This window comes from Streptomyces olindensis (assembly GCF_040645895.1).
Lineage (GTDB): Bacteria > Actinomycetota > Actinomycetes > Streptomycetales > Streptomycetaceae > Streptomyces > Streptomyces olindensis.
In genome coordinates this window covers 1-57,671 of the sequence record NZ_JBEYZD010000042.1, presented here as the reverse complement: position 1 = coordinate 57,671, position 57,671 = coordinate 1, and the positions used below count along the sequence as shown (strand labels likewise).

The 57,671-nt window shown below is 71.2% G+C and carries 40 protein-coding genes (1 of these 40 running past the window's edge); 16 read left to right on the top strand and 24 right to left on the bottom strand.

Annotated features, from left to right (window positions below; translation table 11 throughout):
* The 4 genes from desA to ABZ948_RS25520 all read right to left on the bottom strand — a co-directional run.
* Positions 1–1,248, bottom strand: the 5' portion of a protein-coding gene (desA, locus tag ABZ948_RS25535; RefSeq protein ID WP_359763208.1) for a lysine decarboxylase DesA. The gene continues 195 nt to the left of window position 1, outside the view; 1,248 of the gene's 1,443 nt are visible here — the first part of the coding sequence; the start codon lies at positions 1,246–1,248; the stop codon falls past the left edge of the window.
* A gap of 187 nt (positions 1,249–1,435) precedes the next feature.
* Positions 1,436–2,290, bottom strand: a complete 855-nt coding sequence (locus ABZ948_RS25530) for a siderophore-interacting protein (protein ID WP_359763206.1) — start codon at positions 2,288–2,290, stop codon at positions 1,436–1,438.
* 131 nt (positions 2,291–2,421) lie between these two features.
* Positions 2,422–3,465, bottom strand: a complete 1,044-nt coding sequence (locus ABZ948_RS25525; protein ID WP_359763204.1) for an ABC transporter substrate-binding protein — start codon at positions 3,463–3,465, stop codon at positions 2,422–2,424.
* 197 nt (positions 3,466–3,662) lie between these two features.
* A complete protein-coding gene (locus tag ABZ948_RS25520) occupies positions 3,663–5,669 on the bottom strand; it encodes a glycosyltransferase (protein ID WP_359763202.1) in 2,007 nt (668 codons plus the stop codon).
* Between the two features lie 483 nt (positions 5,670–6,152).
* Between ABZ948_RS25520 and ABZ948_RS25515 the strand changes: the two genes are divergently transcribed.
* From ABZ948_RS25515 to ABZ948_RS25500, 4 genes are all read left to right on the top strand, one after another.
* A complete protein-coding gene (locus ABZ948_RS25515) occupies positions 6,153–7,556 on the top strand; it encodes an integrin alpha (RefSeq protein WP_359763200.1) in 1,404 nt (467 codons plus the stop codon).
* Positions 7,557–7,588: 32 nt separating this feature from the next.
* Positions 7,589–11,200 carry a LamG-like jellyroll fold domain-containing protein gene (locus ABZ948_RS25510; protein WP_359763198.1) on the top strand — a complete coding sequence of 1,204 codons (3,612 nt, stop codon included), beginning with the start codon at positions 7,589–7,591 and terminating at the stop codon, positions 11,198–11,200.
* Between the two features lie 99 nt (positions 11,201–11,299).
* A complete protein-coding gene (locus tag ABZ948_RS25505) occupies positions 11,300–18,133 on the top strand; it encodes an RHS repeat-associated core domain-containing protein (RefSeq protein WP_359763196.1) in 6,834 nt (2,277 codons plus the stop codon).
* Positions 18,120–18,569 carry a hypothetical protein gene (locus ABZ948_RS25500; RefSeq protein ID WP_359763195.1) on the top strand — a complete coding sequence of 150 codons (450 nt, stop codon included), beginning with the start codon at positions 18,120–18,122 and terminating at the stop codon, positions 18,567–18,569. The genes ABZ948_RS25505 and ABZ948_RS25500 overlap by 14 nt, the downstream gene beginning before the upstream one ends.
* 83 nt (positions 18,570–18,652) lie before the next feature.
* Here the strand turns inward: ABZ948_RS25500 and ABZ948_RS25495 are convergent, their stop codons facing one another.
* Genes ABZ948_RS25495 through ABZ948_RS25480 form a run of 4 tightly spaced genes read right to left on the bottom strand, consistent with a single transcriptional unit; the run spans position 18,653 to position 24,313 of the window.
* Positions 18,653–19,813 (bottom strand): acyl-CoA dehydrogenase family protein, encoded by a 1,161-nt coding sequence (locus ABZ948_RS25495; RefSeq protein WP_359763193.1) that lies wholly within the window; start codon positions 19,811–19,813, stop codon positions 18,653–18,655.
* A gap of 5 nt (positions 19,814–19,818) precedes the next feature.
* A complete protein-coding gene (locus ABZ948_RS25490) occupies positions 19,819–20,769 on the bottom strand; it encodes a hydroxymethylglutaryl-CoA lyase (protein ID WP_359763191.1) in 951 nt (316 codons plus the stop codon).
* On the bottom strand, positions 20,766–22,682 hold the full coding sequence (locus ABZ948_RS25485) for an acetyl/propionyl/methylcrotonyl-CoA carboxylase subunit alpha (RefSeq protein ID WP_359763189.1): 1,917 nt from the start codon (positions 22,680–22,682) through the stop codon (positions 20,766–20,768). The genes ABZ948_RS25490 and ABZ948_RS25485 overlap by 4 nt, the downstream gene beginning before the upstream one ends.
* 14 nt (positions 22,683–22,696) lie before the next feature.
* A complete protein-coding gene (locus tag ABZ948_RS25480; RefSeq protein WP_359763187.1) occupies positions 22,697–24,313 on the bottom strand; it encodes a carboxyl transferase domain-containing protein in 1,617 nt (538 codons plus the stop codon).
* Between the two features lie 86 nt (positions 24,314–24,399).
* Here ABZ948_RS25480 and ABZ948_RS25475 point away from each other — a divergent pair, with 86 nt between their 5' ends.
* The 3 genes from ABZ948_RS25475 to ABZ948_RS25465 all read left to right on the top strand — a co-directional run bounded on the left by ABZ948_RS25475 (position 24,400) and on the right by ABZ948_RS25465 (position 27,281).
* The gene (locus tag ABZ948_RS25475; protein ID WP_359763185.1) at positions 24,400–24,993 is read left to right on the top strand and encodes an SACE_7040 family transcriptional regulator; all 594 of its coding nucleotides are present in this window, start codon (positions 24,400–24,402) and stop codon (positions 24,991–24,993) included.
* Positions 24,994–25,200: 207 nt separating this feature from the next.
* Entirely contained in the window at positions 25,201–26,358 is a 1,158-nt protein-coding gene (locus ABZ948_RS25470) for an acyl-CoA dehydrogenase family protein (RefSeq protein WP_030241240.1), read from the top strand.
* Positions 26,359–26,393: 35 nt separating this feature from the next.
* Positions 26,394–27,281 carry an acyl-CoA thioesterase gene (locus ABZ948_RS25465; RefSeq protein WP_359763184.1) on the top strand — a complete coding sequence of 296 codons (888 nt, stop codon included), beginning with the start codon at positions 26,394–26,396 and terminating at the stop codon, positions 27,279–27,281.
* Here the strand turns inward: ABZ948_RS25465 and ABZ948_RS25460 are convergent.
* Both ABZ948_RS25460 and ABZ948_RS25455 read right to left on the bottom strand, forming a co-directional pair.
* Positions 27,274–28,062 (bottom strand): phosphatase, encoded by a 789-nt coding sequence (locus tag ABZ948_RS25460; RefSeq protein ID WP_359763183.1) that lies wholly within the window; start codon positions 28,060–28,062, stop codon positions 27,274–27,276. The genes ABZ948_RS25465 and ABZ948_RS25460 overlap by 8 nt on opposite strands.
* A 93-nt stretch (positions 28,063–28,155) precedes the next feature.
* On the bottom strand, positions 28,156–30,120 hold the full coding sequence (locus ABZ948_RS25455) for a PucR family transcriptional regulator ligand-binding domain-containing protein (RefSeq protein WP_359763181.1): 1,965 nt from the start codon (positions 30,118–30,120) through the stop codon (positions 28,156–28,158).
* Positions 30,121–30,252: 132 nt separating this feature from the next.
* On the opposite strand from ABZ948_RS25455, the gene ABZ948_RS25450 reads away from it, so the two are divergent.
* Genes ABZ948_RS25450 through ABZ948_RS25440 form a run of 3 tightly spaced genes read left to right on the top strand, consistent with a single transcriptional unit; the run spans position 30,253 to position 34,438 of the window.
* On the top strand, positions 30,253–31,719 hold the full coding sequence (locus tag ABZ948_RS25450; protein WP_359763179.1) for a sodium:solute symporter family protein: 1,467 nt from the start codon (positions 30,253–30,255) through the stop codon (positions 31,717–31,719).
* Positions 31,720–31,775: 56 nt separating this feature from the next.
* Entirely contained in the window at positions 31,776–32,756 is a 981-nt protein-coding gene (gene speB / locus ABZ948_RS25445; protein ID WP_031114210.1) for an agmatinase, read from the top strand.
* Entirely contained in the window at positions 32,753–34,438 is a 1,686-nt protein-coding gene (locus ABZ948_RS25440; RefSeq protein ID WP_359763177.1) for a thiamine pyrophosphate-binding protein, read from the top strand. The genes speB and ABZ948_RS25440 overlap by 4 nt, the downstream gene beginning before the upstream one ends.
* Before the next feature lie 27 nt (positions 34,439–34,465).
* Here ABZ948_RS25440 and ABZ948_RS25435 read toward each other — a convergent pair whose 3' ends face one another.
* The 3 genes from ABZ948_RS25435 to ABZ948_RS25425 all read right to left on the bottom strand — a co-directional run bounded on the left by ABZ948_RS25435 (position 34,466) and on the right by ABZ948_RS25425 (position 38,202).
* On the bottom strand, positions 34,466–35,068 hold the full coding sequence (locus ABZ948_RS25435) for a hypothetical protein (protein WP_359763175.1): 603 nt from the start codon (positions 35,066–35,068) through the stop codon (positions 34,466–34,468).
* Between the two features lie 194 nt (positions 35,069–35,262).
* A complete protein-coding gene (locus tag ABZ948_RS25430; protein WP_435857596.1) occupies positions 35,263–35,883 on the bottom strand; it encodes a DUF7691 family protein in 621 nt (206 codons plus the stop codon).
* Between the two features lie 120 nt (positions 35,884–36,003).
* Positions 36,004–38,202, bottom strand: coding sequence for an ArnT family glycosyltransferase (locus ABZ948_RS25425; RefSeq protein ID WP_359763172.1), 2,199 nt, complete (start codon positions 38,200–38,202; stop codon positions 36,004–36,006).
* Between the two features lie 145 nt (positions 38,203–38,347).
* Between ABZ948_RS25425 and ABZ948_RS25420 the strand changes: the two genes are divergently transcribed.
* Together ABZ948_RS25420 and ABZ948_RS25415 are read left to right on the top strand one after the other, a co-directional pair.
* Positions 38,348–39,199, top strand: coding sequence for a serine hydrolase (locus ABZ948_RS25420; protein ID WP_359763170.1), 852 nt, complete (start codon positions 38,348–38,350; stop codon positions 39,197–39,199).
* Positions 39,200–39,252: 53 nt separating this feature from the next.
* Entirely contained in the window at positions 39,253–40,218 is a 966-nt protein-coding gene (locus ABZ948_RS25415) for an esterase-like activity of phytase family protein (protein ID WP_359763168.1), read from the top strand.
* On the opposite strand, the gene ABZ948_RS25410 is transcribed toward ABZ948_RS25415, so the two are convergent.
* On the bottom strand, positions 40,219–40,524 hold the full coding sequence (locus ABZ948_RS25410; RefSeq protein WP_359763166.1) for a hypothetical protein: 306 nt from the start codon (positions 40,522–40,524) through the stop codon (positions 40,219–40,221).
* A 202-nt stretch (positions 40,525–40,726) separates the two neighbouring features.
* Here ABZ948_RS25410 and ABZ948_RS25405 point away from each other — a divergent pair, with 202 nt between their 5' ends.
* The 4 genes from ABZ948_RS25405 (at position 40,727) to ABZ948_RS25390 (ending at position 47,166) form a co-directional block, all read left to right on the top strand.
* Positions 40,727–44,458: an ABC transporter ATP-binding protein gene (locus ABZ948_RS25405; protein ID WP_359763164.1), complete on the top strand. Its 3,732-nt coding sequence runs from the start codon at positions 40,727–40,729 to the stop codon at positions 44,456–44,458.
* Positions 44,459–44,580: 122 nt separating this feature from the next.
* Positions 44,581–44,973, top strand: a complete 393-nt coding sequence (locus ABZ948_RS25400) for a hypothetical protein (protein WP_037770113.1) — start codon at positions 44,581–44,583, stop codon at positions 44,971–44,973.
* A 114-nt stretch (positions 44,974–45,087) separates the two neighbouring features.
* The gene (locus ABZ948_RS25395; RefSeq protein WP_359763162.1) at positions 45,088–46,524 is read left to right on the top strand and encodes a S28 family serine protease; all 1,437 of its coding nucleotides are present in this window, start codon (positions 45,088–45,090) and stop codon (positions 46,522–46,524) included.
* A gap of 96 nt (positions 46,525–46,620) precedes the next feature.
* Positions 46,621–47,166: a DUF4760 domain-containing protein gene (locus tag ABZ948_RS25390; RefSeq protein ID WP_359763160.1), complete on the top strand. Its 546-nt coding sequence runs from the start codon at positions 46,621–46,623 to the stop codon at positions 47,164–47,166.
* 22 nt (positions 47,167–47,188) lie between these two features.
* Here the strand turns inward: ABZ948_RS25390 and ABZ948_RS25385 are convergent, their stop codons facing one another.
* From ABZ948_RS25385 to ABZ948_RS25340, 10 genes are all read right to left on the bottom strand, one after another.
* Entirely contained in the window at positions 47,189–47,845 is a 657-nt protein-coding gene (locus ABZ948_RS25385; RefSeq protein WP_359763158.1) for a hypothetical protein, read from the bottom strand.
* 146 nt (positions 47,846–47,991) lie between these two features.
* Positions 47,992–49,863, bottom strand: a complete 1,872-nt coding sequence (locus tag ABZ948_RS25380) for a glycoside hydrolase family 3 protein (protein ID WP_359763156.1) — start codon at positions 49,861–49,863, stop codon at positions 47,992–47,994.
* Positions 49,864–50,253: 390 nt separating this feature from the next.
* Positions 50,254–52,044, bottom strand: coding sequence for an ABC transporter ATP-binding protein (locus tag ABZ948_RS25375; protein ID WP_359763154.1), 1,791 nt, complete (start codon positions 52,042–52,044; stop codon positions 50,254–50,256).
* A complete protein-coding gene (locus ABZ948_RS25370) occupies positions 52,041–52,550 on the bottom strand; it encodes a lasso peptide biosynthesis B2 protein (protein WP_359763152.1) in 510 nt (169 codons plus the stop codon). The genes ABZ948_RS25375 and ABZ948_RS25370 overlap by 4 nt, the downstream gene beginning before the upstream one ends.
* Positions 52,547–52,837, bottom strand: a complete 291-nt coding sequence (locus ABZ948_RS25365; protein WP_359763151.1) for a lasso peptide biosynthesis PqqD family chaperone — start codon at positions 52,835–52,837, stop codon at positions 52,547–52,549. Before ABZ948_RS25365 ends, ABZ948_RS25370 begins: the two co-directional genes overlap by 4 nt.
* Before the next feature lie 17 nt (positions 52,838–52,854).
* On the bottom strand, positions 52,855–54,687 hold the full coding sequence (locus ABZ948_RS25360; protein ID WP_359763149.1) for a lasso peptide isopeptide bond-forming cyclase: 1,833 nt from the start codon (positions 54,685–54,687) through the stop codon (positions 52,855–52,857).
* Between the two features lie 53 nt (positions 54,688–54,740).
* Complete coding sequence (locus ABZ948_RS25355) at positions 54,741–54,851, bottom strand: keywimysin-related RiPP (RefSeq protein ID WP_351341670.1); 111 nt, start codon at positions 54,849–54,851, stop codon at positions 54,741–54,743.
* Positions 54,852–55,008: 157 nt separating this feature from the next.
* The gene (locus tag ABZ948_RS25350) at positions 55,009–55,812 is read right to left on the bottom strand and encodes a sugar phosphate isomerase/epimerase family protein (protein ID WP_359763147.1); all 804 of its coding nucleotides are present in this window, start codon (positions 55,810–55,812) and stop codon (positions 55,009–55,011) included.
* Positions 55,813–55,823: 11 nt separating this feature from the next.
* The gene (locus ABZ948_RS25345; protein WP_359763237.1) at positions 55,824–56,789 is read right to left on the bottom strand and encodes a bifunctional helix-turn-helix transcriptional regulator/GNAT family N-acetyltransferase; all 966 of its coding nucleotides are present in this window, start codon (positions 56,787–56,789) and stop codon (positions 55,824–55,826) included.
* A gap of 76 nt (positions 56,790–56,865) precedes the next feature.
* On the bottom strand, positions 56,866–57,465 hold the full coding sequence (locus ABZ948_RS25340; RefSeq protein ID WP_359763235.1) for a dihydrofolate reductase family protein: 600 nt from the start codon (positions 57,463–57,465) through the stop codon (positions 56,866–56,868).
* Between the last annotated feature and the right edge of the window lie 206 nt (positions 57,466–57,671).

The following is a 57,671-nucleotide window of genomic DNA, read 5'->3' as shown; positions in this document are numbered from 1 at the left end:
GGCGCGGTCGATCTCGGCGGGGTCGGTGACGTTCGCCGGGATGTAGCGGAAGACCAGGGTGGACAGGCTGGGCTCGACCACGACGTCGAAGCGCGGGTCGGCGGCGAGGAGCTTCCAGCCCTCCTGGGCCAGCGCGCACACCTCGTCGAAGAGCTGCCCGATGCCGTCGGCGCCCATGGTGCGCAGCGTCATCCACAGCTTGAGGGCGTCGAAGCGGCGGGTGGTCTGCAGGGACTTGTCCACCTGGTTGGGGATACGTTCCTGCACCATGCGGCGCGGGTTCAGGTACTCGGCGTGGTAGGTGGCGTGCCGGAGCGTGGCCGCGTCGCGGACCAGCACGGCGGACGAACTCACCGGCTGGAAGAAGGACTTGTGGTAGTCCACCGTCACGGAGTCGGCGCGCTCGATGCCGTTCAGCCGGTCCCGGTGCTTCAGGGAGGCGAGGAGGCCGCAGCCGTAGGCGGCGTCGACGTGCATCCAGGTGCCGTACTGGGCGGTGAGTTCCGCGATCTCGGGCAGCGGGTCGATCGAGCCGAAGTCGGTGGTCCCGGCGGTGGCGACGACGGCCATGGGGACGAGGCCGTCCTCGGCGCAGCGCTCCAGCTCGCGGGCGAGGGCGACGGTCTGCATGCGCTTGTCGTGGTCGACGGGGATCGACACGACGGCGTCCTGGCCGAGACCGAGCAGTTTCGCGGACTTCTTCACGCTGAAGTGGCTGACCTCGGAGGCGAAGATGCGCAGTTTCGCCAGGTCCTCGGTCTTGGCCTCCTCGCGGGCGAGCAGCAGTGCCTGGAGGTTGGACTGGGTGCCGCCGGAGGTGAACACGCCGTCGGCGTTCTCGCCGAGGCCGATGCGGGCGGTCGTCCAGTCGATCAGTTTCCGCTCGATGAGGGTGCCGCCGGCGGACTGGTCCCAGGTGTCCAGGGAGGAGTTCACGGCGGACAGGACGGCCTCGCCGAGCACGGCCGGGATGACGACCGGGCAGTTGAGGTGGGCCAGGTAGCGGGGGTGGTGGAAGTAGATCGCGTCCCGGAGGTAGACCTCCTCCAGTTCGTCGAGCACCGCGGTGGTGTCGTGCAGCGGCTGGTCGAGGTCGATCTCGTCGATGCGGGGAGCGAGGGCGTCGACGGTGACGCCGGTGAACGGCCTTTCGGTGGCGGCGAGTTTGGCGGCCACCCGCTCGACTCCGTCGGTCACGGAGCGGCGGTACTGCTCCGCGGTGGTGTCGTTGAGCAGGTGCGAGCGCATGTGGGGGTCCTCCGGTGGGGACAGTCCGGTGCGGGACGGGGGCGGGCGAGAGCCCCGATCTAACTTAGGTAAGCCTAACCTAAGTTGATCGATGGGGAACCGGCCCCTGCCGTGACTGTGGTCACTCAGATCACTTCGTGTCGTGTTGTGTCGGGTCGGGTCGGGTCGGGTCGAGGCGGGGCGGTGGCTACCCCTCGGCCCGCAACTGCTCCTCGCTCACGCCACGGCGCCAGTAGCCGACGAACGTGACCCGCCGCCGGTCGATCCCGCGCTCGCGCACGAAGTGCCGGCGCAGCTCCTTCACACAGCCGGACTCGCCGGCGATCCAGACGTACGGCCGCTCGGCGGGCGGGAGTTGGGCGTCGCGGAGGGCGTCGAGGGCCATGGGGGAGCCCTCGGCGCCCTGCTCCTCGCGGACGAGCCAGGTGATCTCGGCGTCCGCCTCGGTCACCAGGTCCTGGATGTCCCCGGCGTGGGGCACCTCCAGCCAGACCCGGGCGCGGGTGCCGGCCGGCAGGGACTCGACGATGGCCGAGGCGGCCGGGACGGCGGTCTCGTCACCCCAGACCACCACGAGGTCGGCGTCCTGCGGCGGCCGGAAGCGGATCGCCCGGTTGTCGGCGACGGCCGGTCCGAGCAGCAGGACCCGGTCCCCGGCGGCGGCCCGGGCCGCCCAGCGGGAGGCGGGCCCGGCCTGGACGGCGGCGCCCGGCTCGATGCCGTGCAGGGCGAAGTCGATGTCGATCTCGTCCGGGTCGCGGCGCAGCGCGCGCAGCGTGTACGACCGCATCACGGCCCGTACGTCGTCCGGGAGTTCCCGCCAGCCCTGCCACCACCCGTCGCCCAGCTCCAGCGGGACGACCGGCTCGGGCTGCCCCTGGTGCGGCAGGAACAGGGACAGGGACTGGTCACGCCCGTCGGAGTGGAAGGCGTGCAGGTCGGGCCCGCCGAAGGTGACCCGGACCAGAGACGGCCCGAGCCGCCTCGTCCGCACGACCTGAAGGGAGAAGAAACGGAACGGGGCGGCTACGGCGGTGGTCATATAAGGCTCCTGAGTTGTCGTCAGGCGGTGTGGGGCGCCCTTCAGGGGCGCGGGGAACTGCGCGCACAGCCACGCACGGCCCGCGCTCACAGTCCCCGCGCCGCTCTCACGGCGCTCAGGCGCTCGGGCGCCTAGCTGACCTTCTTCGCGGTCTCGATGGCCTTCGCCAGGTTCTCCACCAGCGGCACGCACTTGTCGTACGACAGGATCGGCTCGGGCGAGCGCGCGATGACCTGCCCGGCCTTGACCGCGGGCAGCTTCTTCCAGGTCGCCTCGGTGATGTCCGCCGGCTGGATCGTCGAGGAACGGTCGTCCATCATGATGATGTCCGCCGGGTACTTGTCGACGTTCTCCCAGCTCAGGCTCTCGAACCAGCCGCCGGTCTTGGCCTTGGCCTTCTCCGGCGGCTCGACGAAGTTCACGCCGAGGGCCTTGAAGTACTCCAGGTCGACGGAGAAGTTGGTGCCGGAGACGTAGAAGAGCTCCTGGCTCGCGGAACCGGCCATCACCTTGATGTCGGGGTGGGCCTTGGCGGCCTTGCGGAGGCGCTCGGAGGCCTCCTCGAAGCGCTTCTTGGCGTCGGTGGCCTTCGCGGACTTCATGTCGCCGCCGAGGGACTCGGCCAGCTCCCACATGCGCTGCAGCGGGGCGGTGAGCTGACGGTCGTAGACGGAGATGCCGACGCTCGGGGCGAGCTTGGCGATCTTGTCCTTGGAGGCCTCGGGGACGTACCAGAGGGTGCCGGCCGAGTCGAACATGGTGCTGATCAGCACATCGGGGGCGAGGGCGGCGTACTTCTCGACGCTGAACTGGTCCCAGGTGTTGCCGAGGATGGTCACCTTGCTGATGTCCATGTCGCCGGCCTGGACGTCGGGCTTGCCGGCCTGGGTCTTGGTGGGGCCGAAGACGCCCTTGACGGAGACGCCGTAGTCGTGGAGGGCGGCGGCGACACCGGTGAACGCGACGATGTTCGCGGGCACCTTGTCGAGCTTGACGGTCTTGCCGCGGTCGTCCTTGAAGGACCACGGGCCGGACTTGGCGGACGCCGTCGATTCCGAGCCGCCGTCCTTGGAGTCCTCGGTGCCGCACGCGGTCACGAAGGCGCCGAGTCCGAGTGCGCCACCGGCAGCGAGGAGGCCGCGGCGGGAGAAGCGGGCGGTTCTGGCGTTCGACATGGGTGGGTCTGCTTTCGTACGTACGGAGCCACTGCGGGCGCGGCTGCTGGCCACTTGGCTGGAATCAGGCTTAGGTTAGCCTAACCTCAGATCTTGTCCAGGGGGGCCCTCGTATCCGTGCCCGGGGGAGGGGGCGGGGATGCCGGGGGAGGCAGTGATCCGAATCACGGAGGGCCGGGACTTCCCGGCCGCCCCGCCTACGAGTTGAGGCGCCGCGCCACGGCCCGGACCAGGTCGGTGCGGGCGACGCGCAGCGTGAACGCCAGGCCGGCCTCGCTGTTCTTCATCGCCGGCTTCGCGTACCAAGGGAGGCCGCGGCGGCGCCACTTGGCGGGGGCCAGGTCCAGGGGGATGGACGGCAGCGGCACGGTCCACGGTCCGAGGCGGACGCGTCCCTCCCACAGCCCGGCGGGCAGTTCGGTGACCGGCACCCGCACCACGAAGTCACCGCCGGACTCCGAGGCGCGGCGGGCGGGGAACGCGGCGCTGCCGCCGCGGCCGTCCTCCAGGCGCGCTACGAGGGCCCCGTCGGGGACGGCGGCGAGCGTGCACCGGCCGGCCAACTCCAGTTCCGTGGGCGCGCCGGGGGCCCACCGCACCGTGGCGACGTTCAGCTGGGGCAGCACCTCGTGCTTGCGTTCCCCGATGTCGAGCGTGAGGTTGCCGTGCGGCTTGGTGGCGTACAGCGTCACGGCGCGCAGCGCGTCGCCGCTGCCGACGATGTGCGTCGCCGGGGATCCGCAGACCCCGCGGTCCCGCTTGCTGCCGATCCGCACCTCGCGGGAGACGCCCTGAGCCCCGATCGCGAGGAACAGGTCCCACAGTCCGTCGGCGAGCGGTGCGCCGTGGCCGGCGGTGGTGAGGTCGACGGCGGCCTCGAAGCCGGCCTTGTCGTAGACGTAGTGGCCCTCGTCCTCGTCCTCGCCGAGCCCGGGGGTCGCGGTGTGTGTGACCAGAAGCCGGTACTCGGTACCGCTCTCGCGCTCGCGCAGCACGAGTTCGGTGGACACGTCCTCGGTGGCCACCCGGTGCAGGTAGCCGTGCCCGGCCAGGTGCAGCACGGTGCCGCGGAGTTCGGCGCGGCCGATGTGGTGGCGCACGCCGAGCTGGCGGGTCACGTCGTAGCAGGTGTCGGGGATGCCGCGGGACGGGTCGCGCAGGTAGGGGTAGCGGGCGTAGGCGCGGCCGCCGTCGACGAGGACGGGGGTCGCCACGCCGCTTCCGGCCAGCTCGCTCTCGAACCGCAGGAGTTCGAGCAGTTCATCCAGCATGGTGTGCCGGACGAGGTGCAGGCGCAGGCGGGCCATCGCCGACAGCCGGTCGTCCAGCCCTTCGTGCCAGAGCGGCGCGATGATCTCGGCGAGCCGGGCCAGCCCCTTTTCCTGCTCGGCCCGGGGCTCCTGCGCCAGATGGGCGAGGAGTTGCTGCACCTCCACCGTCAGGTGGCGGTGGGCCAGGTGGTCGCGGCCGGGACCGGACGGCACCTGTTCGAGGAGCAGGTCGACCATGCGGGGCAGGAAGCGCAACCGGGGTTCGGAGCCGCCGGTCCGCAGGGTGATGTTGCCGCTGTCCTCACGCTCGACCCAATAGAGGCAGTCGTAGTCGGCGAGGACGGATATGCCGTCCGCGTGCAGGTAGGCGGGGCCGACGAAGAGCTGGTCCTCGCCGATCTTCAGGTCCGTCGGGAAACGCAGTTCCAGCCGCTCCAGAAGCTCGCGGCGGAACAGCTTCATGGGGTTGAGGGTCCAGTACACGCGGGACGAGAAGACGTCGGTGCGTGGCTGGTCGCGACGGAACATCGAGGTGGGGGCCCCGCGCCCGCCGACCCCGACCATCTTGCCGAGCACGATGTCGGTGCCGTTGCTCTCGGCCATGGCCACCATGCGCTCCAGCGCCTCGGGGGCCAGGTAGTCGTCGGCGTCCAGGAAGAAGACGAATGTGCCCCGGGCGTGGTCGAGCCCTTTGTTCCGCGGTGCCGAGGGCCCCCCTGAATTCTCTTGGTGGAAGACCCGCAACAGCGTCGGGTATTCCTCGGCGAGCCGGTCGAGTTCCTCGCCCGTGCCGTCCGTGGAGCCGTCATCGACGGCGAGTATCTCCACCGCGTCCTGGCCGATGCTTTGCTCGGCCACGGAAGTGATGCATCGCGTGAGATAGGGCATCGCGTTGTACGCAGCGATAACCACGGAAACGACAGGGCCGGCCATCGGAGCTCCCCCAGAAAAACGATGCACGTCCCCTTGCCAAGCCTGCTGGGAATGCGCGTCTGGTCATTACGCGCGCAGGGGGAGATGTCATATGCACTGTGAAGATACCATGGAGTAGGGGTGTACGTGAAGTGGCCCTTTGGGGAACTGGCAGCTCGGGGCGACTTTCGGCCGGTTGGCCCGATGGGTGATTTGTGTCCGTGTTGGCAGAATCGTCGCTTCCTCTTCGCCGGGGCTGAAGGCTTGACATGCTTCAGCTACGCCATATTTAGTCTGCGCTTACAACTTACATAGCGGGCGGGGGTGGGTCTGCCCGGATGAGCCCAAGGGGTGGGTGTGCGTACGCGTATGCGTCCGGGCTGGGTATGGGCTGCGACAGCAGGCGCCTTTGCCATGGCTATAAGCGGTCCTTCGGTGAGTTCTCCGCAGGCCGCGGCAGCAGCCTGCACAGCGGGGACTTCCAGCGACTTCAATGGCGACGGCGTGGCCGACACGGTTATCGCCGATCCGCAGGCCACCGTGAACGGAGCCAAGGCGGCAGGCCTCGTCCGGGTCGTCCTGGGCGGCGGCAAGGGTGTCGCCGAGATCTCCCAGGCGACGAGCGGCATGGGCGCGACCCCCGAAGCGGGTGATCAGTTCGGCTTCTCCCGGAGTTCGTACGACGCGGACGGGGACGGTTGCACCGACCTGGTCGTAGGCACTCCGTACGAAGACGTCGCCAAGGACGGCGGGCAGTTGGTCGACGCGGGTGCCGTGTACGTCATCCACGGCACCCCGACCGGCATCGGCGCGGGCTCGAAGATCGAGGGGTACACCCAGTCGGAGCTCGACTCCGGTACGTCCACCGAGGCGTACGACTGGTTCGGATACGCGCTGCGGGCCGGCGGTACGGCGAGCAGCACGCCGTACCTGGTGGTCGGCGCACCCGGTGAGAACGTGACCGTGGACGGGACGACATATGGCGACGCGGGCTGCGTCACCTACGTCCAGGGCGCGACGCGGGTGTCGGTCAGCCAGAAGGATCCGGGCGTCCCCGGCGAGGTCGAGGCGCATGATCGCTTCGGTTACTCGGTGACCGGGACGAATCGGTTCTTCGCCGTCGGCGCCCCCGGTGAGGCCATCGGCGACGCCACGTTCGCGGGCGGTGTGAGCGTCTTCAGCCACACCATGTCCGGCGGACTGCCCACGCCCCTGGTCGGACTCGACCAGGACGGCTCCGGGATCGACGGCATCGCCGAAGCCGGTGACGGGTTCGGAGCCTCGGTCTCGATGACGGGGTACCGGCCCGGTGACCAGACCTACAACTCGGACGTGCTCCTCGCGGTCGGGACGCCGGGCGAGGACATCGGCGAGACCGCCGACGCGGGCAGCGCCGCGGTGTTCCGGGTCCAGCCGTCCGGGGCGTACACGGAGGTGACGGCGATCGACGCCGTGGATCTCGGTGAGACCCCGGCCGCCGGGGACTTCATGGGGCAGCGCGTGACGATCGCCAACATCGACACCGCCGTGGTCACGACCTCGGCGACCGTCCGGCTCGCTGTAGGCGTGCCCGGCAGGGACATCGCGTCCGCCAAGGACGCGGGAGCCGTTCGTATCCTTCGGCCACTGGACTCGGCTGTCGGCGCGGCCGACAAGACCCTCGTGCGCGGTTCGGGGCTGCCCGGAACCGCCGCCGCCCGTGACTACACCGGCACGGCCCTCACTTCGGGATCGGCCTACCTCTACCTCGGAGTCCCCCACAGCAAAGCCGCCGACTCGCCCAAGGGAGTGCTCTACGTCCTGCCCTGGACCGACATCGACGGCACGACCAAGGTCGGCACCACGACCTACCTTCCCGGCGCGAACGGGCTGCCCAGCGAAGGCGTGGCGTTCGGAACGGTCGGATGAGCAGCGGATCGGGAAGAGGGAAGCGCGTCACGATGATCACTGGACGCCGTACGGCCACGGTGGCCGCCACGCTCGTCGCCCTGCTGGCGGCCGGCATGAGCGGGGTACCCGCCGCCGGGAAGGCGGTCGCCTCGGGTGCGGCCACGGGCAAGAACGACGATGCCCCGGCGCTGAGCATGGCCGACGCCCGGGCGAAGGCCGCGAAGTCGGGCAAGCCGGTCGAGATCCTCAGCCTGCGTGACGAGCGCAGCACCACCGTCGCCAACTCGGACGGGACGTTCACCAGCACCGAGTACGTGCAGCCCGTCCGGGTGCGGCAGAACGGCACGTGGACGGAGATCGACACCACCCTGGTCAAGCAGAAGAACGGCACCTTCGCGCCGAAGGCCGCGCTGACCGCGATGAGCTTCTCCGGCGGTGGTGACACCACCTTCGCCGAGATCGAGAAGGACGGCCGAACGCTCGCCCTGAACTGGCAGGACGAGCTGCCCGAGCCCAAGACGGACGGTTCGACCGCCACGTACACCGATGTCCTTCCGGGCGTCGATCTCAAGGTGACGGCGAGCGCCGAGGGCTTCTCGCACGTCCTGGTCGTCAAGAACGCGGAAGCCGCGGCCGACCCCGATCTGGCCACGTTGGAACTGCAGGTCGACACGTCCTCGCTCGAGCTGTCGGAGACGGCGGGCGGCGGACTGACGGCAACCGACAGCGCAGCCGGGGGAGCCGTCTTCGAGGCGCCGCAACCCGTGATGTGGGACTCCAGCGAGGGATCGGGCGAAGCTGCGGAGCCCACAGCTCCCGCAACGGCGGGTGGAGAAACGGTCACCCCGCCTGACGGCGCCCAGGTGGCCGATGTCGCCGTGGATCTCGAACCCGGCACCATGACCCTCACACCGGACGCGAGCATGCTCGCCGACGCGGACACCGTCTATCCGGTCTACATCGACCCCGTGGTCAAGACGGCGAACCGCACCGGCTGGACCATGGTGTCGTCGCACTATTCGACCGCCGAGTTCTGGAAGTTCGGGGACGACGAGGGTGTGGGGCGATGCCCCTCCGACGTGTCGTACCGCTGCTCCAGCAACAGCGACGTCAAGCGTCAGTTCTTCGCCCTGCCGACCGGCGCTTTCAAGGGCAAGGACATCGTCAGCGCCGAGTTCGCCGTGACCATGGTGCACACCTACAGCGACTCCGGGCGTGAGGTGCAGCTGGCCCGGGTCAACAGCACGGGCGCGAGCGCGATCAACTCGTCGACGAACTGGTCCAACCAGCCTTCCTCGAAGGAGACGGTCGCTTCCAAGTCGCCGACGAACCCGGCGGGCTCGTGCACCTCGACCAACCAGAACGTGCGCTTCGGCGTGACGGGCACTGTCCAGAAGGCCGCCGACAGCGGATGGGACACCACGACCTTCCGCCTCAAGGCCGGAAGCGAATCCGACACCTCGTACTGGAAGCGCTTCTGCGGCAACGCGCATCTCTCCGTGACCTACAACCGGCCACCGCTGCGCCCTGACCAGGACGACCTGAACATGACGCCCGGCGACACGTGCGAGTACGGGCGGGCCACCGAGCACTACGTGACCAGGGCACCGACCTTGTACGCCGTGATCAAGGACTACGACCACGGTGACCTCGGGTCCAACTCGGAGGAGCTGCAGGCCGAGTTCAAGGTGTGGTGGACCAACAGCTCCGGGACGGAGGTCGTCCGCTACGCCAAGACGGGCAAGAAGAGCACGGCCGACGCGAGCAGGGACGGGCAGACCGGCCAGGCGACCTTCAAGTACACCGTCGGGTCCGATCTGTCGACCGACGAACACGCCGGCTTCTCCCTCCCCAAGAACACGGTCATCGGCTGGGCGGTCCGTGGCTATGACCAGAAGGCTTCAGGGCCTTGGTCCAGCGACGGTGACCAGACTCGGTGCGAGTTCATCTTCGACGACACCAAGCCTCAGTCCGCCGCGGTCACGTCGCCCCAGTACCCGAGCGACGACGAGTGGCACGCCGGTGTCGGCGACTACGGCGACTTCACCATGGACTCGCCGGCCGCCGACGTGACCCAATACAGGTACTACTTCTCGGGCCCCCAGGCGGACACCGCGCGGAAGACGGTGGAACCTCGGTCCGTCGGTGGCCCGGTCACCATCCGCTGGATGCCGCCGGCCGAGGGTTCATACACCCTGCACGTCACCGCCGTGGACGGCGCGGGCAACCCGCAGAAGACACCGACGAGCCATGTCTTCCTGGTCAGTGACGGCCGGGCACCGGTGGCCGCCTGGACGCTCGGTGACGCCAAGAACTCCGCGAAGGCCGCAGGCAGCAGTGGAGCGCCCGACGCCACCGCCGGATCGGGAGTGACGTTCGGATCGGCCGGTCCTCTGGGCTCCACCGACACTGCGGCTTCACTGGACGGAACCGAGAACGCCTCTCTCGATGCCGGCGCACCCGCCGTCGACACCAGTGACACCTTCTCCGTGAGCGCCTGGGTCATGCTGCCCTCGCTGCCCACTCAGAACGTCACCGTCGTCAGCCAGGACGGCACCGCACAGGCCGGCTTCGAGCTGGGGTACGACGTCGACACGTCGTCGTGGACCTTCCGCACCCCGGTGAGCGACATCGAATCGCTCGGCTCGTGGAAGGTCTCCGGTGCGGCCGCCGTGGCCGGCAGCTGGACGCACCTCATCGGGGTGTACGACGCCGAACTCGGCAAGATGATGCTGTACGTCAACGGTGTACTCGTGGCCGACGACGTCCAGGCACGCCACACGGCCTGGAACGCGTCAGGAGCGCTCCAGATCGGCCGCAAGATCGACCTCGGGGGATACACCAACCACCTCAAGGGCAGCGTGGCCGACGTCAAGCTGCACGACCGAGTGGTTCCGCCCACGGAGGGGCAGCAGCTCGGCGGTATCCGGCCCCACCAGCTCGCCTACTGGCAGCTGGACGAGGCGGCGGGAACCCTGTCTCCGGAGGCTGCGGGCGGTACCGGACTGACCCTCGGTGGAGGCGCCGCTGTCTATGTGCCGGACGACTCCTGTGACCCTGCCGCCGACCCCGAGTGTGTGCCACCCGCCGCACCGGTGTGGGGCGACGGCCACCTGGCCCTGAACGGCACCGGCGCCCATGCGACGCGACCCGCGGGACTGCTCACGGCACAGGACAGCTTCACGCTGACCACTCGGGCTCGACTCGCCTCGGCGAAGCCGGCGACGGACCAGACGGTGCTCGCACTGTCCGGCACCAGCGGCAGCATGATCAGGGTCAAGTACAGCGCCGCAGCAGCCCGCTGGCAGCTGGTGGCGACCGACGCCGGATCCACGACTCCGGTGACCGTGCTCGACCCGAACCGTGTGCCGAGTTCCCAGGGATCCGGCGACCACCTCGCGCTGGTCTACAACGCCGTCTTCGGTGAGGTGGTCCTCTACGTCAACGGCACCGCGGCAGGCAAGGCGGCGTGGGACAACACCTGGGACTTCAGCAAGGCGAGCCTCCAGGTCGGCCGGACCATGGCCGGAGCCACGGCCGGCGAGTACCTCTCCGGGGCCGTCGACGAGGTTCGCATGTACCAGGGCCCGCTCGACGCCGCGCTGATGGCGACGGTCTCGGTCCTGCCATCCGGCGCCAGCATCGAGGAATCCTCGGCCTGACACCTCATGTCTCGCGAGGCGGGCGGCTCGGTGGCCGCCCGCCCTGAGCACCCCTGCGCTCCGCTTCCCGCATCCCCCCGATCACTCCCTGGAGATGTCATGTCCTCGCCCCCATGGTTCCGGTCCGCGAGACCGGCTTGGCGCAGCGGCCGCCGCGGTGCGGCGGTGCTGCTCGGCCTGGCGCTCTCGATAGGCCTGCTTCCGCAGAACGCCCCCGAGGCCGCGGCCGACGAGGGCATGAAGAGGCCCGAGGCGCAGACGGACCTGGACGATCCCGTGCGGGGGCGGAACGCCACGCCGAAGGATTTCAAGAAGACCGACCAGGCCGAGAAGGCGGCGGTCCGGCGGCCCGACGAGGTCCGCTGGCCCGAGGCCGGCAGCGCCGAGGTGCGGCTGTCCGGCAAGGCGGTCAAAGCTCAGGGGCTGCCGCTGAAGGCGGCCGTGGCGAAGGGGAAGAAGGCCGCGCGGGCCGTACGCGTCGAGGTGCTAGACCGCATGGTGTCCAAGGCTGCCGGCATCGACGGCGTCCTGTTCACCGTGGCCCGCACCGACGGTGAGGCAGCCAAGGGCGCGACTCGTGTCACGCTGGACTACTCGGACTTCTCGGGAGCCTACGGCGGTGGCTACGGCTCCCGTCTCCGCCTCGTCCAGTACCCGGCGTGCTTCCTGACGACGCCGAAGCAGAAGAACTGCTCCACGCCGACGTACCTGGAGAGTGACAACGACGCGGCGCAGGAGACGCTGACGGCTACCGTGAGCGCCGCGGGTGACACCTCCGGTGCCTCCCCTCAACTCCTCGACGCACCGTCGGCGGCCTCCTCCGGCACCGTGCTGGCGGCCGTCGCGAGCAGTGGTGGCGACGGGGGCGACTACAAGGCGACCGGCCTCTCCGCCTCGTCCGAATGGGGTGTCGACACCAGGTCGGGAGCCTTCACCTGGACGTACCCGTTGACCACGCCGCCGGTGCCCGGCGGGCTGCAGCCGAGTGTCGGACTGAGCTACAACTCCCAGTCCATCGACGGGCAGACGGCGACGACGAACAACCAGGGATCGTGGATCGGGCAGGGATTCTCCTACGAACCCGGTTACATCGAGCGCAGGTACAAGCCGTGTGCCGACGACGGTCACGACGACACCTTCGGTGACCAGTGCTGGGCGTACGACAACGCCACCCTCGCCCTGGCCGGCGGCACGTCCGGCGAACTCGTGAAGGACGACGCCACGGGCCAGTGGCGACTCGCCAACGACGACAACTCCAAGATCGAGCGCCTGACCGGCACCACCAACGGCGACGACAACGACGAGTACTGGAAGCTCACCACCACCGACGGCACCCAGTACTTCTTCGGCCAGAACCGGCTGCCGGGCTTCGCCTCGGGCAACGAGGAGACCGACTCCGTCTGGACCGTCCCCGTGTACGGCGACGACTCCGGCGAGCCCTGCTACAAGGCGACGTTCGCCGACGCCTACTGCTCCCAGGCCTGGCGCTGGAACCTCGACCACGTCATCGACCCGCACGGCAACGTCATGTCGTTCTTCTACGGCAAGGAGACGAACTACTACACGCAGGGTCTGAAGACGGCCGAGAACGGCAAGCCGTACATCCGCGGCGGTTACCTCAAGCGGATCGACTACGGCCAGCGCAAGGACAAGGTGTACTCCACCAAGCCCGCGGCACAGGTCGTCTTCACCACGGCGGAACGCTGCGTCGGCGCGGCGGCCGACTGTGAGCCGGGAGACCTGACGGACGCCACGGCAACCCGGTGGCCGGACGTGCCCTGGGACCAGAACTGCAAGGCGAGCACCAAGTGCGAGGGGCAGAACTCCCCCACCTTCTGGACCCGCAAGAAGCTGACGAAGATCGCCACCCAGATCCGCACCGGTGACGCGACCTACAGCCCGGTCGACGAGTGGAGCCTCGCTCAGATCTTCACCGACAACGGCGACGGGTCCAAGTCGCTGTGGCTCGACGGCATCGACCACACCGGCAAGGTCGGCACGGATGCCTCCCTTCCATCCGTGAAGCTCTACGGCAAGCAGCTTCCCAACCGCGTCGACAAGACCGGCGACAACATCCAGCCCTTCCACCGTTTCCGCCTGTCGGGAGTCGAGAACGAAACAGGCGGGGCGCTCAGCGTCAGTTACGCGCCCACCGAGTGCACGCCGACGAGCCTGCCCGCCGAGGACTCCTCGACCAAGCGTTGCTTCCCGGTCAAATGGAACCCGCCGGGTGAAGAGGACCCGATCCTCGACTGGTTCCACAAGTACGTCGTCGAGTCCGTCACCGAAACCGACCTGACCGGCGGCAACCCCGACCGGATCACGTCCTACACGTACGTCGGAGGCGCGGGCTGGCGCAAGAGCAAGGCCGACGGCATCACGAAGGCGGAGTACCGCACCTGGGGCGACTGGCGTGGTTACGGCAGAGTACGCGTCGTCACCTCGCAGGGCACCAATTCTCCTTCCAACACCAAGACCGAGCACGTCTTCTTCCGCGGTCTCCACGGTGACGTGAACGCGAGCGGCGCCACGCGCTCCGCCTCGGTCACCGACTCGAACGGAACCTCGTACGAGGACACGGAGTGGAAGGCCGGCCAGGAACTCGAAACGCTCACCTATGACGGCGCCGACGTCACCGAGAAGTCGGTGGCGGTGCCGTGGACCGCGGTGACGGCCACGAGCGTCAAGGACTGGGGCACGCGCAGGGCTCGCTACGTCGCGAACGGTGCGACCGACACCTACGTCGCCCTCGCCATCGGCGGCTGGCGCCGGACCAGGGCCACCACCCAGTACGACTCGAAGACCGGACGGGCCCGCCAAGTCGACGACTACGGCGAGGTCGGCGTCGCGGACAACCAGTGCATCCGCACCGAGTACGCGGACAGCGAGAGCCGGCACATGTACGCGTACGTCTCGCGGGTGGAGAAGGTCAGCGTCGAGTGCGGGGTTACTCCCGACCGGAGCACTCAGGTCATCTCGGATGACCTGAGCTTCTACGACGGCTCCACCACACTGGGCGCGGCTCCCGTCAAGGGCGACGTGACCACGACCAAGCGCCTGGAGTCGCACAGCGGTACGACGGCGACCTACCAGACGACCGCCGTCACGACATACGACGACTTCGGCCGCCCGCTGGTGGTGAAGGACGCGGAAACGGCTTCGTCCCCGACGGAGTACGCCTCGTCGACCACCTACACGGAGACTTACGGTCTCGCCACCAAGTCCGTGGTGACCAACAGAGCCGGCTGGACGGCCACGACCGAGTACAAGCCGCACTGGGGCGTGCCCTCCGTCAAGATCGATCAGAACAACCGTCGCACCGAGCTCGCGTACGACGGGCTGGGCCGTCTGACGTCGGTCTGGCTCCCGGACCGCATCGGCGCGAGCGCGTCGATCAAGTACGAGTACCTGGTGCGCGGGAGCACCGGCGCGACCGCCGTGCACACCCAGAAGATCGAGAAGGGTGGCCAGTCGTACGGCAGTGAGTGGACGCTGTACGACGGTCTGCTGCGGCCCCGGCAGGAGCAGACCGAGGGGCCGGCCGGCGGCCGCATGGTCGCCGACACCCTTTACGACGGTTCCAACCGTGTGGTGGAGGTCAATGACACCTACTACGCCGCGGGTGCACCGTCCGCGCAGCTCTTCCAACCGGTCAACGCGGACCTCACCGGCCAGACGGTGACCGAGTACGACGGAGCCGGCAGAGTCACCGCCTCGATCTTCAACGTGCAGGGGGAGGAGAAGCACCGTACGACCTATGTCCACGGTGGGGACCGGGTCACCATCACCCCGCCGGCGGGCGGCACGAAGACGACGGTCGTGAAGGACGCCCGCGAGCACACCACCACCCAGATCCAGTACCCGCAGGGTGGCGACGCGGTCACCACGTCCTACGGCTACACCCCTGCCGGTCAGCTGCAGAAGGTGACGGACGACGCCGGGAACGCGTGGATCTACACCTACGACCAGCTGGGCCGCAAGAAGAAGGCGGTCGACCCGGACACGGGCACGGCGGAGTTCACCTACGACGCCCTGGACCGCCAGACGTCCGTGACGGTCAACGGCAACAAGACGTCCACCAAGTACGACGTGCTGGGCCGCGCCGAGTCCACCTGGCAGGGGGAGCCGAACACCGGCACCAGGCTGTCCCTGACGAAGTACGACACGGTGGCCAAGGGCGAGCTCTACGGCGTCTACAGCTACAAGGAAGGCGCGGTCCACTCGTCGGTCACCTACCCGACCCTCGACGCGGCCAACGACTACAAGCCGGTCTCGACGAAGTATTTCCTGTCGAAGACCGCCGAGCCGCAGCTGGGCGGGACGTACGAGTTCACCGCCCAGTACAACGACGACGGCACCGTGCAGGGGCAGGGCCTGCCCGCGGCGGGTGACCTGCCCGCCGAGGCCCTCGGCTACACGTACGACGAACTGCAGCGGCCGACTGGCCTGAACACCTCGCTGGGCGGACTCAAGTACGTCACGGGCGTGTCCTACTCGCCGACGTCCGACCTGGAACAGGTGGAACTCTTCACGGGCGAGTCCACAGCCAAGAAGACCTGGCTGAACAACACGTTCGAGGCGGGCACGCACCGCCTGGCCAACACGAGTGTCAGGGTCGAGGGCGCGTCCAGCGCGGCCTACGACGCGGACTTCACGTACAACTCCGTCGGTGACGTCCTCTCGATCGCGGACACGCCCAACGGCGGCGCGAGCGACGTGCAGTGCTTCACGTACGACGGGCTGCGGCGACTCACCGACGCGTGGACCTCGTCGGTGGCCTCCAACGGGGCCAGGGGCACCGGCAGTGCCGATGCGGCCTGTGCATCGGCGGCGTCTCCTTCGACGGTCGGCGGTGTGTCGCCGTACTGGACGGAATACGGCTACGACGCGATCGGCAACCGGAAGAGCGAGACGCGGCACGGCCTGAACGGGTCCCCGACCTCGACCCGGACGTACACGTACGGAGAGAAGTCGGGCCCCAACGGCACGAACTCCGGCCCTCACACGGTGTCGTCGGTCGTGAAGAAGACAGCGGCCACCAGCACGACGCCCGAGGTCACCTCTCAGGACACCTACACCTACGACGTCACGGGCAACACCAAGACCCGTGTCCTCAACGGTGATACGCAGTCGCTGGACTGGGACAAGCAAGGTGAGCTGACGAAGGTCACCAACGCCGACGGCACGGTGACGCAGTACACCTACGACGCGTCGGGTGAACGGATCCTCCGGGACACCTCCAAGGAGAAGACGTTCTACCTGCCGGGCATGGAGCTGCACCTGGACAAGGCGACGTCGAAGGTGACGACGACGCGCTACTACTCGTTCGGCAGCATGCAGATCGCCATGCGGGACGCGTCCGGTGTCCACTTCCTCGCGTCGGACCATCAGGGAACGGCCCAACTGGCGATCAATGCCAAGACGGGCGACACCACGCGCCGCCGCACGGACCCGTTCGGCAACCCGCGTGACGAGTCGACGTCGTCGGCCTCCTCTGCCGCGTGGGTCAACGACAAGGGCTTCGTGGGTGGCACGGTCCAGAAGAGCACGGGCCTGACCACACTCGGGGCACGGGACTACGACGCCGACACGGGCCGCTTCATCTCGGCGGACCCGATCATCGACTACACCGATCCGCAACAGATCAACGGTTACTCCTACAGCAACAACAACCCGGTCACCTTCTCGGACCCGAGCGGCCTGGCACCCGACGACTGCGTGAACGTCGGCATCACCTGCAGCCTGAACCGTGACGGCGGGTGGGACGTCAAGGCGACCGACACGTACTACACGTACTACGGCGTCAAGAAGCCGAAGGAGTCGCCGGCGCAGCACCGGGCGCGGCAGCAGCAGGCGCGGGCGGACGCAGCCAAGCAGCGTGCGATCGCCGTTGCCAAGGAGCTCGGGCAGATCATCGCGGACGAGCTGGGCATCACGGACGCGCTGGACTGCTTCACCACGGGCGCGTTGGGCTCCTGCGGGGCCACGGCGCTCAACGTGGTGTCGTCACTCGTGGCCGGCGGACCGCTGGCGCGGCTGGCCGCGAAGTACTGGAACAAGATGGACAAGGCCTGGGCCTTGATCAAACGCATCGGAGCCCTGAGCCGCAGGCTGTGGGAGAGCTTCCAGGACTGGCGTAAGAGCAGCAAGGCGGCGGACGAGGCCACGGAAGCCGTGACCTGCAAGGTGGGGAACAGCTTCACGCCAGACACCAAGGTGTTGATGGCCGACGGCTCCACCAAAAAGATCAAGGACGTCGACATCGGCGACAAGGTCTTGGCGACCGACCCGGTCACGGGCGAGACCAAGATCGAGACGGTCACGGCCGAGATCAAGGGCAAGGGCGTCAAGCACCTCGTCAAGATCACGGTGGACATCGACGGCAAGAAGGGCTCGAAGACGGCGTCGGTCACTGCGACGGATGGTCATCCGTTCTGGGTGCCGGAGCTGGGGGAGTGGGTCGATGCAACTGATCTGAAGGCCGGAGCATGGCTGCGGACCGGGACGGGGACGCGGGTCCAGGTCACTTCGGTGGAGCGGTGGACGGTCGGCTCGGCTGCCGTTCACAACCTCACGGTCAGTAATCTGCACACGTACTTTGTGCTCGCAGGAGCTACGCCAGTACTGGTGCACAATGATGGCGGCGAGCCTGTCACCGATGACTTCAACCGGGCACGGAATCAGGCTCTCGATTGGCTGAGTTCTCGCGGTTTCAGGGCCGAGAAAGTAACGCTGGGTAAGTTCGGGTCGATCAAGGGTAAGCCGATCGGCATGCAGACGGCTAACGGCAAAGTGGGCTTCCGAATAGAATTCGATGATCGAAGCGGGGCTCATATCAATGTATGGGCAGGTAAGGAAAAAGGTCCGCACTTCCAGTTCAAGGCCACTGAGGCGACCGTGACCAAACTTCAGGGTCTGCATGGATGCGGTTGAGGGAGGATTCGGGTTGTCTGGTGACTACTGGGAAGAGGAGGTGTTCTCCGTGCCGCCTCTGGCTTCCCTGGAGAGAACGAGCGCGTCAGAAGTGTTCGACTGGCTGGAACTCCAATTCCCGTTCGTTGGGGGCAAGATTGACTGGGGTCGCGTGGATGGGCTGCATCGTCATTGGAGAATCGAAGATGAGCAGCTTCTCGCGATGAGTGCGTCCAGGGAAATCTGCGTACGAACCAGGCCGGGCTCTGTTGTAGACCACGTGGGAGACGGAGTCTCGCCCTACGGCGTGCGTTTCTCTGACAATGAGGCAGCTTCGGTTACTGCCGCCCTTCTCGAGGTGCCAGAGCATCATTACTTCCTGGGAGAAGATCGAGCGTGGATCGTGGTGGTCTCCTTCGAAGGAGACCTGGATGTTTTGGATCGGGGTGGCGCGTAATCGCGAGCAAGTCGCTGGGGCCCACCGCAAATCGGTGGGTCCCAGCGGGCCTTTGCGAGTCGCGTACCCGCTCGGCGTATCCCTCAGCTGATCAGGCCCAACTCCCGCGCGATCAGCATCCGCTGGACCTCGCTCGTGCCCTCGCCGATCTCCAGGATCTTGGAGTCGCGCCACATGCGGGCGACCGGGTACTCGTTCATGAAGCCGTAGCCGCCGTGGATCTGGGTGGCCTCGCGGGCGTTGTCGACCGCGATGGTGGAGGAGTGGAGCTTGGCCAGGGCCGCCTCCTTCTTGAAGGGTTCGCCGGCGACCAGGCGGGCCGCCGCGTCGCGCCAGGCCAGGCGCGCCGTGTGGGCCTTCATCTCCATGTCGGCGATCTTGAACTGGATCGCCTGGTTCGCGGCGATCGGCCTGCCGAAGGCGTGGCGCTCCTTGGCGTACTTGACCGACTCGTCGACGCAGCCCTGAGCGAGGCCCGTCGCCAGGGCCGCGATCGCGATGCGGCCCTCGTCCAGGATGCGCAGGAACTGGGCGTAGCCGCGGCCCTCCTCGCCCAGGAGGTTCGCCGCCGGGACGCGGACGTCCGAGAAGGACAGCTCGCGGGTGTCCGAGGCGTTCCAGCCGACCTTCGAGTACGGCGCCGCGATCGTGAAGCCCGGGGTGCCGGACGGGACGATGATCGAGGAGATCTGCGGCTTGCCGTCCGGGGTGCGGCCCGTGACCGCGGTGACCGTCACCAGGCCCGTGATGTCCGTGCCCGAGTTGGTGATGAAGCACTTCGTGCCGTTGATGACCCACTCGTTCGTCGACGTGTCCAGGCGGGCCGTCGTGCGCGTCGCGCCCGCGTCGCTGCCGCCGTCCGGCTCCGTCAGGCCGAACGCGCCGAGGAGTTCGCCCGAGCAGAGGCGGGGGAGCCACTCCCGCTTCTGGGCCTCGGTGCCGTAGCGGTAGAGGGGCATCGCGCCGAGCGAGACGCCGGCTTCGAGCGTGATGGCGACCGAGGAGTCGACCCGCGCCAGTTCCTCCAGGGCCACGCCGAGGGCCAGGTAGTCGCCGCCCATGCCGCCGTACTCCTCGGGGAACGGCAGGCCGAACAGGCCCATGCGGCCCATCTCGCGGACGATCTCGTACGGGAACTCATGCCGCTCGTAGAAGTCGCCGATCTTCGGCGCCACCACCTCGTGCGCGAATTCCTCGACCGTGCGGCGGAGTTCCTCCAGCTCGGGGGAGAGACGGTAATCCATCGTGATCACTGCTCCTCGGTGTCCTCGTGGGACAGGGCTCGGACGGTGCGGGACGGGCTGGGTCGGCCCAATTGGGCGGCCATCCACGCGCTCGTGGCGACGAGGCGGCCGAGGTCGATGCCGGTGTCGATGCCGAGGCCCCGCAGCATCCACACGAGGTCTTCGGTGGCGAGGTTCCCGGTCGCCGACTTGGCGTACGGGCAGCCGCCCAGGCCGCCCGCGGAGGCGTCGACCGTCGTCACGCCCTGCTGGAGCGCCGCGAGCGTGTTGGCGAGCGCCTGGCCGTAGGTGTCGTGGAAGTGGACGCCGAGGGCGGCCGGGGGGATGCCCGCCTCGTCGAGGGCGGCGAGGAGTGCGATGACGTGGCCCGGGGTCGCGACGCCGATCGTGTCGCCGAGGCTCAGTTCGTCGCAGCCCATGTCCATCAGAGCCCGGCAGACCCGCACGACCTGCGGGATCGGGACCGGGCCCTCCCACGGGTCGCCGAAGCACATGGAGAGATAGCCGCGGACGTGGACCGACGCCGCCTTCGCCCGGCTCACCACCGGGTCGAACATCGCCAGGGCCTCGTCCACCGTGCGGTTGAGGTTGGCCTTGGCGAAGGACTCCGTGGCACTGGCGAAGACCGCGACCCTGCTCGCTCCCAGGGCCAGGGCGCGGTCCAGGCCCCTCTCGTTCGGCACGAGGACCGGGAGGGCCACCGGGAGATCGCCGACGAGCGGGTACAACTGCTCCGCGTCCGCCAGTTGGGGGACCCACTTGGGGTGGACGAAGCTCGTCGCCTCGATCGTCGTCAGGCCCGCGTCGGCCAGGCGGCGGATGAACTCCGCCTTGACCTCCGTCGGGACCGTCGCCTTCTCGTTCTGCAGGCCGTCGCGCGCTCCCACCTCGTGGATGCGGACGCGGCTGGGGAGGTCCCCGGCCGGGACGGACATCGGGAGCCCCGGGACTGTCATTCCGTCGCCTCCTCGTTCGGTGCGATGACCGCCAGGACCTGGTCCATGGCGACCGTGCTGCCGGGCGACACGTCCAGCTCGGTGACCTTGCCGGCGTGCGGGGCGGAGATGACGTGCTCCATCTTCATCGCCTCCACCACCAGCAGGCTCTGACCGGCGCTCACCTCGTCGCCGACGGCGACCTTGACGACGGTCACCGTGCCGGGCATGGGCGCGGTGAGCGAGTCGGCGCCCGCCTGGCCCGCGCGGGTCAGGGACGCGGCCACCGGGTCGTGGTCGCGGACGTGCCAGGCGTCGCCGTCGCGGCCGAGCCAGTCGGCGGCGCGGTGGAAGGTGTGCCGGACGCCGTCCAGGGTCACCGCGACCCGGTCGTCGGTGACCGTGGCCGTGCCGCGCGGGGTGTACTCCAGCGGCTCCTGCACCCGCAGCGGGAAGGCGGGTGGCCTCCGGGCGCCGCCCAGGCGCCAGCCGCTCGGGACCGAGAAGGGGTCCGTCCAGCCGCCCGGCCGGGGCGTCAGCCCTTCCAGGCGTACGGCCGCCGCCGCCTCGTAGACCTCCTCGGGGACGTCCGTGGGGACCAGGTCCTCCACCGCGCGCTCGACCAGGCCGGTGTCCATGTCGCCGGAGACCACCGCGGGGTGGGCGAGCAGGCGGCGCAGGAAACCGGCGTTGGTCTGCACCCCGAGCGTGACCGTCTCCGCCAGGGCCGCGCGGAGCTTGCGCAGGGCGGTCGCGCGGTCCGGGCCGTACGCGATGACCTTGGAGAGCATCGGGTCGTAGAGGCTGCCGACCTCCGTGCCCTCCGTGAGGCCCGAGTCGGTGCGGATGCCGTCGCCCTGGGGCTCGCGCAGCCTCAGGACCCGGCCGCCGGAGGGGAGGAAGCCGCGGGCCGGGTCCTCGGCGCAGATCCGGGCCTCCACCGCGTGGCCGGTCAGCCGTACGTCCTCCTGGGTGAAGCCGAGGGGTTCCCCGGCCGCGACCCGCAGCTGCCACTCGACCAGGTCCAGGCCCGTGATCAGCTCCGTGACCGGGTGCTCCACCTGGAGACGGGTGTTCATCTCCATGAAGTAGTACGACGACGGGTCCGTGCCCGGGACGATGAACTCCACCGTGCCCGCGCCCCGGTAGCCGCAGGAGCGGGCCGCCTGGACCGCCGCCTCGCCCATCGCGGCACGCGTCGCCTCGTCGAGGAGCACGCTCGGCGCCTCCTCGATGATCTTCTGGTGGCGGCGCTGCAGGGAGCACTCGCGCTCGCCGAGGTGCACCACGTTGCCGTGGCCGTCGGCCAGGACCTGGATCTCGATGTGGCGGGGGCGGTCGATCCAGCGCTCCACGAGGAGCGTGTCGTCGCCGAAGGAGGCCCGGGCCTCGCGGCGGGCCGAGGCGATCTCGTCCTCCAGGCGGGTCAGGTCCCGGACCAGGCGCATGCCCTTGCCGCCGCCGCCCGCGCTCGGCTTCAGCAGCACGGGCGCGCCCAGCGCGCGGGCCGCCTCCGCCAGATCCGGGTCGCGGCCGCCGGGGACGACCGGCACTCCGGCGTCCCGGACCGTCTCCTTGGCGTGGATCTTGTCGCCCATCAGCGCGATCGCGTCCGCCGGTGGGCCGATGAAGACCAGGCCGGCCTCGGCGCAGGCGCGCGCGAAGGCGGCGTTCTCGGCGAGGAAGCCGTAGCCGGGGTGGACGGCCTGGGCGCCCGTGCGGACCGCAGCCTCCAGCAGGCGCTCCGCCGACAGGTAGCTCTCGGACGCCGGGGCCGGGCCGATCCGCACCGCCGTGTCCGCCTCGCGGACGTGCCGGGCGTCGGCGTCCGCGTCGGAGAAGACGGCCACCGAGCGCACGCCCATCGACCGCAGCGTCCGGATGACGCGTACGGCGATCTCGCCCCGGTTGGCCACCAGCACTGTCTCGAACATCGTCGTCCGTCCCCTCACATCCGGAAGACGCCGAACTGGGGGTCACCCAGGGGCGCGTTGGCGCACGCGGTCAGGGCCAGGCCCAGGACCTGGCGGGTGTCCAGCGGGTCGATCACCCCGTCGTCCCAGAGGCGGGCCGTCGCGTAGTAGGCATTCCCCTGGCGCTCGTACTGCGCACGGACCGGGGCCTTGAAAGCCTCCTCGTCCTCCGCCGGCCAGGACTCGCCGCGGGCCTCCAGCTGGTCCCGCTTGACGGTCGCGAGGACCGAGGCGGCCTGCTCGCCGCCCATGACCGAGATCTTGGCGTTCGGCCACATCCACAGGAAGCGGGGGGAGTACGCCCTGCCGCACATGGAGTAGTTGCCCGCGCCGTAGGAGCCGCCGACCACGACCGTCAGCTTCGGTACGCGCGTGCACGCCACGGCCGTGACCATCTTGGCGCCGTGCTTGGCGATGCCGCCCGCCTCGTAGTCCTTGCCGACCATGAACCCGGAGATGTTCTGCAGGAACACCAGCGGGATGCCGCGCTGGTCGCACAGCTCGATGAAGTGGGCGCCCTTCTGGGCGGACTCGGAGAACAGGATGCCGTTGTTGGCGACGATGCCCACCGGATGGCCGTGGATCCGGGCGAAGCCCGTGACCAGGGTCTGGCCGAACTCGGACTTGAACTCGGCGAAACGGGAGCCGTCGACGACCCGGGCGATGATCTCGCGCACGTCGTACGGGGTGCGGGAGTCGACCGGGACCGCGCCGTAGAGGCCCTGCGGGTCGACCTTGGGCTCGATGGCCTGCGTGACCTCCCAGGGGAGGGGGCCTCGGGCGGGGAGGGTGGAGACGATCGTGCGGACGATGCGCAGCGCGTGCGCGTCGTTCTCCGCGAGGTGGTCCGTGACGCCCGAGACGCGGGAGTGGACCTCGCCGCCGCCCAGCTCCTCCGCCGTGACGACCTCGCCGGTGGCCGCCTTCACCAGGGGTGGGCCGCCGAGGAAGATCGTGCCCTGGTTGCGGACGATCACCGCCTCGTCGCTCATCGCCGGGACGTACGCGCCGCCGGCCGTGCACGAGCCGAGGACCGCGGCGATCTGGGGGATGCCGGCGCCGGACATGCGGGCCTGGTTGTAGAAGATCCGCCCGAAGTGGTCCCGGTCGGGGAAGACCTCGTCCTGCATGGGGAGAAACGCGCCGCCGGAGTCCACCAGGTAGACGCAGGGGAGGCGGTTGTCGAGGGCGACCTCCTGGGCGCGGAGGTGCTTCTTGACCGTCATCGGGTAGTACGTGCCGCCCTTGACCGTGGCGTCGTTGGCGATGATCACCGCCTCGCGGCCGCTGACCCGGCCGATGCCGGCGATGACGCCGGCGGCCGGGGCCTGGCCCTCGTACATCCCGTCGGCCGCGAGCGGGGCCAGCTCCAGGAAGGGCGAGCCCGGGTCGAGGAGGGTGTCGACGCGGTCGCGGGGGAGCAGCTTGCCGCGGGCCGTGTGGCGGGCGCGGGCCTTCTCGCCGCCGCCCTGTGCGGCCGCGGCGAGCTTGGCGCGCAGCTCCTCCACGAGGGTGCGGTGCGCCTCCTCGTTGGCCCGAAAGGCCTCCGACGCGGGGTCTGCCGCGCTCGTGAGCTCCGGTGCCTCGTGCATCCTGCGGGTCCCCTCACTTGTTAATGAGCGTTAACGCATTTCCTTCAGGTTAACGAGCGCTAACCTCCCTGTCTAGAATTGATTTCATGGCCACGAGAACCGACGCCCCCACCCGCCGTGAGCAGATCCTCAAGGAGGCCGCGCGGCTGTTCGCCGAGCGGGGCTTCCACGGGGTCGGGGTCGACGAGATAGGCGCCGCGGTCGGGATCAGCGGGCCCGGGCTGTACCGGCACTTCGCGGGCAAGGACGCGATGCTCGCGGAGCTGCTGGTGGGGATCAGCGGGCAGTTGCTGACCGGGGCGAAGCGGCGGGTGGCGGAGGCGGACGGGGGTGGGGCGGAGGGGTTGCTGGACTCGCTGATCGAGGGGCACATCGACTTCGCGCTGGACGACCGGCCCCTGATCACCCTGCACGACCGGGAGCTGGATCGCCTCCGGGACAGTGACCGGAAGATGGTGCGGCAGCTGCAGCGGCAGTATGTGGAGCTGTGGGTGGGGGTGGTGCGGGAGGTGTACCCCGGGTTGGGGGAGCCGGCGGCTCGGTCTGCCGTGCACTCGGTGTTCGGGTTGCTGAACTCGACGCCGCATCTGGGGAGGGCCGGGTCTCTGCCCGGGCGGGGGGCCACGGCGGAGTTGCTCCATCGGATGGCCCGGGGGGCGTTCGCGGCGGCGGGGGAGTAGGGGCTTTCTTCGCCCGCCCGTCCGACATGGTCGGCCAGGAGGCTGGGCTTGCCCTCCATGAGCCTCGCCCCACCCGCCTCTCACCCCCCTCCCGGCGTGACGAGCGTTACCCCGTCCGCTGTGCCCTCGCCCTGGACGCCCCTCGATACTCGCCGGTATCTTTGGCTGAGCAAGCGCTTAGACATGCGAAGTCGTGGAGGTGGCGGCGTGCGCCGTACGGTGTTCAATGAGGATCACGAGGCGTTCCGGGAGACCCTTCGCGCCTTCATCGAGGCCGAGGTCGTACCCGTGTACGACGAGTGGTTCGCGGCGGGTCAGGCGCCCCGCGACTTCTACTACAAGCTCGGTGAGCTGGGGATCTTCGGCATCAACGTGCCGGAGGAGTTCGGCGGCGCGGGCCTGGAGAGCCACAAGTTCGAGGCCGTGCTGTACGAGGAGACCGCTCGCGCCGGTGTCCAGTTCGGCGGCTCCGGCGTGCACGTGCTGCTCGCCCTGCCCTACATCAAGATGCTGGCGACGGACGAGCAGAAGAAGCGGTACCTGCCGAAGTTCGTCACCGGTGAGGAGATGTGGGCCATCGCGATGACGGAGCCGGGCACCGGTTCCGACCTCGCGGGCATGAAGTCCACCGCCAAGCTGAGTGAGGACGGGACTCATTACGTCCTCAACGGTGCCAAGACCTTCATCACCGGCGGCGTGCACGCCGACCGTGTGATCGTCTGCGCCCGCACCTCCGCCCCGACCGCCGAGGACCGCCGCCACGGCATCTCCCTCTTCGCCGTCGACACCAAGTCCGAGGGCTACTCCGTCGGCCGCAAGCTCGACAAGCTCGGCCTGAAGACCTCCGACACCGCCGAGCTGGCGTTCGTCGACGTCAAGGTGCCCGTCGAGGACCTCCTCGGCGAGGAGAACAAGGGCTTCTACTACCTCGGCCACAACCTGGCCTCCGAGCGCTGGGGCATCGCCTTCGGCGCTTACGCGCAGGCCAAGGCCGCCGTCCGCTTCGCCAAGCAGTACGTGCAGGAGCGCACCGTCTTCGGCAAGCCGGTCGCGCACTTCCAGAACACCAAGTTCGAGCTGGCCGCCTGCCAGGCCGAGGTGGACGCCGCCGAGGCCGTCGCGGACCGCGCGACCGAGGCCCTCGACGCCGGTGAGCTCACCCCCGCCGAGGCCGCCTCCGCGAAGCTGTTCTGCACCGAGGTCGCCCACCGCGTCATCGACCGCTGCCTCCAGCTGCACGGCGGCTACGGCTACATGAACGAGTACCCGATCGCCCGCCTGTACGCGGACAACCGCGTCAACCGCATCTACGGCGGCACCAGCGAGATCATGAAGTCGATCATCGCGAAGGACATGGGGCTGTAAGCCGGCCGTAGTCATTGGCCGGTACAACAGTTCTCATGAGCCAGGCACTTCAGGACCTCCTCGATCTGCTCGACCTGGAGCAGATCGAGGAGGACATCTTCCGCGGCCGGTCCCGGTCCGCCGTCGTCCCCAGGGTCTTCGGCGGGCAGGTCGCGGCGCAGGCGCTGGTCGCGGCCGGGCGGACGGTCCCCGAGGACCGGCCCGCGCATTCGCTCCACGCGTACTTCCTGCGCCCCGGCGACCCGGGCGCGCCCATCGTCTACACCGTCGACCGGATCCGCGACGGCCGCTCCTTCACCACCCGCCGGGTGGTCGCCGTCCAGCACGGCAAGCCGATCTTCCACCTGTCGGCGTCGTTCCAGGTGTACGAGGACGGGCTGGACCACCAGGAGCCGATGCCCGCCTCGCCCGATCCGGCGACGCTGCCCACCGGTGAGGAACGGCTGCACGGGTACGGGCACCTCGACCCGGTGGTGGTGGAGAAGTTCCTGGAGGCGCGTGCCGCCGTCGACCTGCGGTACGTCGACGAGCCGCCGTACGGGAAGTTCGGCGCACCCCGCGAGCCGCACTCGCAGGTGTGGTTCCGCACCAACGGCAAGCTCGCCGACGACCCGCTGCTGCACGTCGTCCTCGCCACGTACGTCTCCGACATGACGCTGCTCGACTCCGTGCTGCTCGCGCACGGCCGGGGCGGCTGGGCCGTCGGGGACGTCGTCGGGGCCTCGCTGGACCACGCGATGTGGTTCCACCGGCCGTTCCGCGCGGACGAGTGGCTGCTGTACGACCAGGAGTCCCCGTCCGCGTACGGCGGCCGGGGACTGGGCCAGGCCCGGATCTACACCCAGGACGGGCGGCTGGCCATCACGGTCATCCAGGAGGGCGTGGTCCGCGTCCCCCGTCAGCCGGGCCCGGGACCTAGCTGAGCCCCGCTTCCGCCAGCAGGTACGCCGTCATCGGGTCGTAGTGGCGGGGGCTGACCACGTGGTCGTCCAGGGGCACCGTCACCTGCACGGTGCCCTCCGCCTCCGCGATGAAGAGAGCCGGGTCGTTGCAGTCGGCGTAGCCCATGGAGTCCACGCCGTGCTGTCCCGCGTAGCCGGCCCAGCCGTGGTCGGCGACGACCAGGTCGGGCAGCGGGCGGCCCTCGCGCTCCAGGGCCGTCAGGATCGCCTTCATCGGTTCGCCCGAGTGGGTGTGCCAGAGGGTGGCGCCGTGCTCCAGGACCGCCACGTCCGCGAACTGCATGACGTAGCCCTCCTCCGTCGTCAGGCCGTCCGGGATGACGACGATCTCGCAGCCGGCCGCGCGCAGGGCCGCCGCGGTCGCGCGGTGCACGTCGAGCAGGCCGCCGGGGTGGCCCGTGGCGAACAGGACGCGCTGCTGGCCGTCCGCCGCCTTGCGCAGCCGCCCGGCCATCCGCTCCAGCCCGGCCACGGTCAGCTCCGGGTCGATGGTGTCCTGGCCGTACCGGTGCTCGGGGTCGTCGTTCACGCCGACCCGTTCCGCCATCACCGCGAGGACGTCCTGCTCGTCGCTCCAGCGGTCGCCGAGTTCCAGACCGAGCCAGTAGTGGCGGTCGCCGTTCGCCAGCTTGCGGTAGTGGGAGAGGTTGTTCTCGCGCGGGGTGGCGACGTCGCCCGCGATGCGCGTCCTGACGAGGTGCTCGACGAGTTCGGCGCGGCTGGGTGTCCCGGGTATCGGCATGGCACCCATTGTGAGGCAGCCCCCAGCGGCCGACCCTGGCGTATCGCACGCTGGGACGTGCGTCACGTACTCAGTGGGGCCCCGCTCACGTACTCAGACCTGCCGCAGCGCGAACCAGAGCTCCATGCGGACGTCCGGGTCGTCGAGGTCCGTCTCCAGCAGGGCCGCGCAGCGGGCGATGCGCTGCCGGACGGTGTTGCGGTGCACGGACAGGGCGACCGCCGTGCGGTCCCAACTGCCGTGCAGGGAGAGCCAGGCGCGCAGCGTCTCGGTGAGCGCGGGGTGTGCCGTCACCGGGGCGAGGAGCGCGCGGGCGTGGGCCGCCGCCTCGCCGGGCGGGACCAGGTCGGCGAGGGCGGGGCGGTCGCTGTGCCGGAGCAGCGGGGCCCGGGTGGCACGGGCCCGGGCCAGGGCGCGGGCCGCCTGGGTGTCGGCGGCGGGCCAGTCGGCCGGCGCGACGGCGGCGCTGACGCCCAGGGTCCAGCCGGGCAGCGGGGCCGGCTCCCGGTCGGCCGGGACCAGGACGCGGACGACGTCGCCCGCCGGATCGACCAGTGCGGAGCCGAGCGCGGCGCCCAGCGCGGAGGCCGCCACGGGGTCGGGGGCGCCGTCCGCGTCCGGCCGGGCGTGCACGACGAGCCACCGCTCACCGCCCAGCAGCGACGCGGCCTCCTCGGGCGGCGCGCCCAGCAGCAGCCGCACCAGCGCGGCGGAACGGGCCGCACCGGTGCCGCTCCGCTGGTCGCCGGTGAGCAGGGCCAGCAGCACGGCGGCGACGGAGGCGATGGTGTGGTCCCCGGGGGCGCGGTGCGGGGTGGCGACCCCGAGCACGAAGCCGGGCCCGGAGCCCAGGGCGTAGACCGCGAGATGGACACCGGCGACGGTGTCGGTGGCGGAGGCCGGGCGGCTGGTGGCGGAGGGGCGTGTGCCGGTGGCGGAGGCCGGGGGCCTTGTGGGTGGTGAGGGACCGGTGGCCGGGGTCGGGCCGGGGCGGCTGGTGGGTGCGGGGCCGGTGTCGGTTGCGGAGGCCGGCCGGCTTGTGGGACAGGGGTCGGTGGTCGGGGTCGGGCCGGGGCGGTTCGTGGGTGAGTGACCGGTGGTCGGGCCGGGGCGGCTGGTGGGTGCGGGGCCGGTGTCGGTTGCGGAGGCCGGCCCGCTTGTGGGACAGGGGTCGGTGGTCGGGGTCGGGCCGGGGCGGCTCGCGGGTGAGTTACCGGCGGCTGGGTCCGGGCCAGGGCGGCTCCAAGGAGAGGGGCCGGTGGCCGGAGTCGGGTCGGAGCGGTCGGCCTCGGGGCCGGGCCCCTGCGCCGCGTGAGAGCGAGCCGCCCCGGGCTCGCCCGGGCGGGCCCCGGCCGAGTGGTGCCGCGATGTGGAGCCGGACGGCGGTGTCCGGCCCCCCGGCGGCGCCGGGCGGTCCGGCTGTACGACCTCCGCCAGGCGTGCCAGCGCCTCGCGCGCCGCACCTCCTGGCTCCCTCCCCGCCCCGGCGATCTCCGCCCCCTCCGGGCCGTACAGCACGGCCCGGCCGCCCAGCCGCTGGGCCAGCCGGCGGAGGACCGACGGGACCGGGTCGGGGCGGGACGCTGCGGAGGCGAGGCTCTGCTGGGCCTCGGTCACGCGGCGGAGTTCGGCCAGGCGGGCCCGGGCCATCAGCTCCCAGACCGCCCGGGCCACACCCGAGAACGTGGTCTGCGGCGGCACCTCCAGCAGCGGCAGACCGTGCGCGTCGCAGGCCGCGACCAGGGCCCTCGGCACCGTGTCGTGCACCGGCGCCACACCGAAGCCCAGGGCCGCCCCGCCCGCCGCGACGATCCGGGAGACGTAGTCGTCGAAGTAGGTCCCGGACCCCGCCGCCTCGGGGATGTGCACGCCCGCCGTGAGCAGCAGCTCCCCGCCCAGCAGATACGGGTACGGGTCCGCCATCTCCGAGGTGTGCACCCAGTGGACGACCGTGTCCCGGGCGGCGGGGCCCGCGATCCGGCGCAGCGCCAGGTCCTCGCGGGCCAGCAGGTCGGTCAGCGGTACCGGCGGGGTGGGCGGGACAGCCGGATCCGGCATGTGTGCGTTCCCTCCGGTCAGTGCCTCGCGAATGGATGAAACGTACACTTCGCAGTCGCTTTCCGGCCACCTAGGGTCAGTCCTCGTCAACCTCGTCGTCCCCCGCGACCGAGCGTGCGCGAAGGAGGCCCCATGGCCGTCGACTACCTCGTGATCGTCGTCTACCTGGCCGGGATGCTGGCCATGGGCTGGTGGGGCATGCGCCGCGCCCGGTCCAAGAGCGAGTTCCTCGTGGCGGGCCGCCGCCTCGGCCCGGCCATGTACTCCGGCACCATGGCGGCGATCGTGCTCGGCGGCGCCTCCACCATCGGCGGGGTGGGGCTCGGCTACCAGTACGGACTGAGCGGCGCCTGGATGGTGTTCACCATCGGCCTCGGCCTGCTCGCCCTGTCCGTGTTCTTCTCCGCCCGCATCGCCCGGCTGAAGGTCTACACCGTCTCCGAGATGCTCGACCTGCGCTACGGCGGCGGTCGCGCCGGCATCATCTCCGGTGTCGTCATGTGGGCGTACACGCTGATGCTCGCCGTGACCTCGACCATCGCCTACGCCACGATCTTCGACGTCCTGTTCGACATCAACCGCACGCTCGCGATCGTCCTCGGCGGCTCGATCGTCGTCGCGTACTCCACCCTCGGCGGCATGTGGTCGATCACGCTGACGGACATGGTGCAGTTCGTCGTCAAGACCATCGGCGTGCTCCTGCTCCTGCTGCCCATCGCCGTCGTCAAGGCCGGCGGGTTCGGCGAGATGCGGGCGCAGCTGCCCACCGCGTACTTCGACCCGCTCGGCATCGGCGGCGAGACGATCTTCACCTACGTGCTGATCTACACGTTCGGCATGCTCATCGGGCAGGACATCTGGCAGCGCGTCTTCACCGCCCGCAGCGACCGCACCGCCAAGTGGGGCGGGACCGTCGCCGGCACGTACTGCCTCGCCTACGCCCTCGCCGGTGCCGTCATCGGCACGGCGGCCAAGGTGCTGTACCCGAAGCTCGGCAGCGCGGACGACGCCTTCGCGACGATCGTGAAGGAGGAACTGCCCGTCGGGGTGCGCGGGCTGGTGCTGGCCGCCGCCCTGGCCGCCGTGATGTCGACCTCCTCCGGCGCGCTGATCGCCTGCGCCACCGTCGCCAACAACGACATCTGGTCCCGGCTGCGGGGGATCGGCCGGAGCGCACCGGCCGACGATCACGACGAGGTGAAGGGCAACCGGGCGTTCATCCTCCTCATGGGCCTCGCCGTCATCGCCACGGCCATCGCCATCGACGACGTCGTCGAGGCGCTGACCGTCGCCTACAACCTCCTCGTCGGCGGGCTGCTCGTGCCGATCCTCGGCGGTCTGGTGTGGAAGCGCGGCACGGTGTACGGCGCCCTGGCCTCCGTGGTGGTCGGCGGCCTCGCGGTCATCGGGCTGATGGCGACCCACGGCATCCTCGCCAACGAGCCGGTCTACTACGGCCTGCTCGCCTCGCTCGCCGCGTACATGATCGTCTCCCTGGCCACTCCGGCCACCGACGCCGCCGTGCTGGCCGCCTGGCGCGAGCGGCTCGCGGGCCGGTCCCCCGAACTCGCGTCCGAACCGGTCGCGGCTCCCCAGTAGAGTCGTAAGGCAAGCAGTACATACGCGATGAAGCGTAGGAAAGAAGGCATTTCTTCATGAGCAGCAACGAGACTCCGCGCGGGCCCGTCGACTCCTCCCGCATCCCGCGGTACGCCGGTCCCGCCACCTTCGCCCGGCTGCCCCGGCTGGACGAGGTCGGCCGGGCCGATGTCGCCGTGGTGGGCGTGCCGTTCGACTCGGGTGTCTCGTACCGGCCGGGCGCCCGCTTCGGCGGCAACGCCATCCGTGAGGCGTCCCGGCTGCTGCGCCCGTACAACCCGGCGCAGGACGCCTCCCCGTTCGCCCTCGCGCAGGTCGCGGACGGCGGCGACATCGCCGTGAACCCGTTCAACATCAACGAGGCCGTGGAGACCGTCGAGGCGGCCGCGGACGACCTGCTCGGCACGGGCGCCCGGCTGATGACCCTCGGCGGCGACCACACCATCGCGCTGCCCCTGCTGCGCTCGGTCGCGAAGAAGCACGGCCCCGTCGCCCTGCTGCACTTCGACGCCCACCTCGACACCTGGGACACCTATTTCGGCGCCGAGTACACGCACGGCACCCCGTTCCGCCGGGCGGTGGAGGAGGGCATCCTCGACACCGAGGCGCTCTCGCACGTCGGCATCCGCGGCCCGCTCTACGGCAAGCAGGACCTGACCGACGACGAGAAGATGGGCTTCGGCATCGTCACCTCGGCGGACGTCTACCGCCGGGGCGCCGACGAGGTCGCCGACCAGCTCCGCCAGCGCATCGGCGACCGGCCGCTGTACATCTCCATCGACATCGACTGCCTCGACCCGGCCCACGCCCCCGGCACCGGCACCCCCGAGGCCGGCGGCATGACCTCCCGCGAACTGCTGGAGATCCTGCGCGGCCTGGCCTCCTGCAACCTGGTCTCGGCGGACGTCGTCGAGGTGGCCCCCGCGTACGATCACGCGGAGATCACGTCGGTGGCCGCCTCCCACACGGCGTACGAACTGACCACGATCATGTCCCGCCAGATCGCCGCGGCCCGGAAGGACTCGGAAGCCAAGTGACCCACGACCACGACCTGGTGCTCCGCCCGACGCCCGCCCAGACGGAGGCCGCCCTCAACCCTCCTGACGGCCGCAACGGCGGAGACCTGGTCGTGGAGACCCTGGCCGCCCTGGGCGCGACGACCGTCTTCGGCCTGCCCGGCCAGCACGCGCTCGGCATGTTCGACGCGCTGCGCCGCTCGGACCTGCGCTACATCGGCCTGCGGGTGGAGAACAACGCCGGGTTCGCGGCCGACGCCTACGGCCGGATCACCGGCGAGGCCGCGCCGCTGCTGCTGTCGACCGGGCCGGGCGCGCTGACCTCGCTGGCCGCGCTCCAGGAGGCCGCGGCCGCCTCCGCGCCCGTGCTGGCGATCAGCAGCCAGGTCCCGACGGCGGGCCTAGGCGGCGGACGCCACGGCTACCTGCACGAACTGCCCGACCAGGCGGCCTCGTTCCGGGGCGTGGTCAAGTCCGTCCACACCGTCCGCACCCAGTCGCAGATCCCCTCCGCCATCGAGGCGGCCTGGAAGTCGGCGCTGACCGCCCCGCACGGCCCCGTGTGGGTGGAGATCCCGCAGGACGTGCTGCTCGCCGAGACGGCGATCCCGGTGGTGACGGGCGGCGACGCGTTCCCCGAGGAGCTGCCCCCGCGCCCCGAACTGACGGCCGTGGCCGCCGACCTGCTGTCGAAGGCCGCCCGCCCGGCGATCATCGCCGGCGGGGGAGTGGTGCGGGCGGACGCCTCGGGCAAGCTGAAGCAGCTGGCGGAGCGGCTCCGGGCGCCGGTCGTCACGACCCCCGGCGGCAAGGGCGCGTTCCCCTGGACGCACCCCCTGTCCCTCCAGTCCTGGATCGAGGACCGGCACACCACGGACTTCCTGGAGGACGCCGACGTCCTGCTGGTCGTCGGCTCGGGCCTCGGTGAACTCTCCTCGAACTACCACACGTTCAAGCCGCGCGGCCGGGTGATCCAGATCGAGGCCGACCTCGGCAAGCTGGAGTCCAACCACCCCGCCCTCGGCATCCACGCGGACGCACGACTGGCCCTCCAGGCGCTGCTGGAGACGGTGCCGCCCCGCGAGGACGCGACGGCCCCGGACCGCGTCCGGGACCTGCTCGCGAAGGTCGCCGAGCGCATCGCCGCCCAGGACCTCACCCTGGAGCAGGAGGTGCTGGCGTCCGTGCGCAGGGCGCTCCCGGCCGACTCCCCGTCCTTCTGGGACATGACCATCCTGGCCTACTGGGCCTGGTCGGCCTTCGACGCCAAGGGCCCCAACCACCTGCACTCCGCCCAGGGCGCGGGCGGCCTCGGCTACGCCTTCCCGGCGGCCCTCGGCGCGGCGGTGGCCGATCCGACCCGGCCGGTCCTCGCGGTCTCCGGCGACGGCGGGGCGCTGTACTCCGTCGCAGAGCTGGCGACGGCCCGCCAGTACGGCCTGAACGTCACCTGGCTCATCGTCGACGACGGCGGCTACGGCATCCTGCGCGAGTACATGACCGACGCGTTCGGCGAGGCGACCGCGACGGAACTGACCCGGCCCGATTTCGTGGCGCTGGCGGAGTCCTTCGGCGTCCCCGGGGTCCGGACGACCCCGGAGAGCCTGGAGAAGGACCTCGCGAAGGCGCTGGCCGCGCCCGGGCCCTCGGTGGTCCTGCTCCCCGCCGTACTGCGGATGTTCGCGCCGACGCACCTGGACTGAGCGCCGGCCGGGCGGGCCGGGCGGTCCCTACAGCCCGTCGCGCACCATCGCGGCGACGATGTGGACGTGGCGGTCGGCCGCCGTGCCCGACCACTCGTTGTCGTAGTTCAGGCCGTAGGGCCAGAAGTGGCCGCCGCCGGTGGAGATCTTGGCACCGGAGCCGTCGTACTGCTTGACGAGCGCGGTGGCCTGCGCGCCGGTCCAGGTGCCGCTGCCGCCGAGGCGGGACCAGCCGCCGCTCAGTCCCACGCCGAGGGTGTGGGAGATCTCGTGCAGGGCCGTCCGTTCGGTCATGTAGCTGCGGTTGCTGCCGAAGCGGATCGTGCCGTTCGTGCTGCCGTCGGCGGTGGGCACGCCCGGCTCGTAGCGGACGGTGATGGTCTTGCCCAGGTCGCTGAGGTTGTTGTAGCGGGCCACCGCCGCGTTCATGGCCTTGGTGATGAGGTCGTAGGCGGAGCGCTGGTCCGCGGTGGGGTTGCTCGCGCGGACCAGGGACCAGGTGATGGTGGCCGCCGCGGCGCGTTCCCGGGCCGGGGCGGGCGCGGTCTGGGGGGTGGCGGCCTGGGCGACGCCGGGGCCGGCCAGCAGCGCGGCCGTCAGGGCGGCCACGAGTGCCTTGCGTGGGCTCATTTGCGGATCCTCCTGTGGGGGTGGCCGTCACAAAGCTGTCGACACTTCGCACGGCGTTCGGGATCTCGGACATGCGGCACCGCGGTCCACATCGGAACGGATGAAACGAAAGCCCTTGCCCGACACGGCAGTTGGCGCGCTGTCGACCGCAAGTATCCCGGTGGGAAAGGTGACGTCAAGGGTTCGGGCAGAGGTCAGTGGAACCAGAAGAGCAGCGTGTCCGGGTTCATCCCGAGCTTCCGCGAACGCTCCCACTCCTCCGCCTCGAACCGCATGACCTCGGCGAACCGGCGGGCCGCCGCGCGGAATTCGGGATCCAGCCGGTCCAGTACGGACGCGTAGGCGTCGGCGAGGGCGGCGGCCCGCTGGGCCGGCAGGGTGCCGATGGCGGGCACCGCGTCACCGGGGTGGGGCAGGCGCAGGGGCGGGCCGCTGAACAGGAACGTGCCGGGGAGCAGGTCGGACGGGACGCCGTGCCGGGCCAGTTCGTCGTCCATGGCGTAGAACCACGCCGGACGCCGCCAGTCGCCGAGGTCGGTGGGATCCGAGAAGTGCGCGGCGACGACCTGATAGAAGGCGTAGCTGTACGAGGGGCAGAGGTCGGTGCTCGGGGTGCCGTCGATCAGCTCCTCCAGGGCTTGGCGGATGGAGACGTCCAGGTCGATGCCCTGCTCCAGGAACCGGGCGTCGGTGCGCTCGCACTCCGTGCGCACCCGGGCGAGCGTGCGCTCCTGCCGCTCGGTCCGCTCCACCGCGGTGAGCAGCCGCACCACCGTCCGCATGTCGCCGGTGCTCATCTCCAGGCAGTAGCCCACCGCTCGTTTCCCTTCACCCGTTCGCCGGACACCCGGTGTCCATGATCGGGGACAGGGGAACGGCCCCGGACCGAGGGGTCGGGGCCGTTCGACCGGACGCACCGGCTTGGTGACGTCGCGTCAGCTGACGTCGGACGCGTCCAGGCGGTAGATCGTCGACTGGTTCGACTGGTTCGACTGCGCCGAGGAGCCGGAGGCCGAGCCCGAACCCGACTCCGCGTTCGTGCTCTTGCTGTAGTCGCTCTCCTTCACCGCCGTGCCGTGCTTCTGCACCCACGCCGTGACCTCGGAGCTGACGGTGGACCCACCGCCCGGACCGCCGCCCATGCCGCCGCCCAGCTGGACGTAGTGCAGCTCGCCCTTCTTCACCAGCTCCTTGAGCCGGGCGAGCGTCATCGCCTTGTCGCTGCCGGACCAGCCCCACATGGAGATGACGGGCTCGCCGCTGCTGACGATGAGCTGGGCCGCGCTCTGCGAACTGGACACCGCGAGCAGCCACGTGGCGCCGTCCTGGTGCTTCTTCAGGTACGCGATCAGCTCGCTGCTCGCGCCGCCGCCCATGCCGCCCCCCATGCCACCGGCCATACCGCCGCCCATGCCGCCGGGCTGCCGGGTGCCGGAGGTGCTGCCCTGGGGCATGCCGCCCGCCCCTTGAGGAGCCTGTCCGCTCTGGCCGCTCTGGCTTCCCTGGCCGGTCTGACCGCTCTGGCCGCCCGCCCCGCCCTGGCCGGTCTGACCGCCGGGCGGTGTCCCGCCGCCCGGGAAGCCCCGGCCGCCGGCGCTCCCGCCGTCGCCCCCGGGCCCGCCGAAGCCACTGCCCGTGGACGGCCCCGCGGTCGGGTTCGTACCGCCCATGCCCCCGCCGCCCGACCCGGACGGCACCGACCAGGCGTACGCGGCCGGTCCCGCCACCGCGGCGACGACCGCGGCCGCCACCGACACCGCGAGCAACCGCAGCCGCAGGCCCGAGGTGCCGGAGCGGAAGACGAACAGGCCCGCGATGGCCAGCGCCATGACGACCAGGACGGAAGGCCACAGCCAGGTGTTCCAGCCGGAGGCGCGCCGCAGCAGCACCACGGCCCAGACGGCCGTGACGCCCAGCCCGAGGGGCAGCACCCACAGCCACCGCCGGTCGGTCCGGAAGGCCCGCAGCAGCATGACCCCGCCGCCCCCGCACAGCGCCGCGATGCCCGGGGCGAGCGCGGTCGTGTAGTACGGGTGCATCGTGCCCTCGGCCAGGGCGAAGGTCAGGTAGTGCAGCACGGTCCAGCCGCCCCACAGCACCAGCGCGGCCCGGGTGGGGTCCGTGCGCGGGGCGCGGCCGCACAGCACCAGGCCGCCGACGAGGGCGATACCGGCGAAGGGGAGCAGCCAGGAGATCTGCCCGCCGAGGATGTCGTTGAACATCCGGCCGAGGCCCGCGGTGCCGGAGAAGCCGCCGCCTCCGCCTCCGCCGCCCCCGCCGTTGCCCTCACCGCCGAGGATCCGGCCGAGGCCGTTGTAGCCCATGATCAGGTTCCAGGCGGTGCCGTCCGTCGAACCGCCGATGTACGGCCGCTCGGAGGCCGGCACCAGCGACACCGCGGCCGCCCACCAGAAACTGGACACCGCCAGCACCACACCGGCCGCCAGCAGGTTCACGATCCGCTTCACCCACGCGGGCCGGGCCGCGTACAGGTAGACCAGGAACACGGCGGGCAGCGCGATGTACCCCTGCAGCATCTTGGTGTTGAAGGCGAGCCCGAAGCAGGCCGCCGAGCCGAGCAGCGGCAGCAGCCGCCCGTTCCGCGTCGCGCGCAGGGCGAGGGCCGCGCCCGACACCATCAGGAACACCAGCAGCGTGTCGGGGTTGTTGTCCCGGTTGATGGCGACCGTGATGGGCGTGAGGGCCAGGACGAGGGCCGCCACGGCCGCCGCCGCGTGCCCGAACACCCGCTTCACACAGGAGTGCAGGACCCAGATCGTGGCCAGGGCCGCCACGATCATCGGCGCCATCATCTGCCAGGTGCCGTACCCGAAGAGGCGGCACGACAGGCCCATGACCATCAGCGCGAGCGGCGGCTTGTCGACGGTGAGGAAGTTCCCGGAGTCCAACGAGCCGAAGAACCACGCCTTCCAGCTCTCCGTGCCGCTCAGCACGGCGGCGCTGTAGAAGCTGTTGAGACTGGAGCCGGACAGGTTCCAGGAGTACAGCACCGCGGCCAGGGCGAGGATCGCGAGCAGGACGGGGAGCGACCAGCGCGGAGCGGCGGCGGTGTCCCGGGGCGGGGCCGGAGGGGGCCCGGCGGTGCGGAGCTGGGTTTCGGTCGCAGATGTCACCCGAGCATCGTGGACAGCCCCGGTTGGTGGCCGCTGTGCCGAAGCTGGCCCTTTCCTGTGAAACCGCACCGCGCGAGGTAACGACTCGTATAAGCCTTCGCCAATGCCTACAACCTTTACCCCGCGCCCGTGTGTCAAGGGGTGCATGACTCCTGGGATATCCCGCCGCGCGAGAGTGCTGGCGGTGGCCGTGGGTACCGGCGTGCTCGTGCCCCTCGTCGCCGCAGCCACGCCCGCCGCCGCTGCCACGCCGGCCGTGACCTGCACCTCGGCCAAGGCCGGCCTCGCCGACAAGCTGAAGAAGGACATCACCGCCGCGCTCGCCACCCGCAAGGGCACCGTCGCCGTCGGCCTCCACGACCGCAGCACCAACACGACCTGCACCCTGCGCGCGAGTTCGGCCTACGACTCGGCCAGTGTCGTCAAGGTCACCGTCCTCGCCACGCTGCTGTGGGACGCCAAGAAGACGAACCGGTATCTCACCGACCGCGAGAACACCCTCGCCAAGGCCATGATCACCAAGTCGGACAACGCCGCGACCTCCACCCTGTGGAAGCAGCTCGGCATGACGAAGATCAAGGGCTTCCTCGCAGCGGCCGGCATGACCCAGACCAAGCCCGGCGCGAACGGCTACTGGGGCCTGACCCAGATCACCGTCACCGACGAGCAGAAGCTGCTGAAGCTCATCACCGGCAAGAACACGGTCCTGAGCGACAACTCCCGCGCCTACATCCTCAAGCTGATGAGCCAGGTCGTCTCGTCCCAGCGCTGGGGCACCCCGTACGGCGTGCCCGCGGGCGTCACCGTCGCCGTCAAGAACGGCTGGCTGCAGCGTTCCACGAACGGCTGGCGGGTGCACAGCATCGGCGCCTTCAAGGGCGGCGGCCACGACTACACGATGACCGTGCTGACGCACGGCAACAGCACGATGAACTACGGCATCGCCACCATCCAGGCCGTGGCCAAGGTCATCCACCGCGACCTGGCCGCGAGCTGACCCTTCACCCCATCGCCCACCCGGCGTCACCGGCCCGCCCTACGGTGACGCCCATGCCTCTGAGAAACCAGCTCGCCCTCCTCACGGCGGGACTGGCGGCGGCCACGTGCCTGACCGCCGCCGGCCCCGCCCAGGCGTCGACGTCCCACGCCTGCTCGCCGTCCGTCTCCATCGACCGCTTCTCGGACGCGCTCGACAAGACGACCTACGACAACACCGTCGTCGGCAACTTCTCCGCGCTGGCCGTCGACGCCGACGGCTCCCTGGCCGCCCTCTCCGACCGCTCGTCCCTGTTCCGCCTGGACGCGCGGACGCTCGAGCCCCGGTCCGTGCTGCCCCTCGCCGACGAGAACGGGGCCGCGCTCGACTCCGAGGGCCTGGTCGTGGACCGGGACGGCACGTACCTCGTCTCCTCCGAGACCGAGCCGTCGGTGCGCCGCTACTCCCGCACCGGCGAGATCCTCGACCGCCTGCCGGTCCCGGACGACCTGCGCGTGGCCCCCGCGGGCCGGGGCCGGCCCAACGGCACGTTCGAGGGGCTGACCCTGCTGCCCGACGGCCGCACCCTGGTCGCGTCCATGGAGTACCCGCTCTCCGGCGACCCCGCCGACACCGTCCGCTTCCAGACGTGGCAGCGCCACGGCTCCCACTTCCGGCTCGGCGCCCAGTACACCTACCGCACCGACCCCGGCCTGGGCGTCCCCGAGATCCGGGCGACCCCCGACGGCCGCCTCCTCGTCCTGGAACGCGGCTTCACCGCCGGCGTGGGCAACACGGTCCGCCTCTACCTGGCCGACCCCCGCCACGGCATGCGGAAGACCCTGCTCACCGACCTCGTGACCTGCCCGCCCCTGGGAGCGACGGCGAAGCAGCCCCAGCCGAATCCGCTGCTGGACAACATCGAGGCCATGACGATCACGGGCCGCACGAAGAACACGCTGAGGGTCCTGCTCGCCAGCGACGACAACGAGAACCCGGCTCAGACGACCCGCTTCTACTCCATGCGGGTACGCCTCTGATCACATCTCCCAGCCCAGCAGCGGGACGCGGACCCCGGTGAGCACGGCCAGGGCCAGCACCGCCGACAGCAGCAGCACCGCGGTGAGCCGTACGACGGCGAGCGCGTCCACCGCGGTGCGCAGCGGCCGCCAGGGCAGCAGACGCAGCGCCCACGTCACCGCGACCGAGAGGGCGAGGAACAGCGCCAGGCGGGCGATCTCCGCCTCGCCGGACATCTGGCGCGGCGCGCTCGGATCCAGGTCGTGGCCCTCCGCGTACATCGCGAAGGCCAGCATGCGCCAGCACAGGGCGGCGGTCAGGCTCACCAGGGCCTCGGCCGGTGCGAAGCGAGGCCGAGGCCCTGCCTGTACGAAAGAGAGAAGCATGATCGGACGAACCTAGCGCGGTCCTGGGACTTCGGACGGGTGTTCCTCGTCCCCCGGTCGGGGAAGGGGCGGCGCGGGATGAAATCCGCCCCCGACGACGTTGATGCCTTCCGGCAGAGCAGGACGACTGGAAGGCACCGGCGTGACACCGAAACGGGGATGGGCACGACGACTGTGGGCCTACGCCTGGCGCCACCCGAAGGACGTCGTACTCGCTCTCGGGTCCTCCCTCGCCGGCATGGCCGTGATGGCCCTCGTCCCCCTGATCACCAAGGTGATCATCGACGACGTCATCACCGAACACACCAAGGACATGACCACCTGGGCGGGCCTCCTCATCGGCGCCGCCCTGGTCGTCTACGTCCTCACGTACATCCGCCGCTACTACGGCGGCCGCCTCGCCCTCGACGTCCAGCACGACCTGCGGACGGAGATGTTCGGCACGATCACCCGGCTCGACGGCCGCCGCCAGGACGAGCTGTCCACCGGCCAGGTCGTCGGCCGCGCCACCAGCGACCTCCAGCTGATCCAGGGCCTGCTCTTCATGCTCCCGATGACCATCGGGAACTTCATGCTGTTCCTGATCTCCCTGGTGATCATGGCCTGGCTGTCGGTGCCGCTCACCCTGGTCGCCCTGGCCGTCGCCCCCGCCCTGTGGTGGATCGCCAAGCGCAGCCGCACCCGGCTGCACCCCTCCACCTGGTACGCCCAGGCCCAGGCCGCCGCCGTCGCGGGCGTGGTCGACGGCGCCGTCAGCGGCGTGCGCGTGGTGAAGGGCTTCGGGCAGGAGGAGCAGGAGACCGGCAAGCTCCGGGAGGTCGGCCGCAGGCTCTTCGCGGGCCGCCTGCGCACGATCCGCCTGAACTCCGTCTACACCCCGGCCCTCCAGGCCGTCCCCGCGCTCGGCCAGGTCGCGATGCTGGCCCTCGGCGGCTGGCTGGCCGTGCGCGGGCACATCACGCTCGGCACGTTCGTCGCCTTCTCCACCTACCTCGCCCAGCTCGTCGGCCCGGTCCGCATGCTCGCCATGGTCCTCACGGTCGGCCAGCAGGCCCGCGCCGGCACCGAGCGCGTCCTGGAGCTGATCGACACCGAGCCGTCCCTGGCCGACGGCACCAAGGAACTGCCCGCGGACGCCCCCGCGACCGTCGAGTTCGACGACGTCTCCTTCGGCTACGAGGGCGCCCACGGCAAGACCAGCCCCGTCCTCGACGGCCTCTCCTTCGAGATCCGCCCCGGCGAGACCCTCGCCGTCGTCGGCTCCTCCGGCTCCGGCAAGTCCACCGTCTCCCTCCTCCTGCCGCGCTTCTACGACGTCACCCGCGGTGCCGTCCTGGTCGGCGGCCACGACGTGCGCGAGCTGACCCTGGAGTCGCTGCGGGCCGCGATCGGGCTGGTCCCGGAGGACTCGTTCCTCTTCTCCGACACGGTCCGCAACAACATCGCCTACGGGCGCCCCGACGCCACCCAGGAGGAGATCGAGAAGGCCGCCCGCGCCGCCCAGGCCGACCGGTTCATCACCGAGCTGCCCGACGGCTACGACACCACCGTCGGCGAGCACGGCCTCACCCTCTCCGGCGGCCAGCGCCAGCGCGTCGCCCTCGCCCGCGCCATCCTCAGCGACCCGCGCCTGCTCGTCCTGGACGACGCCACCTCCGCCGTGGACGCCCGCGTCGAGCACGAGATCCACGAGGCCCTCAAGAGCGTCATGCGGGGCCGTACGACCCTGCTGATCGCCCACCGCCGCTCCACGCTGAACCTCGCCGACCGCATCGCCGTCCTGGACGGCGGCCGGCTCGCCGACATCGGCACCCACGAGGAACTCCAGGAGCGGTCCGCCCTCTACCGTCGTCTGCTCACCGACCCGGACGAGCTGGGCGCGGTCTCCCCGGGCCACACCCAGCCGGCCTGTCCCCAGGAGGACACCTCCGTACGGGACGAGCTGGACGCGGAGTTCGACGCCGAGCGCGGCGTCACCCCGCGGCTGTGGAGCGGCGACCGCGAGCGCAAGGACCTGGCCCTCGCCGAGAGCCCGGCCACCCCCGAACTCCTCGCCCAGGTCGAGGCACTGCCCCCGGCCACCGACGTGCCCGACATCGACGAGTCCCGGGCCGTCCAGCCGGAGGAGTCCTACGGCCTGCGCCGGCTGCTGCGCGGCTTCGGGCTGCCGCTGCTGGTCAGCCTCGCCCTGGTCGCCACCGACGCGGGCATGGGCCTGCTGCTGCCGGTGCTGATCCGGCACGGCATCGACTCGGGCGTCACCCAGGCCGCGCTCGGCGCCGTGTGGGCCGCGTCCCTGCTCGCGCTGCTGACCGTGGTCGTGCAGTGGGCGGCCCAGATCGGTGAGACCCGCATGACCGGACGCACCGGCGAGCGGGTCCTGTACTCGCTCCGCCTGAAGATCTTCGCCCAGCTCCAGCGCCTCGGGCTCGACTACTACGAGCGGGAGCTGACCGGCCGGATCATGACCCGGATGACGACCGACGTCGACGCCCTGTCGACGTTCCTGCAGACGGGCCTGGTCACCGCCTTCGTCTCGGTCGTCACCTTCTTCGGCATCATGATCGCCCTGCTGGTGATCGACCTCGAGCTCGCCCTGGTCGTCTTCGCGACGCTGCCGCCGCTGATCATCGCGACGTTCTTCTTCCGCCGGGCGAGCGTGAAGGCGTACGAGCTGGCCCGTGAGCGGGTCTCGGTGGTCAACGCCGACCTCCAGGAGTCGGTCTCCGGGCTGCGGATCGTGCAGGCCTTCCGGCGCGAGCGGGACGGCGGACGGCGGTTCGCCGACCGCAGCGACAGCTACCGCCGGGCGCGCATCCGGGGCCAGTGGCTGATCTCGGTGTACTTCCCGTTCGTGCAGTTCCTGTCCTCGGTGGCGGCCGCGGCCGTGCTGATCGTGGGCGGGGCCCGGGTCGACGACGGCACGCTGGCGATCGGCTCCCTGGTGGCCTACCTGCTCTACATCGACCTGTTCTTCGCACCCGTGCAGCAGCTCTCCCAGGTCTTCGACGGCTACCAGCAGGCGTCCGTCTCGCTGGGCCGCATCCAGGAACTGCTCCGGGAGCCGACGTCGACGAAGTCCGCCGACGAACCCCGCGAGGTGCTCTCCCTGCGGGGCGAGATCGCCTTCGAGGACGTGCACTTCGCCTACGGCGACGACGAGGAGGCCCTCGGCGGCGTCGACCTGCGCATCCCCGCCGGACAGACCGTCGCGTTCGTCGGCGAGACCGGCGCGGGCAAGTCGACCCTCGTCAAGCTCGTGGCCCGCTTCTACGACCCGACCGGCGGCCGGGTCACCGTCGACGGCGCCGATCTGCGCACCCTGGACCTCACCTCGTACCGGCACCGTCTGGGGGTCGTCCCGCAGGAGGCGTACCTCTTCCAGGGCACCGTCCGCGACGCCATCGCCTACGGCCGCCCCGACGCCACCGACGCCGAGGTGGAGGCGGCGGCCCGGGCGGTCGGCGCGCACGACATGATCGCCACCCTGGAGGGCGGCTACCTCCACGAGGTCGCCGAGCGCGGCCGCAACCTCTCCGCCGGGCAGCGCCAGCTGATCGCCCTGGCCCGTGCCGAGCTGGTCGACCCGGACGTGCTGCTGCTCGACGAGGCCACGGCCGCGCTCGACCTGGCCACGGAGGCCCAGGTCAACCAGGCCACCGACCGCCTCGCGGGCCGCCGCACCACCCTCGTCGTCGCCCACCGCCTCACCACCGCCGCCCGCGCCGACCGGGTCGTCGTCATGGACCACGGCCGGGTCGCCGAGGACGGCACGCACGAGGAGCTGCTCGCGCGCGGCGGCCGGTACGCGGAGCTGTGGCGGACCTTCATCGGCGCCGCCGAGCCGGAGGAGCCGGTCGGCGCGTCCCGCTGAGACCCCCGGACCCGGGCCCCGGACCGCGTTTCCGTAACGCTCGTGCAACCGTCCGACATACGTCATGCGTCCGTACACGCGTACGCCGATGGTCGCGGACGACGCGGTACGAGAGGACGACAGTGGACAGTGGAGCGATACGCCGACGGCTCGCGCTCGGCCTGGCCGTGCTGACCGCCTCCGGCCTGCTCGCGGTCGCGGCGCCGGGCGAGGCGCAGGCCGCCGCCTCCGCCTACTGTCCCGGCCGCAAGGTCCGCACCCTGCCGTTCTCCACCGGGACCGTGCTCGTCTACAAGCGCGGCGGCTACGTCTGCGCCGTGACCCTCACCAAGAAGCCCGGCGTGAAGCGCACGATGTCGGTGAGCGTGCAGGCCCGCGGCAACCTGCCGGTCGTCGACCAGGGCACGTACGCCTACCACGCGGGCCCGGTGACCGTGCACGCCGGGCGCCGCTGCGTCTGGCTCAAGGGCAAGGTGGGCCGGGGCAAGTACAGCTCCGGCTGGATCCTGTGCTGACCCCCGGCACCCTCTGAAGTGCGCCCGCGCACAGGGATTTCCCTATGTCCCCTGGTGCTCGGGCGAGTTGGTCCGCTAGCTTCCGGCGCACATCTGTCTCACAGGGGAGTGCGCATGCGCAAGGCGCTCAGATGGCTGCTGGCGCTCACGGTGCTCATAGGCACCTTGGGCACGGCGGGAGCGGCCACCGCCGCCGACGCCACCGGCACCGACGGCACCACCGACATCAAGGAAAGGCTGCTCTCCATACCGGGCATGAGCCTGGTCGAGGAGAAGCCGTACACGGGCTACCGCTTCTTCGTCCTGAACTACACGCAGCCGGTCGACCACCGCAGGCCCTCCAAGGGCACGTTCCAGCAGCGCATCACCGTGCTGCACAAGGACGTCTCGCGCCCGACGGTCTTCTTCACCAGCGGCTACAACGTCTCCACGACGCCCCGCCGCAGCGAGCCGACCCAGATCGTGGACGGCAACCAGGTCTCCCTGGAGTACCGCTTCTTCACTCCGTCCCGGCCCCAGCCGGCCGACTGGACCAAGCTGGACATCTGGCAGGCCGCCAGCGACCAGCACCGCGTCTTCAAGGCCCTGAAGGGCATCTACGACAAGAAGTGGATCTCCACGGGCGGTTCGAAGGGCGGCATGACCGCCACCTACTACGAGCGCTTCTACCCGCGTGACATGGACGGCGTCGTCGCCTACGTCGCCCCCAACGACGTGGTGAACAAGGAGGACTCGGCCTACGACCGGTTCTTCGCCCGCGTCGGCACCAAGGAGTGCCGCGACCGGCTGAACGGCGTGCAGCGCGAGGCGCTGGTCCGCCGCGAGCCGCTGGAGAAGAAGTACGCGGCCTTCGCGCAGGAGAACGGCCTCACCTTCACCACCATCGGCAGCCTGGACAAGGCCTACGAGGCCACCGTCCTCGACTACGTGTGGGGCTTCTGGCAGTACAGCCTGCTGTCCGACTGCGACCAGATCCCGGCCGACGCGAAGAACGCCACCGACGACGATATCTGGGCCTCCGTCGACACGATCGCCGGCTTCTCCGCCTACGCCGACCAGGGCCTGTCGACCTACACGCCGTACTACTACCAGGCCGGCACCCAGCTCGGCGCGCCGACGATCGGCTTCCCGCACATCGAGAAGCAGTACATCCGCTACGGCTACCAGCCGCCGCGGAACTTCGTCCCGCGTGACATCCCCATGAAGTTCCAGCCGCAGGCGATGCGGGACATCGACACCTGGGTCCGGCACAACGCCCGCCACATGCTGTTCGTCAACGGACAGAACGACCCGTGGAGCGCGGAGCCGTTCCGCCTCGGCAAGGGCGCGAAGGACTCCTACGTCTTCACCGCCCCCGGCATGAACCACGGCGCCAACGTCGCGGGCCTCGTGCCCGAACAGAAGGCGCTCGCCACCGCCCGCATCCTCGACTGGGCCGGTGTCGCCCCCAGCGCGGTGCAGGCCGACCCGCAGACGGCCAAGCCACTGGCGAAGTTCGACGCCAAGCTCGACAAGCGGGACGTACAGCGCGAGATGACGCTGCGCCCGTAACCGGACGCCGCCGCACTCGACCGCCCCTCGGCCTCCGGGCCGAGGGGCGGTTCGCATGTCCCTGCGCCCGCGGTGAATGCTCCGTACGGTGACGGGATGGACAGTTCTGTCGTCTTCAACGTCGTGACCACGGCCATCGCCGTCGTCGCAGTGGTGACCTCCATCGTGTTCAGCGCACGGCAGGCCCGCACCGCGAAGCACGCCAACCACATATCGGTGCTGGTCGATCTGCTCAGGGAGTTCCGGTCCGCGGAGTTCCACGAGCAGCACGACTACCTGTGCACCCGCCTGGCAGCCGAGCACGACCCGGAGAACGGAGTGCGCGGGTTGCCGGCCGAGGCCAAGGCGGCGTTCTGCAGCGTCGTTTACTACTACCAGTCGTTCGCCAACCTCGCCGTCTTCGGTCTGCTCGACCAGACCCTGCTGGTCACGGTTCTGCGCACCCGGATCGTCTCGGTCTGGCAGGCCGTCCGGCCGTTCGTGGAGCGGGAGAGGGAGCTGCGGGGCGAGGGCGGCAGCGGAACCTATCTGTCGACCTTCGAGGAACTGGCCCGACTGGCGGCCGACCTGCCCCCCGAGCACGTCCGTGAGCAGATGGCCGAGGCCCGGCGACGACTGTCACGCAGGGGGCTGATGGGCTGAGGCCGGCGAGAGCGGAGGCCGCTCACAGCGGCCGGGCGCATCCCACGGGCCGGTCTCCGCCGAGCCGTACGTACAGGGCCGTCGAGGCGGGGCAGTCGGCCCGCTCGGCGACCGCCCGGATCACCTCGTACTCCGGCTTCTGCTCGCCCTTCCCGTCGCAGGCCGCCTCGCGGACCTGACCGTCGCCGGAGCTGTAGACGCAGTCGCCGACGATGGTGCGCGGACCGCCCCCGCCGCCCGGATCGCCCGGGTGCGGCGGCTGGAGGTTGCGCATGCACGCGTAGCCCTGCGGCACCGCCCCGTCGCCGTCCTCGTCGGACGCGGGCCGCTGCTCGCTGATGTGCAGCACGAAGTCGGTGGTCGCCGGGCAGCGCGGCCCGTCCCGCACCGCGCCGTCGTGCCGCGCCACGACCCGCGCCGCCGCCCGCTCCCCGGAGCACGGCACCTCCGTGAAGCTCGTGGTGCCGAACGAACTGCACTCGTCGACCGCGAGGAACACCGCCCCGTACCCGGACGGCCGGGCCGGCGGCGGTGACACCGTGGTGGCCCTCCCGCTCGCCGGCTCGCCCAGCCGGCCGTCCTCCGCCACGCCCGCCGAGGGGCTCTGGCACCCGGTCAGCAGCGCTCCGAGCAGCACCAGCAGCCCGCACACCACCCCTGCCGAACTTCTCCCGCGCATCGCCATCCCCCCGAGTTGCCAGGGCCCGCCGTCCAGATCACAAACGACAGGCCCTGGCCCAGCGTGACTCTCCGGGTGGGCGCACGCCAGGCTCACGGGGCGGTTTGCGCACCTTGGGGGTGGTGCGCCCGGTCCGTGGCGTACGTCTAGTACGTCAGCCCGTACCCGATCGGGTACAGCACCTGCTCCGGATCATCCGCCCGGCGCACCGCCACCGGCAGCCTCCCGCGCGGCTCCACCCGCCCCGCGACGACCCGGGCGGCGGCCCGCAGTTCGACGTCGGTCCAGGAGTAGGCGGCCAGGCAGGCCGTGGCGGACGGCAGGTGGGCCACGTCGTACGGGTTGCGGATCGCGACCGCCACGACCGGCCGGCCGGTCGCCGCGAGCTGCTCGACCAGAGTCTTCTGGGCGCTGCCCGCGCCGACGTTGTAGGTGGCGGCCACCACCGCGTCCGCGTCCCGCGCCGCCGCGACCGCCCGGGCGATGGCCGCCGCGGACGGTGCCGTGCCCGTCGACAGGGCGGTGGCGGTGAAGCCCAGTTCGGTCAGCGCGCCCGCGAGCACTCCGGTGGGCGGCCCGGTCGTCCCCGACGGCGAGGCCGGGTCGGCCCCGACCACGAGCACCCTGGGGTGCCGGCGCCGCGACAGCGGCAGCAGCCGCCCCTCGTTGACGAGCAGTGTGGTCGTCCGCTCGGCGATCCGGTCGGCCACCGTCAGATGCGCCCGGGTCCCGACGGTCCGGTCGACGCCGTCCCGGGTGACGTACGGCGAACGGAACAGCCCGAGCTTCGCCTTGAGGCGCAGGATCCGCAGCACCGACTCGTCGAGCCGGGCCTCGGTCAGCTCGCCCCCGCGCACGGCGGTCAGGACGGCGTTCCACGCGAGGTCCAGGTCGGGCGGGTTGAGGAGCTGGTCCACACCCGCCTTCAGCGCGAGCACCGGCACCCGGTCGTCGCCGTACTTGGTCCGTACGCCCTCCATGCCGAGGGAGTCGGTGACCACGACACCGTCGTAGCCGAGCTTCTCGCGCAGGATGCCGGTGAGGATCGGGCGGGACAGGGTGGCCGGGTCGCCGGAGTCGTCCAGGGCCGGGACCATCAGGTGCGCGGTCATGATCGAGTCGATGCCGGCGGCGATGGCGGCCCGGAACGGCGGGGCGTCCAGCTTCTCCCACAGCTCCCGGCTGTGCGTGATGGTGGGGAAGCCGGTGTGGCTGTCGACGTTGGTGTCCCCGTGCCCGGGGAAGTGCTTGGCGGTCGCGGCGACCCCGGAGCCCTGGTACCCGGCGACCTCGGCGGCCACCAGCGCGGCCACCGCCCGCGGGTCGGCGCCGAAGGACCGTACGCCGATGACCGGGTTGGCCGGGTTGACGTTCACGTCGGCGACGGGGGAGTAGTCCTGCCGGATCCCCATCGCCCGCAGCTCGGCACCGGCGATCCGGCCCAGCGCCCGGGCGTCCGACCGCGACCCGCCCGCCCCGACGGCCATGGCGCCCGGGAACAGCGTGGCCGGCCTGCCCACCCGGGCCACGATCCCGTGCTCCTGGTCGGTGGAGATCAGCACGGGCAGTCCGCGCGGCAGGTCCAGGGACGCCCGCTGGATGCCGTTGGACAGGTCCGCGATCTGGTGCGGCTCGCGGGTGTTGTGCGCCCAGGCGAAGTAGATGATGCCGCCGACCCGGTACTTCGCGACCAGTTCGGCGGCCGTACGGACCCCGATCTCCTTGAGGTTGGCGTCGATGTCGGCCTGGTCGGGGGCGGTGGCGGAGTGGCCGTAGACCCGCATCACGAAGAGCTGTCCGACCTTCTCCTCCAGCGTCATGCGGGAGACGAGGGCGTGGAGCCGGCGGTCGTCCGGGGCGTCGGCGGCGAACGCGGGCCCGGCGGCCGCGAGGGCGGCGGTGACGCCCGCGCCGGCGGCGAGGACGGTCCGTCTGGAGGGCTGTGCGGTGTTTCCCGTGCTTTCCGTGCTTTCCGTGCTTTCCGTGTTTCCCGTGCTTCCCGTGCCGGTGTCGTGCACGTGGGCTCCTTCCGGAGGTGATCCGCTCGGATCGCGCTCGGATCCGCTGAAGGAAATCTGAAGGAAACTTCCAAGAGGTCACCAATAACCGGGAAGTTTCTGCCAGTCAAGGGAATGCACAGTAACCGGCGAGGGGCCGCCACCGGCGCGGTTGGAGGGGGGCGCGCCGATGGCGGCGGTGCCGCCGGCCGCGGTACGGCGGAGAGGGTGGTCAGCGATCGCAGCCAGCAGCGAGGGCCGACACCGCACCGAGGTGACTCTCCGGCGGCCTGGGATTGGACGGGCCGAGTCCGGCCCGGGTTCCCGACTCGGCCCGGATTCACGGAAATCGGTACGGGGGAGGCGCCGGCGGCTCAACGGGGCGTGTGAGCCGCTGCTTTCGGCCACGGATCACCCCGCGCCCGCACGGGACGCGTCGGCCTCCCCCGGCTGCTGGGTGTGGACGAGTCGACGGTAGTGCTCGCTGGTGGCGGCCAGGTGAGCATGGCTGCCGGTGGCGACGACGCGGCCCTCGTCGAGCACCAGGACCAGGTCCGCGGCGCGGATCGTCGACATGCGGTGGGCGATCACCAGCAGGGTGCACTCCGCCGACGCCTCGCGGATCGACCGGCGCAGCGCCGCCTCGCTGACGGCGTCCAGGTGCGCGGTCGGCTCGTCCAGCAGCAGCAGCCGGGGCCGGGCCAGCAGGGACCTGGCGATGGCGATCCGCTGGCGCTCCCCGCCGGACAGCGCCGTGCCGTGCTCCCCGGCGTCGGTGTCCAGGCCGCGCGGCAGCCGCGCCACCAGATCCGTGAGGTGCACCATGCGGACGACCCGCTCCACCTCCTCGGGCGGGGCGTCGGGCACGGCGTACGTCAGGTTCTCGCGCAGCGTGCCGTAGAGCACCGGCGCCTGCTGCTCCACGAGACCGACCCGGGCCCGGTGCGCCGCGCGGCCCACCGCCCGTACGTCCCGGCCGTCGAACTCGATCCGCCCGCGGTCGGGGTCGTAGAACCGCTCGACGAGCGCGAAGACGGTGGACTTCCCGACGCCGGAGCTGCCGATCAGGGCGACATGGGCGTGCTCGGGCACCTCGAAGGACACCCCGCGCAGGACGGGCCGGGCCGGTTCGTAGCCGAACCAGACGTCCCGGAACGCCAGCAGGGGAGGCCGGGCGGCACCGTCGGGGCCGGGCGCCGGGCGCCGGGGCGCCGTGTCCCGCTCGGTGGGCAGCGACAGCACCTCGGTGATCCGCCGGTAGGCGCCCACGCCCTGCTGCATGGTGCTGACGGACTGGAACACGGTCCCGATCGGACCCACCAGGTAGATCATGTACAGCAGGAAGGCGGCCAGGTCCGCCAGCGATCCCTGCCGGTCGGCGACCCGCAGTCCGCCGATCAGCAGCACGACGATGAACGACCCCTTCACGGCGAGCTCGACGGCCGGGGCCACCACCGCGTCCAGCTTCGCCATCCGCACGCTGCCCGCGTACGCCGACCTGGCCCCGCTGCCGATGCGCTCCGACTCGCGCTGCTCGGCGCGGCTGGCCCGGACCGTGCGGATGGCGCCGAGCGCCCGCTCCAGGTCGGCGGTCATCGCGCCCGTGGCCCGCTGCGTGGCCAGCGACGCCGACGCGATGCCGCGCAGCACCGAGCCGACCAGGAGCGTGCCCAGGGTCACCACGGCCAGCACGACCAGGAACATCGCCCAGTCCAGCCAGATCATCAGCGCCACGACCCCGGCCAGTCCGATGCCGCCCGTCACCGCGTCCGTGAACCCCTCGGCGACCAGCAGCCGCAGCGTGGTGCTGTCGGTGCTGACGCGGGAGATGAGGTCGCCGACGCGGTGCCGGTCGTAGGAGGCCATGGGCAGCCGCAGCACATGCCGGATCAGGCCGAGCCGGACGCCCAGCACGACGCCCTCGCCGGTGCGGGCCAGGACGTACTGGGCGAGGCCCTGCACCAGGGCCTGCGCCAGGAAGAACACCACGAGCAGGCCCACGACCGGCCCGATCGTGCTCCCGGCCGCGGCCGACTCGATGACCCGCCGCACCAGCAGCGGCTGCGCGAGACCGAGGCCCGTCGCGCCCAGCGTCAGCAGCACGGCGAGGGCGACCCGCCTGCGGTGCCCGCGCAGCAGCCGCAGGACGTCCCGGGGGCCCACCCGGCCACCGGCGGCGTCGCTCCGGCGTCCGGCAGTCACGGCCGACGGGACCCGGCGTCCGCGTCGCGTCGGGCGTCCGCGTCACGCCCGGCACCCACAGCCGCCCCACCCCGGTGCCCGTCCTCCCCGCACGCCACCGTGAACAGCGGCCGGAAGTAACCGGGCGGGTACTCCTCGCCCACCGGCACCCCCTCCGCCTCCACCCAGGCGTGCGCGCCGAAGGGCGGCAGGCGCCGGGCGCCCACGCACCAGGTGGGCCAGCGGCCGTGCAGGCGGCACAGCAGGGCCGTGGCCAGGGAGCGGGGCAGGCAGCCCTCCCGCCCCGCGCACGCCAGGCTGACGGCGACCACGGCGTCCCGGGCCGACCGCGTCTGCTCGACGGTGGCCGGGCGCGCACCCCGGCTGAGCCGCTCCAGCACCGTCCGGATGCGCCGGGGCCGCCGGGTGGCCAACAGCCGCGCGACGGCCACCACCAGCCGCACCGTCAGCCGCCGGCCCGGCGGCACCGAGCGCGGAGCGTGCGCGACGACCTCCGGCGAGCTCATGACGACCGCCCGCGCACGTCACGCCGGGTGTCCTCCTCCACCAGGCCCGCCGCCCGCAGGTCCCCGATCAGCTCCCGGACGTCCCGCCCGGCGCTGTCGGCGTCCACCTCGTACTCGGCGGTGAGCTCCCGCACGGCCTCCGCGGCGCCCTTGCCGTCCAGCAGGGCCCGGACGACGACGGCGCCGGTGGGATTGAGGGTCCAGTACTGGTCGCGGTCCTCGTCCAGCAGCGCGATCCCGTACTCGGTCTCGGCGGTGAACACACCCGCACGCAGCTTGAGCGTCATGACGTCTCCTCGGGACTTCAGGACGGTACGGCGGCGGCGCCCTGCAGCGTGCGCAGCCAGAGCTCGCACGCCACCGTCTGGTACAGGGCGTCGAACTGCAGCGACGGGGGCAGCGGACGGCGGCACACCTCGCGCAGGGCGTCGGCGTCGACCAGGCCCAGCCGGGCCAGCCGCGAGTCCTCGCACAGGTCGAGCAGCCCGGCCCGGTTCTCCCGCAGCCCGGCCTCCACGTCGTGCGAGCCCTCGTCCTTGGTGTGGCGGGACAGGCTCTCCTCGGGCACCACGCCCCGCATGGCCTCGACGATCAGCGGCTTGTACCGCCAGGGCGTGACCCGGTCCTGCGGCCGCACCGCCAGGCCCGCCTCGACGACCCGGTCGTCGTAGTACGGGGCGGCGAGGCCCACCCCGAACCGGGCGGCCATCTGCCCCAGCTGCCGGACCATCCGGGAGGTGCTCCGCATCGCCTCCAGCTCGACGTGCTGCCCGCGCGTCGGGGCCAGCGGGCGCGCCGTCCGGGCCGCGTCGCGGATCACGTCCCGCACGGCCGCGACGGCGTCCGGCGTCGCCCACGGCGGCAGCCGCGGCGGCATGCCCCAGTCCAGGGTCGGGGTGTCCTCCGGGGGCGGTACGGCGGTGAGCTGCTCGGCGACCCGCGCGAGCCAGGCCCGGTAGGGGCTGCCGTCCCGCAGCTGCCGCAGCGTCTGCCGGTACGACCACGGGCGCTGGGCGGCGAACCCGCGCACCCGCTGCCAGGCCACGCGCGGGCGGCTGCGCAGCAGCGCGTGCAGATGCGCCGGCGAACCGGCGAGCAGCTCGTCCCCGCCGAAGCCGGTCAGATGCAGCCGGGAGCCACGCGCCGCGGCGGACCGCGGGATCACCAGCCATCCGCCGCGGTGGACGACGGCCGGGCACGGCTCGTCGAACAGGTCGTCCGCCTCGTCCAGCCCGTCGTAGACCAACGGCACCTCGTCCCCGGCGAAGACGTGGTGCTCGACGCCGTCCAGCCCGGCCACGGTACGGCGGGCCCAGGTCACGTCGTCGGACATGGGATCCCGGCCGTCGGCGGTGTAGGCGACGACCCGCGCGCTCCCGCCGGCCGCCAGGGCGCACACGGAGGTGGAGTCCAGCCCGCCCAGATCGCAGCTCACCAGCTCACGACCCCGGACCCGGGCCGCCACGGCGGCACCCAACTCCTCCCGCAGCCTCGCGGCGCCCTCGGCCATCGGCACGACCGGCTCGGGCGGGCTCCACCACCGGACCTGCCGCTCCCGGCCGTCCCGGTCGAGCAGCAGGCAATGGCCGCCCGGCAACACCGCGACGCCCTGCCACACGGGCAGGCCCGCCACCGGGTGCAGCGCGAACGAGTTCAGCAGACGGACCGCGAGGAGCCGCTCGTCCACCGGCGCGTCGAGCAGCCGGGCGAGGACGTCGGCCCGATCGCCGGCCACCGCCACGTCACCGACGCGGGCATGGAAAACGGGCCGCAGCCCGGTGACGCTTCCCTGGACCCTGACACATCCGCCGGCGGAAGCGGCCAGATGGAAACTCCCGGCGAACGAGCCGATCGCCTTTCCGCAGTCGGCGGCGGTGCGCAGCCGCCCGGCGACCGCGCTCAGTTCCGCGCCGGTGGCGGCGTGCTCACCGAGCAACGCCACGCGGGAGGCCCCGGCCGCGCCGACGGTCATGGCCCCGTCGTCCCAGCGGCCGAGCAGCCAGGGCCGCCCCGAGGAATGGCTGACCTCCCGCACGGCCCAACGGCGCAGCGCGGCGCCGACGGGGGCGGCTTCGGTGCGGTCCGGCAGGGCGACGAACCAGCCCGGGAGCGCGTCGGGGTCGGCGAAACGGTCCACGTGGACGCCCTCCTTGCTCCCGGGCCCGTTCCCCTAGGGGAACAACCGACGCGTCACAGGCTGAACCTCAGACGGATGAGCCGTTCGGGCCCTCTGTTCGTGCCGAGGCCGGTGGCGCGGAAAGTGCCGACCGCAGTCAGCGTCGGACGCTCGTACGCACGCATGTCGAGCACCCCCTTTCAAACGCGGTGTTCACATCCCAACTTCTCTTTCCAGCCTAGACTTTGACGCCCGAATTGCCCACTTGAGCCGCAAACTTCCTTTTCGTATTCAACTGTTGACGGCGATATCAGACTGACCGGGAGATGAGGTGACTGCGCATCACGCCGAGTCGTTCAGGAGCCTGCTCAGGTGCTCCCGCCCCGGCCCCAGCAGCTCGGGCAGCGGCGCCGCGTCCTCGTACCAGCGCTTCTCGTACTCCCAGCACAGCCAGCCGTCCCAGCCGTGCCGGGAGAGGATCTCCACGCACTCGGCCAGGGGCAGGACGCCCTCGCCCAGGGGCAGCGGGGTCGTGTCGTCGGCGGAGGCGATGTCCTTGACCTGGACGTAGCCGAGGTGGGGGGAGAGGGCCGCGTACGTCTCCGAGGGCTGCTCGCCGCCCAGCCAGGTGTGCATGACGTCCCAGAGCGCGCCCACCTGGCGGTGGCCGACGAGCCCGAGGACGCGCATGGCGTCGGCGGCGGTGCGGTGCGAGTCGTGGGTTTCCAGCAGGACGCGCACGTCGCGGTCGGTCGCGTACTCGGCGGCCGTGCCCAGACGGCGGGCGGCCGTCGCGTCCGCCTCCTCCGGGCTCTGCGTGTCCGGGTCGCCGCCGGGGAAGACCCGGACGTACGGGGCGCCGAGGTCGTGGGCCAGGTCGAGGAGGGCGCGGATCTCGGCCAGGACGGGTTCGTCGTCGCCCGGCGCGGCGACCCGCGCGTACCCCGCGAGGCCCAGGATCTCGACACCCGCCCCCTTGAACTCGGCCGCCACCTCGGCCCGCTGGGCCGGATCGAGGCCGGTGTGGACGGGCTCCTCGGGGTGGGTGCGCAGTTCGACGCCGTGATAGCCGTGCGTACTGGCGAGCCGCAGCACGTCGGGCAGGGGCAGGCCGGGGACACCGAGGGTGGAGAACGCCAGCTTCATGTGGACGGACCCTACCCGGCACCCCCGCCCGCGACTCCCCTTCGTCGCTCGGGTGTTGCGTGAAGATCCAGTCGCCAGTCCTGGCCGGTCAGGTCCCGGCCGAAGGAGCGGTGCGGTTTCTCGGCGACCAGGACGAAGCCGTGGCGTCGGTAGATGCGGCGGGCCGCGGTGAGGACGTCGTTGGTCCACAGGACGACCTCGCGGTAGCCGGCCTCGCGGGCGAAGTCGACGACGGACCTCACCAGCCGGTCGCCGATGCCGAGCCCGCGCGCGTCCGGCTCGACGAGCAGCAGGCGCAGGCGCGCGGCCCCGGGCGCCTCGTCCCGCACGCACATCACGCACCCGACCGGCCGCCCGTCCAGCTCGGCGATCCAGGTCCGCTCCCGGTGGGGGTCGTGGTCCTCGGCGTAGTCGGCGACGATTCTCGCGACCAGCCCCTCGTAGTCGGCGTTCCAGCCGTACTCGCCGGCGTACAGCGCGGCGTTGCGCTGCACGATCCAGCCCAGGTCGCCGGGGGCCGGCTCGCGCAGCACCACGTCCTCGGGGCGCGGGGCCCGGCCGCCGCCGAGGATCGCCCGGACGGTCCCCATCGCCTCCGCCAGCCGCGGCCGGTCCGCCGCCGGCACCGTGTCCAGCAGCTCCCCGACCGACTCGCGCGCCCGCTCGTCGAGGAGCGCGGCGGCCTCCCGGCCGCGCGCGGTGAGCGTGATGCGGCGGCGGCGCGGATCCGTCTCGGACGGGCCGCGCTCGACCAGCCCGTCCTGCTCGAACCGGTTCAGGATGCGGCTCAGGTATCCGGCGTCCAGGTGCAGCTGGGCCCGCAGGTCGGCGGCGTCCGTGCGCGGCGCGTGGGCCAGCTCGTAGATCACCCGGGACTCGGTGAGGGTGTAGGGGGCGTAGAGCCGGCGGCCGTAGTCGAGGGCGCCGATGACGTTCGTGTAGAAGCGGTTGAAGGAGCGGATGTCCTGGACGGTCACGACCACCACCACCGCGATCTTTGACTCAGTCAGAGGTTCCGATGGGGGTGAGCCTAGGCCGCCCAGGACGCCGGGGCTAGCCCTCGGGGGTGGCCGGTCGGTACACGCACACCTGCGCGCCGGTCTTCGCGGTGGTGGTGGAGACCAGCTCCATCGGGTGCTTCGCCCCGTCCCCGGGGAAGATCGTCTTGCCGCCGCCGAGGAGCACCGGCATGACGACGAGCTGGAGCTCGTCGACCAGGCCCTCGGACAGCAGCGTCCGCACGAGCGTCGGGCTGCCCATCATCGCGAGGTCGCCGCCCTCGCTGCCGCGCAGCTCCCGGATGCGGGCGACGGCCTGGTCGCCGGGGATGAGCTCGGTGTTGTTCCAGGTGAGGTCGGCCTCGCCGAGCGTGCTGGACACGACGTACTTCTTCAGCGAGTTCATCCGGTCCGCGAACCGGTCCCCGGCCCGCTCGGGCCAGGCCGCCGCCATGGTCTGCCACGTCCGCCGCCCGAACAGCAGCGCCTCGGCTCTGGCGAGCCCCGCGTCGAAGGCGCCGCCCAGCACCTCCTCGTCGAAGTACGGGTGCGACCATCCGCCGTGCGCGAAGCCGCCGTCGGTGTCCTCCTGCGGCCCGCCCGGGGCCTGCACGACACCGTCCAGGCTGATGAACTCGGTGACGACGATACGCATGGGACTCACTCCGCTTCCTCGCACAGGCGATCAGAACATCCGATCCGGCATTGCAGACCGGTCTGCGACGCGAAACTCATCGCCCCGGCCTAGGGGGTGTCCGCAAAGTCCCGTCGTTCGCCCGGAGGGCGGGCCCTGCGGCGTTCGGTGCGTGCTCTCGGCGTGCCGGGCGGACGCCCGCGTACTGGTTGTACTCGGGTGTTCGC

Excerpts from the sequence above, each read along its gene's own strand:
- ABZ948_RS25530 (WP_359763206.1), bottom strand. The coding sequence starts at position 2,290 with ATGACCACCGCCGTAGCCGCCCCGTTCCGTTTCTTCTCCCTTCAGGTC.
- ABZ948_RS25525 (WP_359763204.1), bottom strand. The coding sequence starts at position 3,465 with ATGTCGAACGCCAGAACCGCCCGCTTCTCCCGCCGCGGCCTCCTCGCT.
- ABZ948_RS25520 (WP_359763202.1), bottom strand. The coding sequence starts at position 5,669 with ATGGCCGGCCCTGTCGTTTCCGTGGTTATCGCTGCGTACAACGCGATG.
- ABZ948_RS25510 (WP_359763198.1), top strand. The coding sequence starts at position 7,589 with ATGATCACTGGACGCCGTACGGCCACGGTGGCCGCCACGCTCGTCGCC.
- ABZ948_RS25505 (WP_359763196.1), top strand. The coding sequence starts at position 11,300 with ATGTCCTCGCCCCCATGGTTCCGGTCCGCGAGACCGGCTTGGCGCAGC.
- ABZ948_RS25500 (WP_359763195.1), top strand. The coding sequence starts at position 18,120 with ATGGATGCGGTTGAGGGAGGATTCGGGTTGTCTGGTGACTACTGGGAA.
- ABZ948_RS25495 (WP_359763193.1), bottom strand. The coding sequence starts at position 19,813 with ATGGATTACCGTCTCTCCCCCGAGCTGGAGGAACTCCGCCGCACGGTC.
- ABZ948_RS25490 (WP_359763191.1), bottom strand. The coding sequence starts at position 20,769 with ATGACAGTCCCGGGGCTCCCGATGTCCGTCCCGGCCGGGGACCTCCCC.
- ABZ948_RS25485 (WP_359763189.1), bottom strand. The coding sequence starts at position 22,682 with ATGTTCGAGACAGTGCTGGTGGCCAACCGGGGCGAGATCGCCGTACGC.
- ABZ948_RS25480 (WP_359763187.1), bottom strand. The coding sequence starts at position 24,313 with ATGCACGAGGCACCGGAGCTCACGAGCGCGGCAGACCCCGCGTCGGAG.
- ABZ948_RS25475 (WP_359763185.1), top strand. The coding sequence starts at position 24,400 with ATGGCCACGAGAACCGACGCCCCCACCCGCCGTGAGCAGATCCTCAAG.
- ABZ948_RS25465 (WP_359763184.1), top strand. The coding sequence starts at position 26,394 with ATGAGCCAGGCACTTCAGGACCTCCTCGATCTGCTCGACCTGGAGCAG.
- ABZ948_RS25460 (WP_359763183.1), bottom strand. The coding sequence starts at position 28,062 with ATGCCGATACCCGGGACACCCAGCCGCGCCGAACTCGTCGAGCACCTC.
- ABZ948_RS25455 (WP_359763181.1), bottom strand. The coding sequence starts at position 30,120 with ATGCCGGATCCGGCTGTCCCGCCCACCCCGCCGGTACCGCTGACCGAC.
- ABZ948_RS25450 (WP_359763179.1), top strand. The coding sequence starts at position 30,253 with ATGGCCGTCGACTACCTCGTGATCGTCGTCTACCTGGCCGGGATGCTG.
- speB (WP_031114210.1), top strand. The coding sequence starts at position 31,776 with ATGAGCAGCAACGAGACTCCGCGCGGGCCCGTCGACTCCTCCCGCATC.
- ABZ948_RS25435 (WP_359763175.1), bottom strand. The coding sequence starts at position 35,068 with ATGAGCCCACGCAAGGCACTCGTGGCCGCCCTGACGGCCGCGCTGCTG.
- ABZ948_RS25420 (WP_359763170.1), top strand. The coding sequence starts at position 38,348 with ATGACTCCTGGGATATCCCGCCGCGCGAGAGTGCTGGCGGTGGCCGTG.
- ABZ948_RS25415 (WP_359763168.1), top strand. The coding sequence starts at position 39,253 with ATGCCTCTGAGAAACCAGCTCGCCCTCCTCACGGCGGGACTGGCGGCG.
- ABZ948_RS25395 (WP_359763162.1), top strand. The coding sequence starts at position 45,088 with ATGCGCAAGGCGCTCAGATGGCTGCTGGCGCTCACGGTGCTCATAGGC.
- ABZ948_RS25390 (WP_359763160.1), top strand. The coding sequence starts at position 46,621 with ATGGACAGTTCTGTCGTCTTCAACGTCGTGACCACGGCCATCGCCGTC.
- ABZ948_RS25385 (WP_359763158.1), bottom strand. The coding sequence starts at position 47,845 with ATGCGCGGGAGAAGTTCGGCAGGGGTGGTGTGCGGGCTGCTGGTGCTG.
- ABZ948_RS25370 (WP_359763152.1), bottom strand. The coding sequence starts at position 52,550 with ATGAGCTCGCCGGAGGTCGTCGCGCACGCTCCGCGCTCGGTGCCGCCG.
- ABZ948_RS25365 (WP_359763151.1), bottom strand. The coding sequence starts at position 52,837 with ATGACGCTCAAGCTGCGTGCGGGTGTGTTCACCGCCGAGACCGAGTAC.
- ABZ948_RS25355 (WP_351341670.1), bottom strand. The coding sequence starts at position 54,851 with ATGCGTGCGTACGAGCGTCCGACGCTGACTGCGGTCGGCACTTTCCGC.
- ABZ948_RS25350 (WP_359763147.1), bottom strand. The coding sequence starts at position 55,812 with ATGAAGCTGGCGTTCTCCACCCTCGGTGTCCCCGGCCTGCCCCTGCCC.
- ABZ948_RS25340 (WP_359763235.1), bottom strand. The coding sequence starts at position 57,465 with ATGCGTATCGTCGTCACCGAGTTCATCAGCCTGGACGGTGTCGTGCAG.